Origin of the sequence: Cryobacterium sp. BB736 (assembly GCF_014980265.1) — a bacterium.
Classification (GTDB): Bacteria; Actinomycetota; Actinomycetes; order Actinomycetales; family Microbacteriaceae; genus Terrimesophilobacter.
Map to the genome: position 1 here is coordinate 398,599 of NZ_JABXWQ010000001.1, position 57,671 is coordinate 456,269.

The 57,671-nt window shown below is 65.9% G+C and carries 51 protein-coding genes and 1 tRNA gene (1 of these 52 running past the window's edge); 16 read left to right on the plus strand and 36 right to left on the minus strand.

Annotated features, from left to right (window positions below):
* Positions 1–38: 38 nt before the first annotated feature.
* Positions 39–2,504, minus strand: coding sequence for a ribonucleoside-diphosphate reductase subunit alpha (locus tag IRG63_RS01885; protein WP_168625553.1), 2,466 nt, complete (start codon positions 2,502–2,504; stop codon positions 39–41).
* Between the two features lie 418 nt (positions 2,505–2,922).
* Between IRG63_RS01885 and IRG63_RS01890 the strand changes: the two genes are divergently transcribed.
* Complete coding sequence (locus tag IRG63_RS01890) at positions 2,923–4,134, plus strand: MFS transporter (protein ID WP_193509043.1); 1,212 nt, start codon at positions 2,923–2,925, stop codon at positions 4,132–4,134.
* Between the two features lie 103 nt (positions 4,135–4,237).
* Here the strand turns inward: IRG63_RS01890 and IRG63_RS01895 are convergent, their stop codons facing one another.
* Both IRG63_RS01895 and IRG63_RS01900 read right to left on the minus strand, forming a co-directional pair.
* Positions 4,238–5,521, minus strand: coding sequence for an MFS transporter (locus IRG63_RS01895; RefSeq protein WP_168625555.1), 1,284 nt, complete (start codon positions 5,519–5,521; stop codon positions 4,238–4,240).
* Between the two features lie 62 nt (positions 5,522–5,583).
* Complete coding sequence (locus IRG63_RS01900; RefSeq protein ID WP_168625556.1) at positions 5,584–6,369, minus strand: alpha/beta fold hydrolase; 786 nt, start codon at positions 6,367–6,369, stop codon at positions 5,584–5,586.
* A gap of 129 nt (positions 6,370–6,498) precedes the next feature.
* Between IRG63_RS01900 and IRG63_RS01905 the strand changes: the two genes are divergently transcribed.
* A complete protein-coding gene (locus IRG63_RS01905; protein WP_193509044.1) occupies positions 6,499–7,377 on the plus strand; it encodes a DUF4349 domain-containing protein in 879 nt (292 codons plus the stop codon).
* Here IRG63_RS01905 and IRG63_RS01910 read toward each other — a convergent pair.
* The 15 genes from IRG63_RS01910 to IRG63_RS01980 form a co-directional block, all read right to left on the minus strand.
* A complete protein-coding gene (locus tag IRG63_RS01910; RefSeq protein ID WP_168625558.1) occupies positions 7,374–7,736 on the minus strand; it encodes a hypothetical protein in 363 nt (120 codons plus the stop codon). The two genes, IRG63_RS01905 and IRG63_RS01910, sit on opposite strands and share 4 nt — an antisense overlap.
* 81 nt (positions 7,737–7,817) lie before the next feature.
* The gene (locus IRG63_RS01915) at positions 7,818–7,991 is read right to left on the minus strand and encodes a CsbD family protein (protein WP_168625559.1); all 174 of its coding nucleotides are present in this window, start codon (positions 7,989–7,991) and stop codon (positions 7,818–7,820) included.
* 113 nt (positions 7,992–8,104) lie between these two features.
* Entirely contained in the window at positions 8,105–9,478 is a 1,374-nt protein-coding gene (locus IRG63_RS01920; protein WP_193509045.1) for an FAD-binding oxidoreductase, read from the minus strand.
* Positions 9,479–9,529: 51 nt separating this feature from the next.
* Positions 9,530–9,841 (minus strand): thiamine-binding protein, encoded by a 312-nt coding sequence (locus tag IRG63_RS01925; RefSeq protein ID WP_193509046.1) that lies wholly within the window; start codon positions 9,839–9,841, stop codon positions 9,530–9,532.
* Between the two features lie 47 nt (positions 9,842–9,888).
* Positions 9,889–10,362, minus strand: a complete 474-nt coding sequence (locus IRG63_RS01930; protein WP_168625562.1) for a TspO/MBR family protein — start codon at positions 10,360–10,362, stop codon at positions 9,889–9,891.
* Positions 10,363–10,365: 3 nt separating this feature from the next.
* Complete coding sequence (locus tag IRG63_RS01935; RefSeq protein WP_168625563.1) at positions 10,366–10,794, minus strand: VOC family protein; 429 nt, start codon at positions 10,792–10,794, stop codon at positions 10,366–10,368.
* A gap of 206 nt (positions 10,795–11,000) precedes the next feature.
* Positions 11,001–12,314 carry an MFS transporter gene (locus IRG63_RS01940; protein WP_193509047.1) on the minus strand — a complete coding sequence of 438 codons (1,314 nt, stop codon included), beginning with the start codon at positions 12,312–12,314 and terminating at the stop codon, positions 11,001–11,003.
* An 81-nt stretch (positions 12,315–12,395) separates the two neighbouring features.
* The gene (locus IRG63_RS01945; protein WP_227411693.1) at positions 12,396–13,448 is read right to left on the minus strand and encodes a serine hydrolase; all 1,053 of its coding nucleotides are present in this window, start codon (positions 13,446–13,448) and stop codon (positions 12,396–12,398) included.
* A gap of 70 nt (positions 13,449–13,518) precedes the next feature.
* The gene (locus IRG63_RS01950) at positions 13,519–13,914 is read right to left on the minus strand and encodes a hypothetical protein (RefSeq protein WP_193509048.1); all 396 of its coding nucleotides are present in this window, start codon (positions 13,912–13,914) and stop codon (positions 13,519–13,521) included.
* A 348-nt stretch (positions 13,915–14,262) separates the two neighbouring features.
* The gene (locus IRG63_RS01955) at positions 14,263–15,336 is read right to left on the minus strand and encodes an ImmA/IrrE family metallo-endopeptidase (RefSeq protein ID WP_193509049.1); all 1,074 of its coding nucleotides are present in this window, start codon (positions 15,334–15,336) and stop codon (positions 14,263–14,265) included.
* Positions 15,337–15,367: 31 nt separating this feature from the next.
* Complete coding sequence (locus IRG63_RS01960; RefSeq protein WP_193509050.1) at positions 15,368–15,667, minus strand: type II toxin-antitoxin system RelE/ParE family toxin; 300 nt, start codon at positions 15,665–15,667, stop codon at positions 15,368–15,370.
* A gap of 55 nt (positions 15,668–15,722) precedes the next feature.
* A complete protein-coding gene (locus IRG63_RS01965) occupies positions 15,723–18,881 on the minus strand; it encodes a type I restriction endonuclease subunit R (RefSeq protein ID WP_193509051.1) in 3,159 nt (1,052 codons plus the stop codon).
* The gene (locus tag IRG63_RS01970; protein ID WP_193509052.1) at positions 18,878–20,074 is read right to left on the minus strand and encodes a restriction endonuclease subunit S; all 1,197 of its coding nucleotides are present in this window, start codon (positions 20,072–20,074) and stop codon (positions 18,878–18,880) included. The genes IRG63_RS01965 and IRG63_RS01970 overlap by 4 nt, the downstream gene beginning before the upstream one ends.
* 2 nt (positions 20,075–20,076) lie before the next feature.
* Positions 20,077–21,003, minus strand: a complete 927-nt coding sequence (locus IRG63_RS01975) for a DUF5655 domain-containing protein (protein ID WP_193509053.1) — start codon at positions 21,001–21,003, stop codon at positions 20,077–20,079.
* Positions 21,000–22,565, minus strand: a complete 1,566-nt coding sequence (locus IRG63_RS01980) for a type I restriction-modification system subunit M (protein WP_193509054.1) — start codon at positions 22,563–22,565, stop codon at positions 21,000–21,002. Before IRG63_RS01980 ends, IRG63_RS01975 begins: the two co-directional genes overlap by 4 nt.
* A 401-nt stretch (positions 22,566–22,966) precedes the next feature.
* Here IRG63_RS01980 and IRG63_RS01985 point away from each other — a divergent pair, with 401 nt between their 5' ends.
* Positions 22,967–24,238 (plus strand): hypothetical protein, encoded by a 1,272-nt coding sequence (locus IRG63_RS01985; RefSeq protein WP_193509055.1) that lies wholly within the window; start codon positions 22,967–22,969, stop codon positions 24,236–24,238.
* A 178-nt stretch (positions 24,239–24,416) separates the two neighbouring features.
* Here the strand turns inward: IRG63_RS01985 and IRG63_RS01990 are convergent, their stop codons facing one another.
* From IRG63_RS01990 to IRG63_RS02000, 3 genes are all read right to left on the minus strand, one after another.
* Positions 24,417–27,059 carry a TrlF family AAA-like ATPase gene (locus IRG63_RS01990; protein WP_193509056.1) on the minus strand — a complete coding sequence of 881 codons (2,643 nt, stop codon included), beginning with the start codon at positions 27,057–27,059 and terminating at the stop codon, positions 24,417–24,419.
* A gap of 326 nt (positions 27,060–27,385) precedes the next feature.
* Positions 27,386–27,461 (minus strand) — tRNA-Ala (locus IRG63_RS01995).
* A gap of 54 nt (positions 27,462–27,515) precedes the next feature.
* The gene (locus IRG63_RS02000) at positions 27,516–28,412 is read right to left on the minus strand and encodes a hypothetical protein (protein WP_193509057.1); all 897 of its coding nucleotides are present in this window, start codon (positions 28,410–28,412) and stop codon (positions 27,516–27,518) included.
* A 245-nt stretch (positions 28,413–28,657) separates the two neighbouring features.
* Between IRG63_RS02000 and IRG63_RS02005 the strand changes: the two genes are divergently transcribed.
* Positions 28,658–30,370, plus strand: coding sequence for an amidase (locus IRG63_RS02005; RefSeq protein WP_193509058.1), 1,713 nt, complete (start codon positions 28,658–28,660; stop codon positions 30,368–30,370).
* Here the strand turns inward: IRG63_RS02005 and IRG63_RS02010 are convergent.
* Positions 30,367–31,014: a GNAT family N-acetyltransferase gene (locus tag IRG63_RS02010; protein WP_168625568.1), complete on the minus strand. Its 648-nt coding sequence runs from the start codon at positions 31,012–31,014 to the stop codon at positions 30,367–30,369. The two genes, IRG63_RS02005 and IRG63_RS02010, sit on opposite strands and share 4 nt — an antisense overlap.
* 4 nt (positions 31,015–31,018) lie before the next feature.
* Positions 31,019–31,912, minus strand: a complete 894-nt coding sequence (locus IRG63_RS02015; RefSeq protein WP_168625569.1) for a UTP--glucose-1-phosphate uridylyltransferase — start codon at positions 31,910–31,912, stop codon at positions 31,019–31,021.
* A 39-nt stretch (positions 31,913–31,951) separates the two neighbouring features.
* Between IRG63_RS02015 and IRG63_RS02020 the strand changes: the two genes are divergently transcribed.
* Genes IRG63_RS02020 through mscL form a run of 3 tightly spaced genes read left to right on the plus strand, consistent with a single transcriptional unit; the run spans position 31,952 to position 33,315 of the window.
* Positions 31,952–32,545 carry a 5-formyltetrahydrofolate cyclo-ligase gene (locus IRG63_RS02020; RefSeq protein WP_168625570.1) on the plus strand — a complete coding sequence of 198 codons (594 nt, stop codon included), beginning with the start codon at positions 31,952–31,954 and terminating at the stop codon, positions 32,543–32,545.
* A gap of 8 nt (positions 32,546–32,553) precedes the next feature.
* Positions 32,554–32,859, plus strand: a complete 306-nt coding sequence (locus IRG63_RS02025) for an FmdB family zinc ribbon protein (RefSeq protein WP_193509059.1) — start codon at positions 32,554–32,556, stop codon at positions 32,857–32,859.
* 15 nt (positions 32,860–32,874) lie between these two features.
* Complete coding sequence (mscL, locus tag IRG63_RS02030; RefSeq protein ID WP_210422562.1) at positions 32,875–33,315, plus strand: large conductance mechanosensitive channel protein MscL; 441 nt, start codon at positions 32,875–32,877, stop codon at positions 33,313–33,315.
* A 110-nt stretch (positions 33,316–33,425) separates the two neighbouring features.
* On the opposite strand, the gene IRG63_RS02035 is transcribed toward mscL, so the two are convergent.
* Together IRG63_RS02035 and IRG63_RS02040 are read right to left on the minus strand one after the other, a co-directional pair.
* Positions 33,426–33,626, minus strand: a complete 201-nt coding sequence (locus IRG63_RS02035; protein ID WP_193509060.1) for a hypothetical protein — start codon at positions 33,624–33,626, stop codon at positions 33,426–33,428.
* A complete protein-coding gene (locus IRG63_RS02040; protein ID WP_227411694.1) occupies positions 33,623–37,342 on the minus strand; it encodes an AAA family ATPase in 3,720 nt (1,239 codons plus the stop codon). The genes IRG63_RS02035 and IRG63_RS02040 overlap by 4 nt, the downstream gene beginning before the upstream one ends.
* A 177-nt stretch (positions 37,343–37,519) precedes the next feature.
* On the opposite strand from IRG63_RS02040, the gene IRG63_RS02045 reads away from it, so the two are divergent.
* The 4 genes from IRG63_RS02045 (at position 37,520) to IRG63_RS02060 (ending at position 41,243) form a co-directional block, all read left to right on the plus strand.
* Positions 37,520–38,782, plus strand: coding sequence for a hypothetical protein (locus tag IRG63_RS02045; RefSeq protein WP_193509062.1), 1,263 nt, complete (start codon positions 37,520–37,522; stop codon positions 38,780–38,782).
* A gap of 97 nt (positions 38,783–38,879) precedes the next feature.
* Entirely contained in the window at positions 38,880–39,422 is a 543-nt protein-coding gene (locus IRG63_RS02050; RefSeq protein ID WP_168625574.1) for a hypothetical protein, read from the plus strand.
* A 1-nt stretch (position 39,423) separates the two neighbouring features.
* Complete coding sequence (locus tag IRG63_RS02055; RefSeq protein ID WP_370566154.1) at positions 39,424–40,308, plus strand: SDR family oxidoreductase; 885 nt, start codon at positions 39,424–39,426, stop codon at positions 40,306–40,308.
* A 302-nt stretch (positions 40,309–40,610) separates the two neighbouring features.
* Positions 40,611–41,243 carry a C40 family peptidase gene (locus tag IRG63_RS02060; RefSeq protein WP_168625576.1) on the plus strand — a complete coding sequence of 211 codons (633 nt, stop codon included), beginning with the start codon at positions 40,611–40,613 and terminating at the stop codon, positions 41,241–41,243.
* Positions 41,244–41,246: 3 nt separating this feature from the next.
* Here the strand turns inward: IRG63_RS02060 and IRG63_RS02065 are convergent, their stop codons facing one another.
* Both IRG63_RS02065 and IRG63_RS02070 read right to left on the minus strand, forming a co-directional pair.
* Positions 41,247–41,699 carry a PTS sugar transporter subunit IIA gene (locus IRG63_RS02065; RefSeq protein WP_168625577.1) on the minus strand — a complete coding sequence of 151 codons (453 nt, stop codon included), beginning with the start codon at positions 41,697–41,699 and terminating at the stop codon, positions 41,247–41,249.
* A gap of 4 nt (positions 41,700–41,703) precedes the next feature.
* Positions 41,704–42,816 (minus strand): adenosine deaminase, encoded by a 1,113-nt coding sequence (locus IRG63_RS02070; RefSeq protein ID WP_370566190.1) that lies wholly within the window; start codon positions 42,814–42,816, stop codon positions 41,704–41,706.
* A gap of 52 nt (positions 42,817–42,868) precedes the next feature.
* Between IRG63_RS02070 and IRG63_RS02075 the strand changes: the two genes are divergently transcribed.
* Positions 42,869–43,804, plus strand: coding sequence for a nucleoside hydrolase (locus IRG63_RS02075; RefSeq protein ID WP_193509065.1), 936 nt, complete (start codon positions 42,869–42,871; stop codon positions 43,802–43,804).
* Positions 43,805–44,031: 227 nt separating this feature from the next.
* Here the strand turns inward: IRG63_RS02075 and IRG63_RS02080 are convergent, their stop codons facing one another.
* The 9 genes from IRG63_RS02080 to IRG63_RS02120 form a co-directional block, all read right to left on the minus strand.
* Positions 44,032–45,174, minus strand: a complete 1,143-nt coding sequence (locus IRG63_RS02080) for an acyl-CoA dehydrogenase family protein (protein ID WP_193509066.1) — start codon at positions 45,172–45,174, stop codon at positions 44,032–44,034.
* A 46-nt stretch (positions 45,175–45,220) separates the two neighbouring features.
* A complete protein-coding gene (locus tag IRG63_RS02085) occupies positions 45,221–46,522 on the minus strand; it encodes a thymidine phosphorylase (protein ID WP_193509067.1) in 1,302 nt (433 codons plus the stop codon).
* Between the two features lie 9 nt (positions 46,523–46,531).
* Positions 46,532–46,933, minus strand: coding sequence for a cytidine deaminase (locus tag IRG63_RS02090; protein ID WP_168625582.1), 402 nt, complete (start codon positions 46,931–46,933; stop codon positions 46,532–46,534).
* Positions 46,934–46,953: 20 nt separating this feature from the next.
* Positions 46,954–48,153, minus strand: a complete 1,200-nt coding sequence (locus IRG63_RS02095) for an MFS transporter (protein ID WP_193509068.1) — start codon at positions 48,151–48,153, stop codon at positions 46,954–46,956.
* Entirely contained in the window at positions 48,150–49,433 is a 1,284-nt protein-coding gene (locus IRG63_RS02100; RefSeq protein WP_193509069.1) for an ABC transporter permease, read from the minus strand. The genes IRG63_RS02095 and IRG63_RS02100 overlap by 4 nt, the downstream gene beginning before the upstream one ends.
* Entirely contained in the window at positions 49,430–50,659 is a 1,230-nt protein-coding gene (locus tag IRG63_RS02105) for an ABC transporter permease (protein ID WP_168626815.1), read from the minus strand. Before IRG63_RS02105 ends, IRG63_RS02100 begins: the two co-directional genes overlap by 4 nt.
* 68 nt (positions 50,660–50,727) lie before the next feature.
* The gene (locus tag IRG63_RS02110) at positions 50,728–52,248 is read right to left on the minus strand and encodes an ABC transporter ATP-binding protein (RefSeq protein WP_168625585.1); all 1,521 of its coding nucleotides are present in this window, start codon (positions 52,246–52,248) and stop codon (positions 50,728–50,730) included.
* Positions 52,249–52,392: 144 nt separating this feature from the next.
* Positions 52,393–53,478: a BMP family protein gene (locus tag IRG63_RS02115; protein ID WP_168625586.1), complete on the minus strand. Its 1,086-nt coding sequence runs from the start codon at positions 53,476–53,478 to the stop codon at positions 52,393–52,395.
* 146 nt (positions 53,479–53,624) lie between these two features.
* Positions 53,625–54,746 (minus strand): mannose-1-phosphate guanylyltransferase, encoded by a 1,122-nt coding sequence (locus IRG63_RS02120; protein WP_168625587.1) that lies wholly within the window; start codon positions 54,744–54,746, stop codon positions 53,625–53,627.
* Positions 54,747–54,893: 147 nt separating this feature from the next.
* Between IRG63_RS02120 and sdhC the strand changes: the two genes are divergently transcribed.
* The 4 genes in view from sdhC to IRG63_RS02140 are tightly spaced (at most 5 nt apart) and all read left to right on the plus strand, a layout consistent with a single transcriptional unit that may run on beyond the window.
* Positions 54,894–55,322 (plus strand): succinate dehydrogenase, cytochrome b556 subunit, encoded by a 429-nt coding sequence (gene sdhC / locus IRG63_RS02125; RefSeq protein WP_370566155.1) that lies wholly within the window; start codon positions 54,894–54,896, stop codon positions 55,320–55,322.
* Between the two features lie 5 nt (positions 55,323–55,327).
* Positions 55,328–55,771 carry a succinate dehydrogenase, hydrophobic membrane anchor protein gene (gene sdhD / locus IRG63_RS02130; RefSeq protein ID WP_168625589.1) on the plus strand — a complete coding sequence of 148 codons (444 nt, stop codon included), beginning with the start codon at positions 55,328–55,330 and terminating at the stop codon, positions 55,769–55,771.
* Positions 55,772–57,559, plus strand: a complete 1,788-nt coding sequence (gene sdhA / locus IRG63_RS02135; protein ID WP_193509070.1) for a succinate dehydrogenase flavoprotein subunit — start codon at positions 55,772–55,774, stop codon at positions 57,557–57,559.
* Positions 57,559–57,671 carry the 5' end (the start) of a succinate dehydrogenase iron-sulfur subunit gene (locus tag IRG63_RS02140; RefSeq protein ID WP_168625591.1) on the plus strand. The gene runs 664 nt beyond the window's last position, so 113 of the gene's 777 nt are visible here — the first part of the coding sequence; the start codon lies at positions 57,559–57,561; its stop codon lies beyond the right edge, outside the window. Before sdhA ends, IRG63_RS02140 begins: the two co-directional genes overlap by 1 nt.

Genomic DNA, 57,671 nt, shown 5'->3' on the forward strand with positions numbered 1-57,671 from the left:
GTCCATCGGGTCGACCGGTACGTAGTACTCCTCGTTCATCATTCACCTGCCTTCGGGGTGAGTCCGCCGAACCCGCGCCGGGCGGGCGCGGCGGGGGCGGATGCCTGCGCGGCGCCCGCCGATGCCGACGCGAAGCCACGGCCGGCGCCGGTCTTGATCTCTTCTGCCTTGTTGACCTTGACGGTCGACTGCTCGGCCTGATGGCGCGGCTTCATGTGCAGGTAGTAGGTCGTCTTCACGCCGCGCTCCCACGCGCCCATGTAGACGGCCATCATGTCGTCGATGTCGCGCGACTCGAGGTACATGTTGCGGCTGATGGCCTGGTCGATCCACTTCTGCGCGCGCGCTGCGACCTCGAGGAAGGCGAACGGCGAGAGCTGGAAGCTCGTCTTGTAGACCGCCTTGAGAGCATCCGGGATCTCGGCGATGCCCTGGATGTCACCCTGGCTGCGCAGGATCGACTCGCGCACCTGACCCCAGATGCCCAGCTTCTGCAGGTCGCGCACCAGGTTGCGGTTGACCTCGAGGAACTTGCCCGAGGAGGTCGACCGGCTGAAGATCTGCGTGAACTGCGGGTCGAGGCCGGGGGTGGTTCCCGCGACGAGGCCGATGGATGCGGTCGGCGCGATCGCCATGAGCGTCGCGTTGCGCATCCCGCCGGCGACCTTGGTGCGCAGGGCGTCCCAGTCGAGGCGCGTGGTGCGGTTCACCTGGATCGGGATCTGGCGGTCCTGCTCGGTGAGGGCGATGGAGTCGATCGGCACCATGCCCTTCGACCAGCCGGAGCCGTCGAAGTTCGGGTACGCGCCGCGCTCCTTGGCGAGCTCAGCCGATTCGTCGATCGCGGCGTAGGAGACGTGCTCCATGATCTCGTCGATCAGGGCGTACGCCTCTTCGCTCTCGTAGCTGAACCCGAGGCGCTCGGCGATGTCGGTGAAGCCCATCACTCCAAGGCCGACCGCGCGGTTCTGCTCGTTGGAGAAGTCGGCCTCAGGCACCGAGGAACGCGTGATGTCGATGAGGTTGTCGAGCTGGCGGACCGCGGTGCGCGCGCTCTCCTCGATCTTGGCGAAGTCGACCGTCGGCCGGCCCTCGGCCTCGATCAGGTGCTGCGAGAGGTTGATCGACGCGAGGTTGCAGACCGAGACGTTGTCCTCGTCCTGCGGCAGCGTGATCTCGGTGCACAGGTTCGACAGGTGGATCGTGCCGGTGTTGTTGTTGAGGGCACGGTTGTTGATGGTGTCCTTCCAGGTCAGCCACGGGTGGCTGGATGCCTGCAGGGAGATCAGGATCGCCTTGAACTGCTCGCGTGCCTTCAACTTCTTGTGCATGCGCAGCTGGCCCGTGTTCGCCATCTCGACGTACTCGGCGTAACGCTTGGAGAACGCGGCTCCGTACAGCTCGTTCAGGTCGGAGACCTCGAGCGGGTCGAACAGGTACCAGTCGTCGTCGTTCTGCACGCGCTTCATGAACTCGTCGCTGATCCAGACCGCGGTGTTGGCGGTGCGGGTGCGGCGGTACGGGTCGCCGGAGTTCTGGCGCAGGTCGATGAACTCGGGGAAGTCGAGGTGCCAGTTCTCCATGTAGAAGCACAGCGCACCGAACTTCTTGCCGCCGCGGCTGACCGCACGCAGCACCGAGTCGATGGTGTGCATGAACGGGATCGGACCGGTCGAGGTCGTGTTGTTCGACCGGATGGGCGAGCCCTGCGAGCGGAGCTTGGTGACCGAGAGCCCGATCCCTCCGGTGCCCTTGGTCAGCCACATGACATCGCGCACCGTCTTCGCGATGTGCTCGATGTCATCCTGCATCTCCATGACGAAGCAATTGGCGAGCTGCGGGTAGCTGGTGCCCGCGTTGACGAGCGTCGAGCCCGCAGCCAGGTACTCGAGCTTGGACATCTTCTCGTAGAACTTCAGCGCGTGGCTGGTCGGGTCTGCCTCGTTGAGGGAGAGGCCCATGGCGACGCGCATCCAGAAGTACTGCGGCACCTCTAGCGAGTCACCGTTGCGGCCCTTGATGCCGTAGCGGTTGTTGAGGGTGACGACGCCGATGTACTTGAGCAGGTCGTCGCGGGTGTGGTCGAGGGCGGCGGCGAGGCGCTCGAGGTCGAACATCTCGGTGAGCCGGGTGTCGAGCAGTCCCTCGTTGACTCCGCGGGTCAGGTTCATGATGAAGTGCTCGGTGTGCAGCCGTGCGAGGTCTTCGTCGGTCTCGTAGTCGCCGAGCACGCGCTTGTAGATGGTCTTCAGCAGCAGGCGGGCTGCGACGGTGTCGAACTCCGGGTCATCCTTGACGTTCTGGAGCGCGACCTGGATGACCGCCTCGTCGAGCTGCTGGGTGGTGATGCCGTCGAACAGGGTGAGCTCAAGCTCGCTCGCGATCTGCGTCACCCAGGTGATGTTCTCGTCGAGATCGTGGCTGGCTCGCTCGATGGCGAGGTTGATCTTGTTGGCGTCGTACGGCTCGCGCTCGCCGTTTCGCTTGACTACCGTGATGCCCAATTTATGTTGCTCCCAACTCCTGGAATACCGCTCCGACCGGCGGTTATTCCTGTCCCCTTGTGGCTCTCTCTCGGGAGCCCGATTGTTGCTGCGCGAGTGCACGTCCACGGGCCTTTTCGGCCTCCCGGAGCAGTGTCGCTGCTTTGCAGTGTGATCACTATATAGCGGGGGTCTGACAACACTGAAACCCTAGATGTAGTGGGCGTGTCATCCACAGGTGTGTATAAGTTGACCCGGGTTTCTCACACCCTGTGCATGGATTTCGCCGCGCTCCCTCCCGCGCCCGAGGGGCCTGAGAGCGCCCTTCCCAGCGCCACGAAGGGCAGTTAGCGACCCCGCGCAGGACCGGGCCGCCGAACGCTGGAGTCCGGGTGCCGCGAACCGGTACCGCGGTGGGCGCGAACTAGGATTGTGGATCGTGAGCGGCTACCTGAGTCTTTTGAGGACGAAGGGCGTCGCGCGGATCATGAGCGCGCAGCTTGTCGCACGTTTTCCATCCGGGATGCTCGCGCTCGCGTTCCTGATCCACATCGAGAAGCTCACCGACTCGTACGGTTACGCGGGGCTCGTGCTGGCCGCGACGAGCATCGGCCAGGCGATCGCCGGACCACTCACCAGCCGGTGGATGGGCCGCTGGGGCATGCGGCCGGTCATCACCATCGCGCTCGCGATCTCTGCGGCATCCGTTGCCGTCATCGCCTATGCGCCGATCCTGCCGGTGTGGCTCTACATGGTCGTCGGCTTCCTCGCCGGACTCAGCACGCCACCGATCCAGCCCGCGGTGCGCACCATCTACCCGAAGATGGTCAACTCACGGCAACTCACGCCGCTGTTCTCCCTCGACGCATCCGCGCAGGAGATCATCTGGGTCATCGGCCCCGTCATCACAACGCTCATCGCCACCCAGATCAGCACCGAGATCGCCATCACCGTCGCGATCGTGTTCATGGTCGGAGGCGGCGCCTGGTTCCTGTCCTCGCCGGAGGTCGGGCGAGTCCGCATCCCGCGCAGCCGGCGCAGGCTCGGCGTTGTGCTGTCGCGTCAGCCGGTGCTGCTGGCGACGGCGACCGGCTTCCTGCTGATCGGCGCCTGCGCGGCGGCGGAAGCCGGCGTCGTTGCGACGTTCGGCGAAGGCGGGTGGGAATCCGGAGTCGTGCTGGCGATCTTCGCCGTCGGGTCGCTGTTCGGGGGTCTGGCATTCGGTCACCTGCCGATCGGCCCGTGGGCGCTCGCCCGCCGGATGTTCATCGTCTTCCTCGGCATGGCCCTCGCCGCGTTCGTGCTCGACTTCTGGTGGCTGTCCGTCACTCTCCTGATCGCGGGCATCGGCATCGCCCCCGCGCTCGCGGTGATGTTCGCGATCGTGTCGGCGAGCGTGAAATTCTCGGAGACCGCCGAGGCGTACGGATGGGTCGGCACCGGTCAGCTGATCGGCGCGGCCATCGGGTCGGCTGCCGCAGGGTTCATGATCGACGCGTTCGACGCGCACGGCGCCTTCTGGGTGGCGATCGCGTTCGGTTTCCTCGGCTTCCTCGTGCCGGTCATCTTCCGCGGCGCGCACCCGGACCTCCGCGACCGCGATCCGTCGCCGCTGCCGGACACCGAGCCGGTGTCGACCATCCGCCCCTGACCGCTGCGCGTCGCCGGTCGCGAGCGCCGCGCAAATGTGCGAGCGCGCCCGCAATATCGGCGGCGCTCGCACATTCGGAGCGCACTCGCGGGAGGGCGGGCGGTCAGTCCTGCACCATCGGGTCGGTCGGGCCGGCCAGCGCCGCCTCGTCCCCGTTGTCGATGTCCTCGGGGTTCGGCAGCCCAGCCAGGAACCGGAAGAACACCACACACGCGATCGCCGTGCCGAGGCCACCGACGATGAACGGCAGCGTCAGGTCGATGCGTCCGATGAACCCGCCGATCACCGCCCCGATCGGCATGCTGCCCCACAGCAGGGTCCGCCAGGTGCCGTGCACCCGGCCGAGCAGCCGCCCAGGGATCACGCTCTGCCGCAGTGACATCACCAGAATGTTCCACGACGTGATCGTGGCGCTCGAGATCAGGAACCCGAGCCCCGCCGCCCATAGCGTCGGCACGAACCCGATGAGCGCCAACGCCAGCCCGGAGACCACCGCGCTCACCGCCATCACCGGCCCGGAGTTGAAGCGGGCCTTCAGCCGCGACGTCACCATCGACGCGACGACGCCGCCGACCGCGCCGCTCAGCATGAACACCCCGAACCACTCCTCCGGCAGCGCGAGGTAGTCGACGAGGTACAGCACGAAGCTCGCGGTCGCCGCCGACCCGCATAGCCCGAGGAAGGTGCTGAGCAGCAGCAGCTTCACGAGCATCGGATCCGACCGGATGAACCGGTACCCGTCCACATACTGCCGATACCAGGCGACGTGCGGCTCCCCCGCCGCATTGGCGTACTGGCGTCCGGATGCCGCCTTTGGCAGCGCGAACGCCAACCCGACGGCGAGCGCGAACACCGCGACGTTGGCGCCGAGCGGGATCAGCACGGAGATACCGAAGAACATTGCGGTGATCGGCCCGGCGAGGAAGTTCTGCACAACCAGCTCCGCACCCTCGATGCGGGAGTTCGCGCGCGGCAGGTTCGCCTTGCCGACGATGCTCGGCACGACCGCGCGGATGGCGCCGTCGTAGACCGTCTCGAAGGTGCCGTACAGGAACACGATGACGTAGATCCACCAGATGGTCAGTGCACCGTTCATCGTCAGCACGAACAGCGCGGCCGCGAGCAGCGTGCGCACGGTGTTCGCGACGCCGAGCGCCACCCGGCGGTCGATCCGGTCGATCAGGATGCCCGCCGGAATCGCGAAGAACAGCCACGGCAGCAGCACAAGCGCCGCGACCCCGGACACCAGCAGCGGGTCGCTGGTCACCTGCACCGCGAGCAGCGGGATCGCGGTGCGCGCGATTCCGTCACCGAGACTGCTGGACAGGTTCGCGGTGAAGACATTTGTGAAGGCAGCCCCAAGGCCCTTCTTGGTGTCGGTCTGCAAGAGCGCCCTTTCAGGAGTCGGCTACGTCACGCTAAATCGTCTTATGCCTGCCCGCAAGGTGCTCAGCCGACCGCGGTGGCGACCACTCGCGCCAACCGCTTCCGCACCACGTGATCGTTCCCCTCGACCTTGTGCACGTTCACGTTGCGCAGCTGCTCCACGATCCTGAGCCCGGCGGGGGCCAGGAACGGGTCGAGGGTGCCGTAGATGACCTCGACCGGCACGGTCACGGATGCGAGGTCACTGATCGTGGTCTGCGATTCGATCGAATTCTCCAGGGACAGCACGAACGCGTCCCAGTTCTGTTCGGTCACCTCGAGCACGTTCTTGATCGGCGCGAGCTTGCCGATCCAGCCGGCGTTCCGGATCGTGAACTCCTTGTTGTTCCGCAGGTAGTCATAGATCTTCAGGAACAGCCCGAGCGCTGCACGCTCAACCGGGTCGGCCACCGCCTCCGGACGCACATAGACGGGAGGCGCGACGAGCACGAGTTTGGTGAGCCGCTTGCCCTGCTCGGCCGCGTACCGCGCGCCGATGAGACTGCCCATCGAGTGGCCGACCAGCACGAACTTCTCGCGCAAGCGCAGCATCCGGATGGTCCGCTCGAGCGCGGCGACGTGTTCCTCGACCGTGTAGGTCGCGTCGGCGGGCGCCGGTGAGCCGCCGAAGCCCATCAGGTCGATCGAGATGACGCGGTGGCGGTCGGCGATGAGCGGCACCAGGAACTCGAAGGTTACCGACGACGACGCGATCCCGTGGATGAGGATGACGGGCGGGCCGCTGCCCACGTCGCCGGCGATGTGGAGCAACGGCGCGCGTCTGCCGCGCACCCAGTCCAGCAACCCCATGCCCTAAGTATTGCGGAGGTAGGTGGCGTCGCTTGACGCGAGTGCTGACGCGCGCGGCCGCCGCTGACGAGCAACTCGTGTCAAACGTTGGGTGGTGCACGGATGCCCAACGCCAATAGCGTGAACGCCATGAGGCGCATCCTGTTCACATCCGTGCTGCTCCTGACTGGGCTCGGCCTCGCCGGGTGCACCGGCTCGATGTCCGGCAGCTTCGACGAGGGGGTCGTCTCCCCGGCCTCCCCGCCCATGCAGGGACCGATCACCGACTCGGAGTCGGGCGGCGACCTGCAGAGCGGCGGCGAGCAGATCATCGTCACCGGCAACGTGTCGATCACCGTCGAGTCGCCGATCGCCGCCGCCGACGAGACCGCGCGCATCGTGGACCAGGCCGGCGGCCACATCGCGAGCCGCACCGAGCGGGCCCCGGATGACCGTGCGCCGGGAAGCGCCCGGCTCGTCGTGCGCATCCCCACCGCCGAGCTCACCCGCACGCTCGATGGCATCAAGGCGCTCGGCGACGCGAACGAGACGAGCCTCGACGAGACCAACGTGTCGAGCCAGCTGAAGGACCTCGACGCGCGCATCGCCGCACTTCAGGCGTCGGTCGACCGGCTGATCGTGCTGATGGCGGGTGCCGACACCACGGCGGATCTCATCACCATCGAGCAGGCGCTCTCCGAGCGTCAGGCGAACCTGGAGAGCCTGCAGGCGCAGAAGCGCTCGCTCGACGACCAGGTGCAGTTGTCGACGATCACCATCTACTTCATCTCCGAGAAGGATGCGCCGGTTCAGCAGCCGGAGACGTTCCTCAGCGGCCTGATCGCCGGCTGGAACGCGTTCGTCGGCTTCTGGGCGACGATGCTGGTGTTCGTCGGTGTCGCAGCACCGTGGCTGATCTTCGTAGGTCTAGTCGCCGCGATCGTCCTCTGGGTGGTGCGCCGCAGTATCCGGAAGACGTCCAGCCAGGCACCACCGCCGACGACGCCCGCCAGCACTGACGCGTCCTAGTCGGCCTGACCCCAGCGGGGAGGCGCCGGCTCGGATCGTCCCGCGACGTCGTAGGGGCTGATCGCCTTGGGCGGGTCCTGTTCGCCGCTGAGTTCGCGCAGCCGCCCGATGGTGTCGCGCGCCTCGTCGACGACCGTGAGCAGCGCCGGGATCAGGGCAAGCAACCGCCCGACCCGCTCCGCGTCGGTGCTGCCATCCGCGTCGTAGATGATGCCCATCGCGTTGTCGCGGAGCACCGCGGCACGATCGAACAGGTCGCCCGAATCGCCGGCCCTCGCGACGGCGCTGGACGCGAGCAACTCGATCTCGCGACCGAGGTTCGCCAGTGCGTCATCCGGTTCGGGGGTTGTCTCAGCCACCATTCGATTATCCGCTCGCGCAGGATGCTCCGGACACGACGACACCCCGCCGACCCGAAGCGGCGGGGTGTCCAAGCGGGGTTAACCCTTGAACGCGTCCTTCACGTTCTCGCCCGCCTGTTTGAGGTTGGCCTTCGTCTGGTCACCCTTGCCTTCGGCCTCGAGGCGTTCATCATCGGTCATCTTGCCCGCTGCCTCTTTGGCCTTGCCTGCGACCTCTTCGGCCTTGTTCTTCATCTTGTCGTCTGCGCCCATGTCATCCTCCAGATGGTGTCGGTGACGAAGTTCGTCTGTGTCACAAAAGTACTGATCGGCCCACGAATCTTCGGGCAAAGTCAGCGAATGCCCAGAAGAGTGACGACTCGCAATCAGCCGACGCTCACGGGCGCGATGTTGTGGTTGCGCCGGAACACGTTGTCGGGGTCGTACCGTGCCTTCACCCGCTGCAGCCGCTCCCAGGTAGCACCGGGGTAGACGTCGCGCACCCGCCGCGGCGGCTCGTGGCCGAAGAAGTTGAGGTAGGCGGCGTCGTCTTGCTTCAGCTCGTGCCAGAGTTCGTCCACCCAGTCCTCGAGTTCCGCCACCTCGCTGCCGTCGAAGGTGTACGCGGCGAAGTTGGCCAGCAGGCGACGTCCGCGGTGCGCGTACGCCGTCGCATCCACCGGTATCCGGTCGATGGCTCCCCCGAGTACCCGGATGCCGGTGCTCGCCATCGGGGCGGTGGCCGATCGCAGGCGGTCGACGATGAACTGCGCCTGCTCGAGGGTCAGCGCCTCGAGGAACATGGTGCGAGCGGAGCCGACCGGGTGGATGTCCAGAGCCTGCTCGGGGATCAGCGCCGCATACGGCAGCTCGGCGACCTGCTCCATGAGCGGTTCGGCGATGGCGCGCACCGGCGCAAGTGCCGCTTCAGCCGATTCGGGATCACCGACGTAGGCGACGTTGAGCATGATGACGAGCTTGCCGTGCACCGCCTCGGGGAGGAACGGCATCGGCGGCGCGACCATCGAGTTCACCATCAGGGTCAGCTCTTCGGGTGCATTGGCGGCGTAGTCGACGACGGCCGCGAGCGCTTCGGCGCTGCCGGGGAGCACGATCATGCCGCCGGTCAGCGTTGGCAGGTCCCAGAGGCGGAACTTGAACCGGGTGACGACACCGAAGTTGCCACCGCCACCGCGGATGGCCCAGAACAGGTCAGGGTGGTTGTGCTCATGGGCCACCACGAGTTCGCCGTCGGCGGTGACCACCTCGGCGGCGAGCACGTTGTCGATGGTGAGACCGTGTACCCGGCTGAGGTAGCCGAGACCTCCGCCCAGGGTGATGCCGCCGATGCCGACGTCACCGATGTCGCCGAAGCCGGTGGCGAGACCGAGCTCCCCGACCGCCTGGGTGTATTCACGCACCGTCATGCCGGTCTCAGCCCAGGCGGTGCGCTCCTCGGCGTCGATGCTGAGCGCCTTCATCCCGGACAGGTCGAGCACGATCCCGCCGTCGCACAGCGCGAACCGGTCAGAGCTGTGCCCGCCGCTGCGGATCGCGAGCTCGACCCCGGTGGGGGCGACGAGCCGCACGGTGGATGCCACGTCATCCGGTGTCTGCGCGAGCACCACGGCGGCGGGGCGGATCGGCTCGCCGCCGTAGAACACGACGAGAGCCGCCGCGTACCGCTCGTCCTCGGCGGTGACGACCGCGTCGCCGAGAGTGGCTCGCAGCTGTTCGATCAGTTCGGTGGTGTCGGGCATGGGCTGGGCCTCTCAGTGGGGTTCTGCAGTTGCATCGACCGCCGACATGGCTTATTCCTGCTCGGCGAGCGCCTTCTCGAGCCGCTCCAACTTCGCGGAGAGCTCGCCCTCGCGGGGCTCGGTGCGGATGTCGGCTTTCAGCACGAGCGAGATCCGGGAGCCGAACGGCGCGACCGCCTCGGTCGCCCGCTTGATGACGTCGAAGACCTCGTCCCATTCGCCCTCGATGGTCGTGAACATCGAGTCGGTCTGGTTGGGCAGCCCCGAGGAGCGCACGATGCGCACCGCGGCGGCGACAGCGTCGTGAACCGAGCCATCCGTGCGCCCGGTTCCGCTCGGCGCTACGGAGAATGCGACCAGCATCGTTCCTCCTGGGGTCGTCTACGCGATGACTGTACTCCGCGCATCCGTCATCGATTGAGCGCCCGGATGCGCGCGGTCAGCACCGTCGCGAAGGCGCACCACACGGCGTACGGCGCGAGTGCCAAGCCGAACGTCGGCTTCGCGGCACCCGCACGTCGCGCCAGGTCGGTACTGCTTGCGGCCAACGCCGCAGCCACCCCGACGGACAGCGGCAGGTTGTGGAAGCGGAAGAACGCCCACGACCACCCCGCGTTCAGCGCGAGGTTCACCGCCATCGCGGTGAGGTAGCTCTCGCGCTGCTGGTCGGTCTGCTCGGGATCATCCAGCGCGGCGGCCGAGGTGAAGGCGATGTCGGCGTAGAGGGAGGTCCAGACGACCGGGAACACCTCGGGCGGCGGCTGGAAGCTCGGCTTCCGCAGCCGCCGATACCAACGGCTGCGGACCCCGTTGCTGGCAACAGAGCCGAGCAGGGCAGCCGCAGCGGTTGCCGTGCCGGTGATGGCGAGCGCCCGGAGATACATGGGCTACTGCTGTTGCTGCTCCGCGCCGGCGATGTTGATCATCCAGCTCACCCCGAACTTGTCCTGCAGCATCCCGAACGCGTCGCCCCAGGGCGCCACTTCGAGCGGCATCGTGATCGTCCCGCCATCAGCGAGCCTGTCCCAGTAGCCACGAAGCGTTCCGTCGTCCTGATTGGCGCCACTCAGCGAGACGGAGAAGTTGTTGCCGGGGGTGTACTCCATGGCGTTGGGGCTGTCGGCTGCCATCAGCACCAGGTCCGTCGACCTGAGCTGGGCGTGCATGATCTTGTCCTTCTCGGTGATGTCCTCGCTCGCCTGGTACTCCTCATAAGTACTCATGTCGAGTGAGCCGCCGAACACGTCGTGGTAGAACTCCATCGCCTGGCGCGCGTTGTCGCGAAAGTTCAGATACGGGTTGAGGGTGACAGCCATCATCGTCTCCTAGTCGGGTGGAGGGTCGTCTGACGATTATTTACCCGGACTGCCGACATCCGCGTCCCCCTCCCAGAGGACTTGCAGGATGACGCGCCAGCCCTACGGGCGACATCCCCCATCGAGTCGGGAGTAGATGCCCAAATGACCCCTCGCATAAGGGCAACTACTCCCGACTCAACGGGTAGCGGATGCCCGGGCGAGCGTCAGTCGGCGGATGCCTGGGCGACGGGCTCCGGCGCGGCGGCGGCGGCCGACCCGGCCGCCATGGCGCGCCGGCCGGCGGGAACTGTGATGGCGATCACGACGACGACGAGCATGATCAGTCCGGCGGCGACGAGCAACGACTCGACACTGAAGACGTCGGCCAACGGGCCGAGCACGCTCATCCCGAGCGGCATCGCTACCGCCATGACGATGCCGACGAACCCGAACACCCGACCCTGCTTCTCCGGCTCCACCTTCTCCTGGATGAGCGTCATCGACGGCGTGGAGAAGTACGGAACCGCGAGCCCGAACACGAACATGAACGCCGAGAACACCCAGAAGTTGGTGCTGAGACCCAGCGCGAGGGTCACCACGGCGAACAAGAGCGAGGTGACCACGATCATCGCGACCCGGTTCTTCGCGCCGGCCCAGATGGCAATGAGCACCCCGGCGATCAGCATCCCGATGCTGAAGGCGAGTTCGACGACGGCGAGCATCCAGACATCGTCCCCGAAGCTGCGCGCCACCATGAGCGGGGTCAGCGACGACGGCGCGGCGGCCAGCACGAAGACGATCGCGAACAGCACCAGCAGCCACCGGATGAAGGTGTGGCTGGCGATGTAGCGCACGCCCTCGACGAGGTCGGTGAAGTACGGCACGTGCTCGTCGCTGGCGCGACGGATGGTCGCCACTGGCACCAGCAAAAGCAGCCCGATGCCGATCACGGCGGTGACGACGTCGATGAAGAAGATGCCGATGATCGACAGGTTGGCGTAGACGAGCGCGGCCACGGCGGGCGTGATGAGCATCATCGCGGACTGGATCGACCCGTTGATGCCGTTGACCCGCATCAGGTGTTCCGTCGGGGTGATCTGCGGGATGAGCGCAGACACGGCCGGCATCTGGATGCCGGCTCCGGCCGAGCGGATGGCGAGGGTCAGGTAGATGAGCCACAGCCCGTCGTAGCCGGCGAGCAGGAAGATGGCGAGCGCGAGCGTCGAGACGGCGATGGCGGAGTCGGCGACGACGATGAGGAACTTGCGGTTCATCCGGTCTGCCCACACGCCGCCGAAGATGGAGACGATCGCCTGCGGCAGGAAGCCGAAGATTGCGGCGAGCGCCAGCACCAGACCGGACTGGGTCAGCAGGGTGAGGTGCCACATGATGGCGTACTGCACCAGCATGGAGCCGAACAGCGAGACCGTCTGGCCGCCCAGGAAGACTGCGACGTTGCGCTTCCAGCGCGCGGGTGCTGGGTCCCCGACGACGGTGTGCTCGACTGTGGGCGTCGCGCCGGCGGCGGCGTCAGACATAGCTGTCTCCTGGTGCGTGAGAAAAAGGGGAGCGGATCAGAATACACCGGCGCGGGCTGGCGTGTCAGCTTTTCCTCGCGCTCAGCGGAGGGCGTTCACGAGAGTTGCCATCAGCCGGTAAGGCAGGCTGCGGTTCTTCACCTGGTTGAGCGTGCCGCACAGGTAGAGGTCGAGGTCTGGTACGCGGTAGAGCACGCTCCCGGATGCGCCGGAGTGGCCGATCATCGCGGGCACTGGCGCGAACGGCGAGAGGATGCGCGGCAGCGCGAACCGCATGATGCCGATGCCGTACTCGAGTGGGGTGAAGACGGTGCGCCAGGTGGCGGTGAGCTCGTCGATGTACTCGACCGGGAAGAGGTCGCCGGTCAGGAACGCCCGTAGGAATTCAATGCCGTCGTCGGTGGTCGACACGATGGAGCCGTCCGGTCCGAACGAGGCCATCGCCTGCGGCCGGGGCAGCGGCGCGCGGCCGTTGAGGAAGGAGGACACTGTGTCGGCGCGGTCGAGCGTTGACTCGGTGAACAGGTAGGTGTCGTCGAGGCCGAGCCGGCGGATGACGCGCTCGTCGACCCCAGCCTCGTAGCTTCCGGCGGTGACTGTCTCGATCACCTTGCCGAGCAGCTGGAAGTTGGTGTCCGAATACAGCGCCTTGCCCGGCGTGCCGGGCGCGAACGGGGCGGGCAGCTGGCGGGAGGTGCCGACTGCGTCATCGAAGCTCCAGCGAACGTCGTCGCGCAGCATCCGGGCCATGACGCTTTCCCCGCCCTTCGGCGCGCCCTCGAAGTAGTCGGGGATGCCGGAGGTGTGCGACAGCAGGTGGCCGATGGTGATGCCTGCGGCGCGGTCGGTGCCGCCGAAGGTGTTGAGGCCGGCGAGCGTGTCGGCGCCGAGGATGTCTGCGGCCGGGGTGTCGAAGGTCAGGTCGCCGCTCGCGCGCAGTTGCAACACGATGGCGGTGGTGTAGAGCTTGGTGACGCTCGCGATGAAGTACTGCTTGGGCTCACCGAACGACCACTCGAGGCCGGTGCTCGGCTGGGTGATGCCAAACTGCAGTTCGTGCACGTCGCTGCGCTGCGCGAACCGCTCGGCGATGCGGTCGAGCTTGGCGGTGACGTCGGACTGCAACTGCTGCATGGGAACAACCTAGGGGCCGAGGGTTAACGACGGGCGAACAAATCTCACTGGCTGGGCGCGCGGGCGACGCTCACGGCATGGGGAGGTCGGCTCCATATCCAACGCAGTCCCCCAGCACGTCGCGGCACTCGTCGTATGGGCTGCCTTCGACCTCCACCCGACCGCCGGCGGTGTGGGCCACGTTGGGGAGCAGGAAGGTGGCCGAGAAGCTTCCGTCGGCAGCGGGGACGACTCGACCGAGCGGGAAGGTTTCGTCTCCCGAAAGAACGGTCACCCAATACTCGCGATCGTCGCCGAGGCCGAGGCCGAGGTCGCAGTCGACACCGGGTGCCTGGATGGTCAGCAGGGTCTCTGCGCTTACGTCACCACCGGACTCGATCACGGTGACGTCGAGCGGCGACGGCAGACAATCGGCCGACGAGCATCCGGTGAGACCTGCTCCCATTACGACCGCCAGCGCGCTCACCGCTGCTCCACGCCTTACGGCCCCGAGACGACTCACGCTCGCGCTCGGACCACAGCACCAAGAGCCGCCACGACGGCGGCCGCGCCTCCGATCACCCAGACCTGAGTCGCGTGGCCGCCCAGTGCACTGCGGCAGTCCTCGATCGCCGCGCCCACTGTTGCACAGGGTTGAACATCGATCCGCACCTGGCGAGATACGTTTCGATCCCGCCCAATCGATCGCCACAGTTCGTGCCGCCGTCGCCACTGGGCCGGAGTAAGAGTCACGCGCAGAACCTACCGGACAGCCGCAGCTGAGAGCGCGAATGATGGATGAGCGATTTGCGACTCCCCGCCTCGGCGCGTCAAATTAGCTCGCTGGTGTCGCCGTCCGGAACTCAATCTTTCGCTTGAGACTGTGTCCCCAGGCATAGTCGCCGGTTTCCCGTTGCGCTCGTCCCAGCACGATGCTGGGGGCAGTCCCCAACTCTTTCGCTAGGGCAAGCACGCCCGCAATGTCGCGCGTGCGCGGTAGTCGCGGAACGAATTGGGGTGGAATAAGCACATTTGATGCGAAGGCGTCCGCCTCCTCCTCGGCGCGAGTCAAGTCGCCATTGAGGTAGAGCTCCTTGCCGCCATGGAGCACAACGTGCCCTAACTCGTGGAATAGGGTGAACCAGACTTGGTCATCGGTCTTCCCCCGCAGGGACAGCTGGATAATGGGCCGCCCGTTCAGCCACCGGGTGGCACCGTGGATACCAAGACCCGGCACCGCCGGTATGAAGCACAGGACAATGCCCACCTCGCGGAGCCGCTCGACAGCGTCATCGATTGCCTCGAGGACCTCGCCGCTCGTCAGAGCGCGCAACCCTGGAAGCTGAGTTTCCAACGCCGAGCGGTCAAACGCTGGCAGCTCATTGAGTTCGTCGTGGTGCCGCTCAGCCAGCGCCAACCACGTGGCGATGGCCGGTGCATGCTCGCGACCGACGGCAGCGCGGCGGTAGGCGACGCTGCCTTCTGCCCACGTCGTCTCGAACGCACTCAGACTCGCCACGCCTAGGACGCCGAGGAGCTGGCGCACGGTGTCGGCGCGCTCCCTCGCCGACGCTGTGACGTACCCCCACTTGCGGAGGTAGCTCAGCGGAAACGCCTTGGCTTGCTCGTACTGGGCCTCAAGCTCCCTGGTCTCCTGAACTCGCGCGAGATCGCTACGGTACCCGCTCTCGTACTGGTTCCAGATGCGAGCTGGCACACCGGTGACCCGCTCCAAAGCCAAGGCGAGCGGATGCGAAAGCGGAGCCTTGCCGCTCAGTAGCTCGCTCACGTGCTTGCGGGTGACATCCAGTCGACGGGCGAGCTCGGCCGCGTTGATACCCTCATCCTCCATCCACTCAGCGATGAAGTCGCCCGTGGTGACGATGTAGTTCGGGGTCGTAGTAGTCATGGTCTCCTCCTTTCGTTTACATCCGCCGCCGTCAGCGACCGTGGTAATCGACGATCTCAATAACGATCACGGTGTGCGCATCTCGCTCGTCGGGTTGAACGATGAGCCGCCAATTCCCGGTGAGGCGTGCCGACCATTGACCGCTTCTGTCGCCGCTTAACTGCTCCCATCGGCCGGTGCCAAGCAGCAGATCCTGCATTTCGGTGGCATATCGCAACTCAGCGATACGCAGCTTAAGCGCCTTCGCGACCTGTGCGCCGAGCTTGCGCTGCATGTAGCGCTCGTCGGTGCACTGTCGCTCCAGCTCCCGTTCCGCGTAGTCGAGTTGCATCAAGCCATGTTACCTAAATCGTAACACTTTCACCACCGGGAAGAAAGACCTCGCCCTAATCGCGAACCCCACCACTCAGCCCGAAGAACCTTTCGAAGAACTCACCAAGCTTCGTAACCACTCGCTGCTTCTTCTCGCCGTGACCACCGTCGCTCGCGAAGCGCGACGCTGGCGGCAGCACCTTGGTGATCGCCGTCCCCGTCGTGCGGAGCGCACCGTCGCGGAACGCGGTCTCGACAAACGCCCGCGTGGCGTCTGCGCGAAGGTTTTCCTCGGCGATGATCGCCTCAAGCTCCGCCGCGCGCTTCGCAGCGATGAACGCCTGCCACTCCTCGTCGATCGCACCGTCGACAGAAACGGAGTCGACAAAGGCCTCGATGAGGTCTTTCTTGTTGCGCAGGGTGGGGCTCGCGTCGACGGCGCGCGAGATCTCGGCCCGGATCTCTTTGTCCTCACCGTCGCCATACTGCTCGCGGTACTTCTGCACCAGCATGAGGATGTAGTCGACGTTGATCTCGACCTGCTTGATCAGTTCGATCTCGAAGACCACGTCGTCGTTAATGATCTCCTTGTCCGCGTCCCTGTACTGACGGAATTCGGCGTACAGATCGAGGTAGACGCTGCGGTAGTCCTGGCCCTGCCGTGCGCTCAGGATCTCATTTCCGGCGAAGTCGTCGAACGAGCTGAGGATGTTCTCCAGCCGCAGGATCTGCCCGAACAGGGCGATGAACTCCTTCTGCGCGCTCTCCCCCACGATCGGCTGCCCGATGGGGAACGCCGCCAGCAGCTCACCGACCTTGTCGGCGTACTCGCCGTAATACTCCGCGTATGGCTTGAGGAGCACAACACCACGCGCATCCTTGTTGCCGAACAACTCGAGAGCAGCGTTGGTCTCTTCTTCGAGGTTGCGGAAGGCCACAATGTTGCCGTAGGTCTTCACCGAGTTCAGGATGCGATTGGTGCGCGAGTACGCCTGGATCAGTCCGTGGGCACGCAGGTTCTTGTCGACGAACAGCGTGTTCAAGGTGGTGGCGTCGAACCCGGTCAGGAACATGTTCACCACTATCACCAGGTCGAGCTCGCGGTTCTTCAGCCGCAGCGAGAGGTCCTTGTAGTAGTTCTGGAACTTGTCGGCGCTCGTGTCGTAGCTCGTGCCAAACATGTCGTTGTAGTCCTGGATAGCATCCTCTAGGAAGCTCCGCGCGTCGGCGCCAAGTGCGTCAGTGTCGAACGCTTCGTCGTCGAGGATGCCGTCGTCGCTGGCATCGTTCGCCCCGTACGAGTAGATGATGCCGACCTTCAGCCTGCGATCCCGCTGGAGCTGCTCCTGCTGGATCTGGAATTGGTTGTAGTAGCGGCGGGCCGCGTCGATGGATGCCGTGGCGAAGATCGCGTTGAACCCGCGCACGCGCTTGCGCTCGCGAACGGCCTCGGCCTGCCGGCGGGCGCGCGTCGATTCGGCCACATTCGCGACTACGGAGTGCTCGTAGCTAGAGGACCGTCTGGTCTTCTGGTCGTAATGCTCCAGCGTGTACTTCACGATCTCCCGGATGCGCTCCAGCGCGAGCAATGCCCGCTCGGTGTCGATCGCAGAGACCTGCTTGTCGAGCACATTCCCCACCTTGACGGTGTTGACGTAGTCGATCCGGAACGGCAGCACGTTCTTGTCGGTGATCGCATCGACGATCGTGTACGTGTGCAGCTTCTCGCCGAACGCCTGTTCGGTGGTCTTCAACTGCGGGTTGCCGCCGCTGCCCGCGTTCGCGGAGAAGATCGGGGTGCCGGTGAACCCGAACAGATTGTACCGCTTGAACGCCTTCGTGATCGCGGTGTGCATGTCCCCGAACTGCGACCGGTGGCACTCGTCGAAGATGAGCACAAGGTGACCGTCGTAGACGGCGTGCCCCTTGTTCCCGGCGATGAATGTCGAGAGCTTCTGGATCGTCGTGATGATGATCCGCGCGCCGGGATCTTCAAGCTGCTTCTTCAACACTGCGGTTGACGTGTTCGAGTTCGCCGCACCCTTCTCGAACCGGTCGTACTCTCGCATCGTCTGGTAGTCGAGGTCTTTGCGGTCGACGACGAACAGCACCTTGTCCACGCTGGGCAGCTTGGATGCCAGCTGGGCGGTCTTGAACGAGGTGAGGGTCTTGCCGGAGCCGGTCGTGTGCCACACATAACCGCCAGCGGCGAGGCTGCCGAGCTTCTTGTAGTTGGTGGAGATGTCGATGCGCTGCAGGATGCGTTCGGTTGCGACGATCTGGTACGGCCGCATCACCAGCAGCAGCCGGTCGGCGGTGAGCACGCAGTACCGGGTGAGGATGTTCAGCAACGTGTGCTTGGCGAAGAACGTCTTGGCGAACGAGGTCAGATCCTGGATCGGCTTGTTCTGAGCATCCGCCCACCACGACGTGAACTCGAAGCTGTTCGAGGTCTTGCGCCCTGTACTCAGCTTCTGGCCCTCCTTGAGGTGGTGGCTGCGCGTGGTGTTCGAGTAGTACTTCGTGAGCGTGCCGTTGCTGATGACGAACAGCTGCACGTACTCGAACAGGCCGCTGCCCGCCCAGAAACTGTCGCGCTGGTAGCGGTCGATCTGGTTGAACGCTTCGCGGATGTCGACACCACGCCGCTTCAGTTCAACGTGCACCATCGGCAGCCCGTTGACCAGGATCGTTACGTCGTACCGATTGGCGAACTTCACGCCGCTGCCGTTGGTCGAAACCCCGGTGGTCGAGCTCGTCGAGACCACCCCATCACCGTTGGCTGAGCTCGCCGGAACCTCGTACTGATTGATCACCTGTAGCCGGTTGTTGTGGATGTTCTGCTTGTCCAGCAGCGTGATGTTCTTCGTCGACCCGTCCTCGCGCTTCAGCAGTTGGACGTGGTCCTCCTGGATCCGAATGGTCTTCTCGACGATGCCGTCGTTCTTGCCTGCGATTTTCTCGCTGAAGAACTGATCCCATTCCGCGTCGGTGAAGTTGACCTGATTGAGGACTTCGAGCTGGGCACGCAGGTTCGCAACCAACTGTGCCTCGGAAGTGATCGGGAGGTACTCGTACGCTTGCGACTGCAGCAGCCGGATGAGTTCGAGCTCAAGCGCAGCCTCCGACTGATACGCCGATTCCGCCTTCGCGTCCGGCACATGCTCGGCAACGACCGTGCTTTCGGCGGAGACGGCGATGGGATCGTACGTGCGCGCGGTGGCATCGATCACGCCGCCTCCTTGAACGTCATCAGACGGTCGCGGTAGTACTCGTACTGTGTTCTTCGCGCAGCCAACTCAGCGGGAAGGCCGATGCTGAGGTCTGCGCCAAGATCATCTAATTGATTCAGCAGAACAACGACTCGCTTCTGTTCGGCAAGCGGGGGGACACGCACAGGAACGTTCATGATGTGCTCTCGCTGGAGCCGCTTGTGACTGTTTGTGCTTCCCGTCACCAGACCTGCCAGCGTCGACATGTTGTCGCGCAACAAATGAGCGAGGTAGTCGAGCGACAGTCGCATATCTGGAACGAGTTGATAGAACTCCGGCGAGGCGTAGGCACCACCCGCAACAACAGGAAGCGACCATACGCGTGGGATATGCGGATTGAGTTTGGCAACCAAGACCGACGGTCCACTGATGCGGTTTTTGGCCGAACCAACGTCCTGAGGTCGCATTCGCTCTGGTCCTAGACCGCGATCAAACGCGGGGAGACTATAGATGGCAACCTCGGTCTCGGTCATCGCACTAGGCGTCACAGCCTTACCGGCGAAACTGACATACTCGCCGAGTACGCTTGGCGCCTGATCACCGCTCAGTAGCACGTGTCGGTAATGCTCGTACTGGCGGTGTCGAGCTACCAGCTCCGCTTCCAGCTCCGCTTCCAGCTGAGTGAACTGATCCAGTACTCGCACGATCTCCCGCTGCACCTCGAGAGGTGGCACAGGGACTCGAACTTTCGCGAGTTGCTTCGCAGACACGTCAATCACCTTCGTTCCTGTCGCAAGCGCCTTCTTCTGCACCCGAAACGATTCAGACTGGAACCAGTACGACAGGTACTTCGAATCCTGATCGTGCTTGATCACCGTCGCATGTCCGCCGGTCACGATCGGTTCACTGCCCAGCCACGCGACGGCCTTGCCTACGTCCTCAACGTTCTCGCTGGTATTCGTAATGATGATGTCGCCGGGCTCGGCTTTCGCGAGCTTCGCTGCTGTTGCCGGCGCAACGAAAGAAATCGTGTCAGTCGCCCACACGCCATAACGCGTGTAGATCTGGCCGTAGTGGATCGCACCGACCCCATCATCGGTGAAATCGGTCTTCGGCATGCCATTGCCGCGGACAAGCCGTGCGATCTCGCCGAGCGGCTTGAACGAGACACCTATGGGGCAGAGGTGTCGGATGAGGTAGTCGATTCGACTCATGATCAGTTCGCCTCGTAGCTCTGCCGAAATAGCGCATATGAACGTTCAAGGTCAGTAGTTGAGCGGAGGCGGAGCTCCAGGTCCCCGGTACCGAGGTGCCCGATTCCCCTCATATCGCGGCTGAACCCGGGCTCCAATTGGATAGAGTCCGGATCAACTTTGAGGTAGACGATGATCTCCTTCGTTTGCGGGTGCGCTTCGACACACGCGAAGTTCTTGATACGACGGAATGCCGCGTACGACTTCAGTTCTCTCGTCGTGACGTCATCGCCCATTGCCTCGCACACATTGGCAACATCTGCGTAGAGGTTCCTAAGATCGTCGCTCGACTGCGACAGCAACTCACGGAACGTCTTGTATGTGTTCGCTGACCGACTCCTGCTGGGAGAGACGCCACGGTTACCGTCCCTGCTCAAAGCGGCACCTTGGGCAACCGCGACCAGTTCGAGCGCAAGCATGTCACCTTCAAAACTTCTGTAACGCACAAGCTCAATGTTGCGGCTCATCTGACTGATCGCATGCTCGTCAAACTTCGTGAAGTCGTTAGCGACGCAGATTACGCGCGGACTTCGCCAATCGATCGACTCAGCAGCGTCGGAGCCGAGCTTGGTGCGAACTAGGACCTCAAAGTCACCTTTGTGGTCTAGAAGCCAATCGAGATAGTAAAGGCCTTGACTCATGACGTTCTCATCGCGCGAGCGCTTGTACTCGAAAATGACGGGCGCGCTGTTCTCATCCAGCCCAAGCGAGTCGACCCGGCCCGCGTGCTTCGCGCCGGTGCTGTACTCCGAGCTCAAAAGTCGGATTCCGAAGAGCGCTTCCATGTTCTGCTCTATTGCCGTTTGGAGCTTCTTCTCTATCGAGAAGGTAGAGCTGACGAGTTCACGCGCCAAGCCGTCGACGATATGAAACAGCTTGAGATCACTCATCGGCTTCCTTCCAGGCCGGCGATGATCCCGTCGACAGACGTGCGCAGTTCCTCCTGCCGGGCAACGATGCGGGCGATCTCGGCGTTCAACTCGGTGATGTCGATGACCTCACGAGTGTCCTCCTGCTCGACGTAGCTGGTGACCGCGATGTTGTACTCGTTCGCCGCGATGTCTTCGTTCGACACCAACTTCGCGATGTGGTCGACATCCTCACGTGCGACGAATGTGTCGAGGATGTGCTGCTGGTTCTCCGAGGTGAGCTTGTTCTTGTTGCCGACCCGCGTGAACTCGGCCGAGGCGTCCATAAACAGTACGGCGTTGTCGGTCTTGGACTTCTTTAGCACGATGATGCATGTGGCGATGGTGGTGCCGAAGAACAAATCGGGCGGCAGCTGGATGACCGCGTCGACGTAGTTGTTGTCGATCAGGTACTTGCGGATCTTCCGCTCGGCGCCACCCCGGTAGAGCACTCCGGGAAACTCGACGATAGCGGCCGTTCCGTTCACGGCGAGCCAGCTCAGGATGTGCATGGTGAAGGCGAGGTCGGCCCGCGACTTCGGGGCGAGCACCCCTGCGGGCGCGTAGCGAGGGTCGTTGATCAGCAATGGGTTGCTGTCGCCTTCCCACTTGATCGAGTAAGGCGGGTTGGAGACGATCGCTTCAAACGGTTCGTCGTCCCAGTGGTGCGGGTCGATCAGGGTGTCGCCGTGCGCGATGTCGAACTTCTCATAGTTCACGTCGTGCAGAAACATGTTGATCCGGGCGAGGTTGTACGTGGTCAGATTGATTTCTTGCCCGAAGAATCCGCCCACGTTCTCACGGCCAAGCACCTTCGCGAACTTGAGCAGGAGGGATCCGGAGCCGGCCGCGGGGTCGTAGACCTTGTTGACGCGCGTCTTGCCGACAACCGCGATCCTCGCGAGCACCTCCGAGACTTCCTGCGGGGTGTAGTACTCGCCGCCGGACTTGCCTGCCTGTGACGCGTACATCTGCATGAGGTACTCGTAGGCGTCCCCGAACAGGTCGATCGTGTTGTCCCCGAAATTGCCCAGCGGCAGGTCGCCGATCGCATCCAGAAGCTTCACGAGCTTCTCGTTACGCCTGGCGACCGTGTTGCCGAGTTTGGAGCTGTTCACATCGAGGTCGTCGAAGAGGCCTTTGAGGTCGCCTTCGCTGTCGGTGCCGACGGCGGAGCCTTCGATGTTCTTGAAGACCGTCTCGAGCGTTTCGTTCAGGTTCGGATCTTGCGGTGCGCGCTTGCGCACGTTCTGGAACAGCTCTGACGGGAGGATGTAGAAGCCTTTTTCGGCGACGGTCTCCGTGCGGCCGAACTCGGCGTGCTCATCCGGCAGCTGGGCGAAGTCGAAACCCGAGTCGCCCGCGGCGTGCTCTCCATTGTTTATGTAGGAGGTGAGGTTCTCGGAGACAAACCGGTAGAACAGCATCCCGAGCACGTAGCTCTTGAAGTCCCAGCCGTCGACGCTGCCGCGCAGATCGTTCGCTATGCGCCAGATCGTCTTGTGCAGCTGGGCGCGCTGCGCTTCCTTCGTTGTGTGTAGCACTGCTCTTCTCCTGCGCCGAGGCGCGCTAGCGTGATCCCCCCGCGGGACGACGCTCCCAACATATCGGCAGCGTGCGACGTTGAGTGGACGAAGCGCCACGCCCTCTCGCAGGATGACACCGAGGTGGACGACAACGGCGGACGCGTGGCCGATCACCGCACCCATGCCATTTGGCCGCCAAGGGCGCTGACCTAGCGCATCGCAACCACAAAGTAAGGGATCCGTGCCAGCACTCCCAACACCGCTCCGATCTGGCACCGAGGTACCCGCGGTCATGCACACCTGGTCAGTTCTGTTCTCTCGCCGCGCCCGCGACACATGTTGGGTGCCGAAACCGACCATGTCGGCGACCTCGGCTACCGTGACTTCTACGGGGTCGCGTGACCCAGGCGGGAGCGAGTGTGAGCACTGAGATCGAGCTGATCAGCGACGGGGACGGACTCGCCGTCATCGGCGACCCAGCGGCCGTGAAGCGCTTCCTTGCTTCTGCCGGCGTGCCGTCGAAAGACTTGGCACTGCAAGAGCGCCTCGGCACCGTTCTGAACGCTGGCTCCGGCGCCGCCCGAGCCGGATCCGAGATCGCGGCCAACTCTGGCCGCTGGGTGAAACTCACCGATGAGTCGGCGAAAGCGATGAAGGTTGGCCAGCTAATGAAGGGCTCGTCAGACGGCGTCAGTCGGGCCATCGCCACGACGGGCAAGGGCAAGGTCACGAAGATCTTGGAGTTCGCCAAGCCCGGGTCGGTCGGCTCAATGCTGACAAATCCTGCCGTTCTCGCCGGTGCCGCGGGAATCATGGCGCAGCTCGCCATGCAGCAGACCATGGACGAGATCACCGACTACCTCGCCAGGATCGACGAGAAGGTCGATGACATCCTCCGCGCCCAGAAGGACGCCGCGATCGCCGAGATGATCGGCGTCGGCTTCGTCATTGACGAAGCGATGACCGTCCGTGAGCACACCGGCCGAATCTCAGAAGTCACCTGGTCGAAGGTCCAAGGTGCCTCGCAAACCATCGCGACGACGCAGGCGTACGCGCTGCGCCAGCTCGACGCTCTGGCGTCGAAGCTCGAGAAGAAGAGTTCCATGGGTGACCTCGCCGAGGCATCCAAAGCCGCGAAGGAAACAGTCCGAGAGTGGCTGGCGGTGCTCGCGCGATGCTTTCAGCTCCAATACGGCCTGGCCGTCCTCGAACTAGACCGGGTTTTTGACTCCAGTCCTGACGAGCTTGACCGGCACCGAATCGGCCTACAGGCAGCACGCCGGAAGCGGCGCGAGGAGATTGGGCGTAGCACCCGACGCCTACTCGAGCGGATGGACGCGGCTGTCGGCACCGCCAACGACAAGGTACTCTTCCACCCGATGAAGTCTGGCGCTGTTGTGCGCTCCGGCAACGAGGTCGCCGCAGACATCATCAACTTCCACGAGCGCCTCGGCATTGAAGCAGACCGCGAATCAATCGCAGCAAAGAGGTGGACCGAGGCGGCCGCCGAAGCGAGAGACACAGCGATCCACGTTGGCTCCGACGGCGTCGAGGCCGTTGGTCGCTTCGGAATGAAGAAGGTCGAAAGCGCGAAGGGTGCGGGAGAGCGCTTCGGGCGAGAGGTCGCCGAGAGGCTGCCCCTTCGACGCAAGGATGAATCAACGACGACCGAAGAGGCCGATCAAACCTGACCATGCGACCGCTTCTCGCCATTTGGCGCGCACCGGTGCGCGCGGCGGAGAACTATCTAACAGCGTCACCTGCCAGGTCAGCGCTCGGGATCGGTGACGTGCAGGTTCCTTCTTACATTCCATAGAGCTTAAATCGTCATGCGCCATGGTTGCCCGAGTCGACTGATTACTGTCAGGGTCAAAAGTCGTAGAGACGCTTACGTGCGTCGAACGCGGCACGTCCACCTTCGAGCAGATCCTCCGCGTACTTTCGAACCGTCGGATCGTCGAGCGATCCGACTCCGTCGACTACAGTCCGCCCGTGCTGCCCGTCAGCTTCAAGAGTCACGATCAGCTCGGCATCTCCAAGAACGGGAACGTTGGCGTTATGTGTGCTGACGACCAACTGTCGAGTGCCCTTCAGCGATCGCAGCTTCTGAACTACTCCGTCGTACACAAAGCGATTATCCAGGTCGTCCTCGGGCTGGTCGATGATTAGTGGGCTCATCGATGCACCGAGCAAGAGCAACAGGAGGGCAGTCGCACGCTGGCCTTTCGAGAGATCTTCGAGGCGACGCCATGCTGCTGGCCGACCCTTGACAGCCACATTTAGCTGCACCTCGACAGCCAGTCCGACAGACTGCTCCTCCATCTCTTTGAAGAGAGGTTCGCCACAATCAACGAGGGCCTTCGCCTGGGCTCCGGTTATGCCCAACGCGGATAGCGCCTCCAAGCCGCCTGACCGCGCTGCTGTTACGAAGGCGGCGACGCTGAAATCCTGTCGGTCGATGGCGGCGAACACCTGTCCGCGTTGGATCGAGAAGTGATTGGAAATCACTGCTTTGATATGGCTTCGGTCTGGCGATGCGATCGGCTTCACTATGACAGCGCCTGTAGTCGCCTCATTGGACGCCTTGATCGCCTCTTTCAGGTCCGTCGCAGTCTTCTTATCGATGTCGGAGAGCTGACGGAGCAGCTTTGCCCGCTCACCGAGAAGCTTCCTCTTGTCCTTGTCGAAAGTGCTCCGCCTCTCCGCCCGCTTCTTGAGACGGTTGAGGTTTGACTGCAAGGTTAGGTACTCGTCCGGCTTGTGTCCCTGCTCGACCAGCTCGCGTAGAACGGCCGCAACACCGTCACTCTCGGGTTTTGTCACAGCCTTCCAGGACTGCTCGGTCGCTTCAATCTTCGTCCAAGCATCGGCAACGGCGGAACGCGCTGTTGAGACCGCTTGCTCCAGTGCCTTGGCGAGCAGATCAAGTAACGGAGTAAGTTGCTGAAGCGTGCTCTTACGCGGAGAGTCATCGACGTCAGCAAGGTCGGCACGAAGCTGTTCAACGACCGTCTCAAAACCCCAACTGCCGATTAGATTCTCGACCTCCTGAACTCGCTCGGAAGCCTCGGCGATAACCGCCTCGTCCTTGTCGAGCCGCGTTTTCTGGTCGAGCTTCGCGGCAAGATCGGTCTTCTCGAATGCTTCCATGCTCTCGGTGAGGCGTGGGATATCTGCAAGCTCGTTCTCCAACGCTTCGCGGTCCCGCTCGTGCTTGGCGAATGCGTCCCGGTTGTCAGCTAGATCCTTTAGAAGCTGATCCCGTTCTGCGGGCGATGCTGGTCGCCCAGCTACTCTCGCCACCAGTTCAGCCATGAGATCTTTGTCCTGGGCCAACTCGGCAAGCTCGTGCTGACCGAAGATTTCGAGATTGCCGACAATGTCGCGTGGTCGCTGATTCGTTGGCGTACCGCTAGAGTCGCGGACAATCGCAGGACTATTGGTCGTGCGTTCGATCGTGAAACGCGCTGGGCTCGGTGTAACGACGTCAACGACGAGCGAGATAACCGTTCCAGCACCGAGCACGTTCTTGACCATGTCCTTGTGATCATCGCCAGACGCTTGGCCAATGGGCGAAATCTCCAACACGTAGCGAAGACTTTCGATGGCAGTGGACTTGCCGGTTCCTCGACCGCCAATAAGCGCAGTGAGGTCTTCGGCAAGATGGATCTTCTGACCGTCGAGGTAGCCACCGTCCCAAGAAATCTCGCGGAGTAGCACTCGAGACGTCGACGCCGGATCAACAGTGCTGACACGCGTCTCCGGGGTCTTCACCGCGTGGCGCAACCCGAGCAGGCTCGGACTGCTCATCTTGAACCAAGTGCTCGCTCCAGGCGATGCAAGTATCGCCGGGTCGCAGATGTCGTCCGCATGGATGGCCACGAGCGAGTGTGGTCGATCATAGGGCTTAGTGCCTTTGAGGATCTTGACCTGGTCTCCAAGCGGCGCTGCGGATGGAGTAATGCCGATGGCGAGCAGTTCAGGGTGCTTAACCATCTCGACAAGTGTGTCGCCTTTGGCGCGGCTCAGGAGTCCAGCGTTTGCAACGTTGGCATGTGCCGGGATGACTAACGCTCCCAGGGCAGACATGTCGGTGAGAATCTCGCTGTACGACTTCTTAGTCGTGCCTTTCACGGCTCCCGGCGTTAATCCGCAAGCACCAACTGCTGCGGTGACTTGCTCGATTGCGGTGCCTCGCTCAAAGATAACCAACAGATGGATGCCTTCAGAGGTGTTGGCCTCGAACCCGGGAAGAGCGACGATATCCGCCGCTTCAGCGTCCGCGATTAGCTGAGATGCGCTGCTCGCGTTCCAGTGGTCCGTGATGGCGATCAGTTCGATCTGCTGAGCCTTGAGCTCGGCGATCAGCGCCCCGTTGTACGTATTCTCGTCATCGAAGTTCTTGGACGGCGATGAGTTGCCAATGTATCCATAGGGGTTCACTTGGAGGGCAGCGCGAATCCAGCGTGCACCACGCGGGCTATCGACGGTCGAAGGCTGGTCGTCGTTCACTTCGCGCTGTGCTCCATTCCGTCCCCACCGTGAAGACGTGCGTCGTGTGCATGATCCGTACAGTCCGGTCACTCAGAGCCATCTTGCCCTGCGCCACTATGCCCATGACGCAACCTCAGCTGCGAGTCGCTTCCGCCAGCGCTGTATGTCGATGTTGCGGTCATCCGATGGGACGCTCTCAGATCGATCCGCCGGACTATCGGACGCCAACTGTCGGAGGCGCCAGAGGCTTCATGGCCGGCGTGCGTCGACCCGTTGCGAGTCTTACATGCCGTCACACCCGTACCGGCTTCGGCCGTTATCACGTGTTCTAGTACGTCTGAAAGTGGTGGAGCTAAGGGGATTCGAACCCCTGACCTTCTCATTGCGAACGAGACGCGCTACCAACTGCGCCATAGCCCCAAATACTGCGTAGCTACGTTACCACCTCGCGCGGCGCCGTCACCAACGCGGCGACTACCCGACCGCGCGACGGCGGCTGAGGATCGCGTCGAGGTCTGCCACCGGCGCATCCGCCTCGTCGACGATGCCCATGCTCGCGAACCGGCTCTTCGGCGCGGATGCCGCTGGCCGGTCGATGCGGGTGACCTTTGGCGACGCCTCCGCCTCACGCAGAGCGCGCTCCGACGCGACGATCGCGTCTTGAAGCGACTCGGCCGGCTCGAGCGGCATGCGGATCGGCTCCGGACGGTGGGTCAGGTACAGCGGCTTCGGAAGCGGCACCGGCGTCCAGCCGCGGTCCTGCTGCGGCTCCGCCACCGGCGGCGCCGACTTGGTGCGGACGGGCTGGCTTACCTGGCGCGCTCCGCGCAGGCGCTGCGCCCTGGCGCGCGCCACCGCCGCCATCTGGTTCAGCATCGCCACGGCACCCACTGCCACGGCGACCGCCGAGCCGAGCACGAGCCAGTTCCCGGCGAGCGCCGGAGCGACACCGACCGAGGCCGTGATCAGCGAGACGAACAGCACGAGCGTCGTCAGCCCACGATTTCGGCGCAGTCGACGAGCGGATGCCCGGTCACGCGCCAGCTGGTCCGCACCGGATGCCGCCGCGCTGGCCCGCAGCTCGGCGGTCAGCCGCTCGGCCTCCGCCGCGCGTCGCGCTTCCGCGGCCGCCTCGGCGGCACGCAACACCTTCTGATGGTGAGCGACCGTGCGCGCGGTGGACTCGGCGCGCACCGCATCCGGAATCTCCGCCGTCTCGGCGAGAATCCGCAACGTCTGCTGCAACCGCACCGCATTGCGCTCGGTCGACAGGTACTCCCGGCGACGCAGCCAGGTCGGCACCAGATAGACGAACCAGAGCACGGCGGCGACCGCAATCGCAACACTCGAGCCGAGTCCGTCAAAGTTCATGGCGTTAACCGTACGAGTGCGGGGCCCCGGTCTAAGGTTCGGCGCGCCGATGCAATGCGCGCCACGCCGTGTGTCCGCTGAGAAACGCGCTGTATTCGGACATCCGCGGCAGGTGCGCCAGGCGCGGATGTCCGGAACCCGCGCGGATGGACGCAGCGGGAGCGGATGCGGCGCGAGGGATCCCGACAGGCTCGACACCGAAAAGGCGACCAACGCGAGCGGCAAGAACGGTAGGCTCCCCCGACATGGCCCGCATCCCGCTCGTCGAAACGCCGATCAGCGCGCTCACCCGCGCCCTCGACACGGGCGAGCTCACCGCGGTCGACCTCGCGCAGGGCTACCTCGACCGCATCGCCGCATTCGATGCCGCCGGGCCGCGGCTCAACGCGGTCGTCGTGCTGAACCCGGATGCGATCGCCGAGGCCGCAACATCGGATGCGCGTCGGGTGCGGGGCGAATCGCGCGGCCCGCTCGATGGCATCCCGTACGTCGCGAAGGACTCGTTCATGGTGCGCGGCCTCACCGTCGCATCCGGCTCCCCCGCCTTCGCCGACCTCGTCGCCCAGCACGACGCCTTCACGATCGAACGGCTGCGGGCGGGCGGAGCGATCTGCCTCGGCCTCACCAACATGCCGCCGATGGCCAACGGCGGCATGCAGCGCGGGCTATACGGCCGGGCCGAGAGCCCGTACAGCGCCGACTGGCTGACTGCGCCGTTCGGCTCGGGCTCCTCCAACGGTTCCGGCACCGCCACCGCCGCCGCGTTCGCGGCGTTCGCGCTCGGCGAGGAGACCTGGTCGAGCGGTCGCGGCCCGGCCTCTAACAACGGGCTGTGCGCCTACACGCCCTCGCGCGGCGTGATCTCGGTGCGCGGCAACTGGCCGCTCGTCCCCACCATGGACGTCGTCGTGCCGTACACCCGCACCATGGACGAGCTGCTGCTGGTGCTCGAGACGGTCGTCGCCGACGACCCGCAGACACGCGGCGACTTCTGGCGCGTCCAGCCGTGGGTGACGATCCCGCGGGCGTCGGATGTGCGGCCCGCCTTCTACCCTGACCTCGCCGTCCCGGATGCTTTGCGCGGCGCGCGGCTGGGCATCCCGCGCATGTACATCGGCGGTGAGCCCGACAGCGCCGACCCGATCGCCACTCGCCCGAGCGTCATCGCCCAGTGGGAGAAGGCCCGCCGTGACCTGGAGGCCGGGGGCGCCGAGGTGATCGAGGTCGACTTCCCGGTGGTGACGAACTATGAGTCCCGCGGGCGGGCCGACGATCGCAGCATGGTCGCGCGCGGCCTTGTCCCGCCGACCTTCGCCGAGCACGAGCTGTGGGAGCTGTCGATGTGGGGCTGGGACGAGTTCCTGCAGGCCAACGGCGACCCGCACCTGAACCGGCTGGTCGACGTCGTGCCCGAACTCATCGAACCGGTCCCGCCGGGCGCGCTGCCCGGCCGGTACGAGGACCATCTCAGCCGGTTCGCCCCGGACGACGTCGACCTCGCCCAATATGTGCACCGCGCCCGCCGCGACGGCATCCCGGCGCTGGCCGACATCCCGGACATCGCCGCCGGCATCCGCGGCCTGGAGCAGACCCGGCGCATCGACTTCGAGGACTGGCTGGACGAGTTGGCGCTCGACGCGGTCGTGTTCCCGGCGGTCGCCGACGTCGGACCGGCGGACGCCGACATCAACCCGGCATCGGCCGAGCTCGCGTGGCGCAACGGCACCTGGGTCGCCAACGGCAACCTCGTCCCCCGGCACCTGGGCATCCCGACCGTGCAGGTCCCGATGGGGCTGATGGCCGACATCCGGATGCCGATCGGCCTCACCTTCGCCGGCCGCGCGTACGACGACAGTCGGCTGCTCACCCTCGGCTGGGCGTTCGAGCGAGCTGCGAACCGCCCCGGCTCAGCGATCGGCGCCACCCGCGAGGCCCCGCCGCGCACGCCGGAGCTCTAGTCCGCGACGTGATCCACTGCGGCTGCCCGCAGGTCGGCATCCGGCACGTGTGCGGCATCCGCTGGCGCCTTCCCGTTCAGCCAGCGGCTGAGCACACCGGTCGGCACCTCTTCCGAGACGAGTGCGAAGCAGAAGTGATCGCGCCAGTCGCCGTCGATGTGGATGTAGCGCCGCCGCAGCCCCTCATAGCGGAAGCCGAGCTTCCGCACGACCCGCAGGGACGGCTCGTTCTCCGGCCGGATGCAGATCTCGATGCGGTGCAGTCCTAGTTGGAAGAAGCAGTAATCGGTCGCGAGCGCCACCGAGGTGGGCGTCACCGCCTTGCCCGCGAACTTCTCCGACACCCAGTACCCGATCGTCGCGGACGACACCGACCCCCACTGGATCGACGACACGTTCAGCTGCCCGGCGAAGTGCCCGTCGTACTCCATCACGAACGGCAGGCCCAGCCCGGCACGCGCGTGGGCGAGCAGGTTCCGGATGCTGCCGCGCACGTCGAAACTGCCGACGCCGTGCGGGCTGGTCGCCTCCCACCTGCGCAGCCAGCCGCGGTTGTCGAGCAACTCCCGCTCCAACCGGCGCGCGTCGCGCAGCCGGATCGGCCGAATCGTGATCGGCCCCTCTGACAGAGTCGGGATGCTCACCGCACTATTCCAGCGTCGCCGCGAATTCCTTCAGCCAGGGGCGCAACTCGTTGCCGAGGTCGTCCCTGTCGGCCGCGAGCTGCACGATGGCCTTGATGTAGGAGAGCCTATCTCCGGTGTCATAACGGCGACCCCGGAAGACAACGCCGTAGACGCCGCCCGCGATCGACCGGTCCTCAGCGAGCTTCTCGAGCGCATCCGTCAGCTGGATCTCGCCGCCCTTGCCCGGCTCGAGGCGGTCCAGTATGTCGAAGATCTCCGGCTGCAGCACGTAACGGCCGATGATGGCGTAATTGGAGAGTTGCTCCCCCGGTGCCGGCTTCTCGACCATGCCGGTGACGCACACGACGTCCTCGTCGTCGGTCGGCTCCACGGTCGCGATTCCGTATAGCGACGCGAGCTCGGGCTCGACCTCGAGCAGCGCGACGATCGTCGCGCCCCGCTGCTGCTCGACCTCGAGCATCCGGGGCAGGATGGCGTCGCGCTCGTCGATCAGGTCGTCACCGAGAAGCACCGCGAACGGCTCGTTGCCGACGTGCATGCGCGCGCGCAGCACCGCGTGGCCCAGGCCGAGCGGGTCGCCCTGGCGCACGTAGTGCACATCGGCGAGCTCGCTGGAGTAGTTGACCTTCTGCAGGCGCACCATGTCGCCCTTGCGCTCGAGAGTGGCCTCGAGTTCACCGACGCGGTCGAAGTGGTTCTCGAGGGCGCCCTTGTTGCGTCCGGTGATCATGAGCACATCGTGGATTCCGGCGGCGACCGCCTCCTCGACTACGTACTGGATCGCGGGCTTGTCGACCACTGGGAGCATCTCTTTCGGCATGGCCTTGGTCGCGGGGAGGAATCTGGTGCCGAGTCCGGCGGCCGGGATGACGGCCTTCGTGATCTGAGATGCCATGTGGGACAGGTTACCGTTGAGCCTGCCTAAACTAGCTGTATGACGGGTGACGAGAGCCACCGCAAGCGCGCACTGCGGGCGGACCTGCGAGCCAGGCGACGGGCGCTCACCTCCTCCGAGCTGGAGCACGCGACATCCGGAATCAACGAGCAGCTGATCGCGCTGACCGAGTCGGTCGGCGCGACCTCGGTCTCCGGATACCTGCCGACGCAGGACGAGCCCAACATCCGCCCCTGGTTGGATTGGGCGCGCGAGCGCGGCATCCGGGTTCTCATTCCGCTGTCACGCGACGACGGGCTGCTCGACTGGACCGACTACGGCGACGAGGAGGTCGAGGGAATGTTCGGCATGCCGGAGCCGGTCGGTGAGCTGCTCGGACCGATAGCCATCAACGACGTCGACCTGATCATCGTTCCCGCTGCCGCGATCGACCGCACCGGGATGCGGCTCGGCTGGGGCCGCGGCTACTTCGACCGCACGCTCGGTTCGATGGAGAAGTGCCCGCCGGTTTATGCTGTGGTCTTCGACAACGAACTGGTCGACTCGGTTCCCACCGAGCTCCACGACAAGGCGGTTGACGGGGTCGTCACCCCCAGCGCTACCACGACGTTCAAGCAGACAACACCACGATAGAAGCCGCAATGCCCACGTATTCCTACCGTTGCACCGAGTGCGAGAACGCCTTCGACATCCAGCAGGCGTTCACCGACGATTCCCTGAGCGTCTGCCCGCAGTGCGGCGGCGTGCTGCGAAAGGTATTCAGCGCGGTCGGCGTGACCTTCAACGGGTCCGGGTTCTACCGCACCGACTCGCGCAAGGGCGCGGAGTCTGGGAAGTCGGATGCCGCGAAGTCCGGCAGCTCGGAGGGGTCGAGCACCCCGGCGGCGTCCACCTCGAGCCCGAGCACCACCAGCAGCAGCCCTGCAGCAAGCAGCGCAGCCAGCTAGCGCCGGAGGGCCGGCATGCGAACGAGGGGGAATGACGTGGTGAAGGGCTTCAAAGAGTTCATCATGCGCGGCAATGTCATCGACCTTGCCGTCGCGGTCGTCATCGGCACTGCCTTCACCGCGCTGGTGAACGCTCTGGTCGAAGGCGTCTTGAACCCGGCGCTCGGTGCGCTGTTCAACTCTGAGAGCCTGAGTAAGACCCTTATCGTCGAGATCCCGTCGCTTGCCGACGACGAGCCCGCGAGGCTCCTGTTTGGCGCGCTGATCGGTGCGCTCATCCAATTCCTGCTGGTGGCCGCGGCCGTCTACTTCGCGCTCGTGCTGCCGATGAACAAGCTGCGGGAGCGGTCCGAAGCGCGGCGGAGTGCGGGTGCTCCCGAGAAGGAGGAGCCGCCGACGGAGCTGGACGTGCTGCAGCAGATCCGCGATCTGCTCGCCGAGCGCGAGAGCCGCTGACCCGCCCGCTGGCTGAACCCAGGGGTCACAAACGGGCCTTCATTGCGCCAGGAAGGCCGCTTTCTGACCCCTCGCGGAATATCGGGAGCGCCATCGGCGCGGCGCCGGCCTCAGTAGTGCGGCGGCTTGTCGGCGTTGAGCCTGGCGTCGTTCTCGTCGGATGCGTGGCGCGGTGGCTCGGGCATGGGCGTCGGGTCGCTGCCAGGCACCGGTTCTGTGCGCACCCTGCGATGCCGGCGCGGACGGGCCGCGGGCGCGGGAACCGACGCTCCCGGCTGCTCAGGCTGCAGCTCGCCGGGTTCCTCGATCACGCCTGAGACGGTACCACCGTTACCGGTTGGGTGATGGGCGCTTCACTCAGGCCGAGCATCCGCGCGATGTTGTCAGCCACAGCATCCGGGTCGCTGAACAGCTCGAACGCGTGCACCCGCAGGTAGTGCCAGCCGAGGCGGCGCAGCAGCTCCGGCCGCAGCCGCAGCGATTCGCGCAGGCTCGTCGAGTGCAGCGTGGTGTCAGTCTCGATGCACAGGCACATGCCCTTGTGCGACGCGACCAGGCCGAGCTTGCCGCGGTGGCCGAGCGCAATCCGCAGGCCGCGCACCTCGAGGCGGCGGGCGAGGTCCACCAGCAGTGGGTCGCTGTCATCCGGGATCGGCTCCGCCGCGATCCGCGCGTCGACGTCGGTCAGCAGCTCGGCCAGCGCGACCGCGCCGTACCGCATCCGGTCCTCGTCGATGTCGCTCGCCTCGAAGCAGGTCACGATCGTCATCGCGCGCCGGGCGCGAGTCATCGCGATCGCCAGCAGCCGTTCTCCGCCCGGATGCCCGAGCGCGCCGAAGTCGGACAGCACCCGCCCGTGCGGGGTACGTCCGTAGCCGATTGAGAAGATGACCCGGTCGCGGCTCTCCGCGACCGCCTGCTCAATGGTCGCGACGGTGAACGGCTCTGCGCGGTCGCCGAGGATGTACTCGTGCAGCTCAGGGAGCCGCGCCAGCGCGGTGAGCACCGCGCGCTGCACCCGGATGGCATGCTTGCGGCTCGCGGTGATGACCATGAGCGACTCGCGCGGCCGGGTGCGCGCGTGGTCGAGCACCAGCTCGACGACCCGGTTCACCTCGGCGTCGACGCTCTCGACGGCGCCGCTGTCCTCATCCGGCAGTCCCGACCCGTCGGCGACAAAGTCGATCCGGATGCTGCCATGCCCGAGGAAGCTGCCCGCCCAGGGCAGCGAGTCGATGCGGCCGGCGTAGAACCGGCGGTTGACCAGTTCGGCGAGGTCCTCGCCGCCTGCGCGGTAGCTGCGAGTGAGGGTGAGGGTCGGCAACAGGGTGCCGAGCCGGGCTAGCGCCGAGTCGGCGTGCAGCTCGTCGAGCTCTTCCTCCGGCGTCTCCTCGGTGGTCTGGGTCTCCCCCAGCCCGATCGTGAACGCGGACGGAGTCTGCGTCACCGGGTCGCCGAGGGCCACCACCTGCCGGGCGCGGCGGATGGCGCCGACCGTCTCGGCGAGGGTGGTCGCACCGGCATCCACCAGCAGCACGGTGTCGAAGCGCAGCGTGTCGGTGATCTCGTGGACCTCGTACGGCGACGCGATCCACACCGGCGCGACGACGCGCGACAGGTGCGGTGCAGCCTCCTGCAGCTGACGGGAGTCGATGCTGTCCCGGCGCAGCGCGCGCTTGAGCGCGGTCGCCTCATCCGGCCAGTCAACCAGGCCGATGCTCCAGTTCTCGGCGAGCTGCCAGGCGAGACCCTGCGCGCTGGCGCGAGCGTGCGCGTCGTCGACGAGCCGGAAGTCGGATTCGAGCCGGTCAAGCACCGAGGTGTTCGCACCGAGCAGGGCGCGTTCGCTCTCCAGCAGCGACTCGAGCGCCGAGCGCCACCAGGCCAGCTCGAGTTCGGCCGCGACCTGCTCCTCGGGGACGTGGCGCTGCGCGAGGTCGGCCAGCAGCGGGTCGAGTTCGAGCTCACGCAGCGTGCTGAGCAGCGCGGTGCGCTCCTGCAGGTTGTGCAGGGCATCCGACTCGGCGGCGAGCCCGTCGAGCAGGGCAAGCAGCTCGTGGATCGGCAGGTTCGCCAGCTGCACCTCCTGGTCGGCCCTGCCGAGCGGCTCGTCGAGGGTGCTGAGATCCTGCATGACTTGCTGGTGCGCGACCTGCACGTCGGCGATGCCGACCGGCACCTGCGGGGTGATCCCCTCCGCGACGAAGCGCTGCCACAGGAAACGCTGCTGCTGGATGCGCCGCAGCGATCCGTTCAGGTCGGTCACGTGCACGCCGGGTCGCTGGTACTCCTTGGCGAGCCGCTTGAGCCGGCGGCGGTTGGCGCCGCTCATGTGCTGCGATTCCTTGCGCGACGCGGTCGCGGCGATGAGCTCGCTCAGCGACCGGTCGAAGACGACGGGAAGGAACTTGTCCAGGGTGTCCCGGATGTCGGTGAGCAGTCGCAGGTAGACGCCGAGTTCCGAAATGGACTCGAACGGCCGCATCCGGGTCTTGCCGATGAGCTCGTTCGCGCGTTCGAGCAGCCTGGGCACCCCGGTCTCGTGCAGCTGCCGGGCGATCGAGTGCGCGCGGCTCGCGTCCTGAGTGCTCGTGAACGACGCGCCGTACCACGGCGAGTCGTTCGGGCCGTACTTGAACTCGCCGAGTCGTGCGGCCTGCACCATCGTCTCGGCCGCCTGCGCCCGGTTGCTGGCGAGCTGCTCGACCGACAGTCGCGACAGCCGGGCACTGGTGGCCGGCGGCTCGGGCAGCAGCGCGAGCCGCGATAGCTCGGTCAGGCAGTCGAGCACCGACACGCCTAGCGTGTCGTCGCGCTTGGAGATCGCGCCGCGGTAGTCGATCAGCACCTTGCGGAGTCTCACGAGCGCTTCATCGACCTCAGCGGTCTCTGGCTGCTTGGCCTTCTCGTTGCGACCGATCGAGCGGATGATGTCCCGGCGCAGCGTGCCGGGCGCGACGGCCACACCGGCCAGGCCGATGTCGGCCAGCCGCTGCGCGATGCCCTGCAGGCTCGCCCGGCGCGCGCTGACCACGAGTACGCGCTTGTTCTGCGCGACGAGCGCGCCGATCGCGTTGACGATGGTCTGAGTTCCGCCGGTGCCCGGCAGCGTCTTGACGACCACCGAGTTGCCCGCCGCGATCTGGGCGATCACGTTCTCCTGCTCGGCGTCGGCGTCGAGCAGCAGCGTGTCGGTCTCCGGCGCGCGGTAGTCGGGTCCCTGCAGTTCGACCGGCTTGAAGCTCTCTTCGACCGACCACTTCGCGCTCGGGTTGCCTGCCAGCGCATCCAGCACCGGATGCTCGAGCTGGGCGACATCCGTCACCATGCCGGTCGCGACATCCGCGAACGAGGAGACGACCAGGCGCGGCTGAACGTTGAACCACTCGAGGTGCGAAGTGAGCCCGCGGAGCCGGTCGATGACCGGGTTCGGCTTGAACGACCCGTCGCGCTGCGCGAGGGCGACGAAGCCCTGGGCGTCGAGGGTGATCTGGAACTGTTCGGCGAGCGCGCGCGCGAGCGCCGGGTTGAGGAATGGCTCGCCCCGCAGCCGCAGCTCGAAGTCGGTGCCGTAACGGCGGATGGCGAGCGGGCGCAGCAGGATGGGCGCGCAGTAGTCGGTCGCATCGTGCTGCCACTGGGCGATGCCGATGCCAAGGTGAATGGAGTCGATGCCGCGCGCGGTCGCGAGCTCAAGGCCCTTGGCGGCGAGCTCGTCGGCGGCCAGCTTCGCGGCGCGCAGTGCGAGGTCGTCGCGGATCAGGTTGGAGAGCAGGGTGGTCTTGCCGGTGATGAAGCGCGCGAGGCCGCCCGGATGCGTCGCGCCGAGTTCGATGCGCGTGCTCGGCTCGTCGATGAAGTGCAGCAGCGCATTGCTGCCGCCGACGGTGGACAGCTGCTCGCGCCATCCGGCCCATGTTGGTTCAGCCACGTTCACCGCCTTGTAACGCGGGTCGCCGAGACTGAGCGCGTGCGGCGACGTCACCTGCTGGTGCGCGGGCACGGAATCACTCTCGGTCTCCTCCATGTCGAGGAGAAAATCGTCTTGTCGATCGGCACGCCACACGTTGCCACCTTAAATGCCGGTTGCCTCATTTCCCGGCAGGCCAGTGGAGTTTCGCCCTCTCACCCCCTCTTATGCAGGAGATTCCTTGTTATGCGGGCGATTTCGCCCCGGCCGGACCGAAATAGGATTGAGCGGACAATGGAAATCCTGGTCAGCGCTCTCTCCACCGCCGGCATCACGCTCGCCGCAGTCTTCGTCGGCGCCACCGCGGTCGGCTTCGCCCTGATCTCCCGTCGCCGCCGCGCGCAGAGTCCGGATGCCGCCGTCGACAGGATTCAGCAGGAGGCGAGCATCCTCCTCGTCCGCGTCGACGACGCTGTGCAGGATGCCGAAGCCGAGCTGGGCTACGCGATCGCCCAATTCGGTGAGGACCGCACCCGGCAGTTCGCTGCCGCCCTCGACTCTGCCCGCGGCAAGCTGCGTGAGGCGTTCGCGCTGCAGCACCGGCTCGACGACGCCTACGCCGACACCGTGAGCCAACGGCGCGACTGGAGCTCCCGGATCCTGTCACTGTGCATCGCCGCGCAGCAGGAGCTCGAGCAGCACACCCACGAGTTCGACCGCAAGCGCGCGCTCGAGCAGGATGCGCCGCGCCGGCTCTCCGACATTCGGAGCAGCATCGACGCGACGGCTCGCCGCCATGCCGAAGCGGTCGTCGTGCTCGGCACCCTCCGGCGGGACTATGCGGCGAGCGCCATCGCATCCGTCACCGACAACCTGGACCGGGCGCTGACCGAGCTCGCCGCAGCGCGCTCGGCAGCCGACGCCGCGCAGTCGGCAGTGGATGAGAACGCCGGAACGGCCGCCGACTCGCTGCGCAGCGCCGAGGAGCACTCCGGGCGCGCCGACGAGCTGATCGACGCCGTCGGGACCCTGCGCACCGAGCTGGAGCGGGCCACCGCGGCCGTGACCCGTCTCACCGAGTCGACAGAGCAGAACCTCGCCGAGGCCCGTGGGCTGCGGGACGCACCGCCGGACCCCGACTCGAGCAGCGCCGTCGCGGCCGCGATCAGTGAGGTGGAGGCGGCGCTGTCCGCCTCCACAGGGCCGGCCGATCCGATGCGCCAACTGGAACGCCTCCGCCAGGCCAACGCGTCGCTGGATGCCAGCATGGCCGGGGCGCGCAACCAGCAGCGCCGCCTGGACGGTGCGCGCACCGCACTCGCCGGCGCGCTCGTGCAGGCGCACAGCCAGCTGTCGTCGACCCGCGACTTCATCGCAACCCGGCGCGGCGGGGTCGGCGCTGCCGCCCGCACCCGGCTGGCCGAGGCGGAGCGCAAGCTGATGCTCGCCGAAAACGAGGCCGACCCTGTGGCCGCGCTGGACCTCGCCCGCAACTCGCTCACGCACTCCAGAGATGCCGACGCGCTCGCGCGCTACGACCTGATGCACCGCGCCTGACCCGGCGCTGGGCGCTCTCTGGTAGTTCTCGCAAGTTTTCTCACTACAGCGCCCCGCCGGGCAACGATGGGAGGAAGCGAACACGAGGAGGCTTCCGATGCGCGCCCAGGACATCATCGCCGACTGGCCCTACGAATCCAGGGAAGCGGCACAAATTGTCATCGAGGAGCACGGCGAGCCGCACGAGAGCGCCCCGTCGATGCTGCTCTGGCACAACGTCGGCCTGACCAAGCGGTTGACCGCATGGCGCGACTTCGCCCAGCACGACTTCCCGGCACCGCACACCGACTCGGTGACGACGACGGTCGACTACGCGGTGCCGACCCCGTTCATTGCCGAGCTCGCCGAGTTCGACGGCAGCGTCACCGTCGCGCGCACCGCCGGTGAGGTCTCCGCGACCTGTCACGACGAGCAGGCCAACTTCCTCGCACTGAACCTGATGGTCGACATCGTGAGCGGTGAGAAGACCGCGGAGGAGGCGCGGGAATACTACGCCAAGGAGTTCCTCGACTACCGCCGCGGGCTGCCGACGCCGTACATGCAGAAACTGCGCTTCCGGGTCGAGGGCGAAGCAGCCGATCCGGATGAGCGCATCCTCAGCGACGAACAGCTCGAAGCCGCAGAACGGGAAGGAACCTGACGTGACCAAGAATCTCGACGAGAACCCGGTGAGCCGCTACCCGAGCGACGACTTCCCCCAGCAGGAGCAGGAGCAGCCCGGCCTCACCTCGAAGACCGAACCCCGTCCGGATCACGGTGAGGACACCTATGTCGGCAGCGGCAAGCTGCAGGGCAAGCGCGCGCTCATCACCGGCGGTGACTCCGGCATCGGGCGGGCGGTTGCCATCGCCTTCGCGCGGGAGGGAGCCGATGTGGCCATCTCCTACCTGCCCGAGGAGCAGGAGGATGCGGATGACACGGCCCAGTGGGTCCGCAAGGAGAACCGGCAGGCGCTGCTCCTGCCCGGCGAGGCCAGGGACGAGGCGTACTGCACGAGCCTGGTCGGGAAGACGGTGAGCCAATTCGGCGGCCTCGACATCGTCATCCTGAACGCCGCCTATCAGGAGAACCGGGACAGCCTGGAGGAGTTGCCGACCGAGGAGTTCCAGCGGGTGTTCGAGACGAACCTGTACTCGACGCTGTGGATTGCGCGCGCCGCGCTGCCTCACCTGAAGCCGGGCGCGTCGATCATCAGCACCTCATCCATCCAGGCCTTCAACCCCAGCCCGCAGCTCATCGACTACGCGATGACCAAGGCCGCCCTGGTCGCATTCACCAAGGCGCTCGCCCAGCAGGTCGGCGAGAGAGGCATCCGGGTCAACGCGGTCGCGCCCGGACCGATCTGGACGCCGCTCATTCCCGCCACCTCGTGGCCAGACAAGCTGCCGACATTCGGGCAGGACACCCCGCTCGGACGCGCCGGTCAACCGGCCGAGTTGGCGCCCGCTTACGTCTTCCTGGCGTCACAGGAGGCCTCCTACGTGTCCGGTGCGGTGCTTCCGGTGACCGGCGGCAAGGGCCTCTGAGTAGAAGCGGAAGGACCCCGAGCTGAAGAAGAAGGCCGAGGAGATCGGCCTCAGGGTCCTCGAGACTCAGCAAAACCGAAGCTGATTCAGGCCTTGTGCAACTCCTGACCCGGCTGGGAAACAGCTGGCAATTGGTGCGAGAAGCCTGTTAATCCGCCTTTCGATTCGACTCTTGGCACCCCGTGCGTAGTCTGAAAAGTGAGAACCCGAACAAAAAGCGGTCCGCTGGGGGGTAGCGGTTTGCTTTAGGAAGGCACTTACCCGTCTTGAGTTTCATCCCCCGATCCTCACTCCATGTCCATATGTCAAAGCTTGCCGTCGCCGCCGTTTCCGGTGGCCTGATCGTCACACTGGCTCTCCCCGCGTACGCACTGGATCCGGCGGAGGCGCCTCCGTCGACGATCGCGGCGGCAACCAAGCCGGTGCAGCGGTTGATCGGCCCGGCCGATGTGGCACCCCAGTCCGTCGTCCGCGCAAGCTACACCGCGACGCCGGCCCCCGAGCCGGAACCGGTTCCCGTTGCCGCGTCGGCACCATCCGGCTCCTCCGGTTCCGAGCGGTCGGGCTCCAGCTTCGCCGCGCCGGCACAGAACTACAGCGGCCAGGCCCTGGTCGACTTCGCGATGCAGTTCGTCGGCGTCGTCCCCTACGGCCCCGGCAACCATCCGAGCGACAGCTTCAGCTGTGACGGCCTGGTGCAGTACGTGTTCGGCGCGTTCGGCATCTCACTGCCGCGCACCGCGAACGCGCAAGCGGCGATGGGCGTACAGATCAGCGCCGCGCAGGCGCAGCCGGGCGACCTGGTCTGGTACCCGGGGCAGCACGACGGCATCTACGCCGGAGGCGGCATGATGGTCGACTCCCCGAAGCCGGGCATGATGGTGCAGTACCGCGCGGTGTGGGGCAGCCCGGTCTACGTGCGGATGGTCGGCTGACGCTCAGCCACGAGCATCCGGGGCGATGACCGCCCGGACGTCCTGAATGGTGCCGGCACGTGCGATCCGCTCGATCGCGCGGGCATCGTTGAAGCGGTTCGCGAGCTGCGCGACAGCGGCGAGATGGCTTTCCGCGGTGGTTGAGGCGAGGCCAACGACGACCGACACCGGGTCATGGTGCGGATGCCCGAACGCCACCGGTTCGGCCAGGGTCACCACCGACATCCCACCGGTCAGCACATCGTCGCTCGGTCGGGTGTGGGCGAGCGCGAGGCCCGGCGCGATGACGACGTACGGTCCGTGCTCGTCGATCATACGGATCATGTCACCGGCGTAGTCGGCGGTCGCGGCGCCGGATGCGGCGAGCGCGTCACCCGCGAGCTGGACTGCCTCGCGCCAATCGGCGGCGGTTCGTGAAAGCCAGATCGCGTCATCGGGAAGTGGCGGAAGTGGCATCGGGTTAGACCTGATCGAATCCGTCGCTGATGGCCGCCGCCAGTTCTTCCCGGTCCTCGAGCGGCAGGAAGGTCGCCGCCGCCGCGTTGAGCTGGAACACCTCGAGATCGCCGAGGTCGTATCCGAACGCGTCGCTGAGCATCGCGAGCTCCCTGCTGAGGCTCGTGTTGCTCATCAGCCGGTTGTCGGTGTTCACGGTGACGCGGAAGCCGAGCTGGTAGAGCAGGTCGAACGGGTGGTCCTCGAGCTCGTCGCCCCACGCCTCGATCGCGCCGGTCTGCAGGTTCGACGACGGGCTGAGCTCGAGCGCGATCTCCCGGTCGCGCACCCACTGGGCGAGGTCGCCGATGGTGACGTAGCGGCTGTCGCCGTCCTCACGCTCGACGCGGACGTCCTCAGCGAGGCGCACACCGTGGCCGAGCCGCAGAGCGCGGCCGTCGATGAGGGCGCTCGCGATGCTCTGCAGGCCGTCGGCCTCGCCCGCGTGCACGGTGGCGGGGAAGAACTCGCTGGCCAGGTAGTCGAAAGCGTCGCGCAGTCGGCTCGGCGGAAAACCCGCTTCAGGGCCGGCGATGTCGAAACCGACGACGCCGCGATCGCGGTGCCGCACCGCGAGCTGCGCGATCTCCAGCCCTCGGTCGGTGTGGCGCATGCTGCTGACGAGTTGGCCGATCCGGATGCGTCCGCCCGCGCTCGTGACGTCCTCGATGCCCGCTTCGATCCCGGCCTGCACTGCCTCGACGGTCTCGTCCAGGCTCAGGCCGCGGTTCAGGTGCTGCTCTGGAGCCCAGCGCACCTCGCCGTAGATGACCCCGTCAGCGTGCAGGTCCTGCACGAACTCGCGTGCGACCCGCTCCAGACCCTCCCGGGTCTGCATGACGCTGGTGGTGACGTCGAAGGTCTTCAGGTATTCGACTAGCGAACCCGAGTCCGACTGGTCGGCGAACCAGTCGCCCAGCTGCACGGCATCCGTCGCCGGCAGGTCGAGTCCGACCTCGTCGGCGAGTTCGATGATGGTCTGCGGGCGGAGGCCGCCGTCGAGGTGGTCGTGCAACGACACCTTCGGGAGGGCACTGATACTGGCGTCGCCGCCGGGGAGAAGGTAGTCCTGCTGCACCGAGTTCACGGCACCAAATCTACTGGGTTCCGGCGGACGGTACTCTGGGACGGTGCCACGAAAGGTCATTCTCGATTGCGATCCCGGCCACGACGACGCGATCGCCCTGCTTCTAGCCCACGGTAATCCGGAGATCGAACTGCTGGCGGTGACGACGGTTCACGGCAATCAGACGATCGAGAAGACGACCCGGAACGCTCTCGCGGTCGCCGAGATCGCCGGGATCACCGGCGTGCCGTTCGCGCGCGGTGCACACCGCCCGCTGGTGCGCGAGGTCGAGGTGGCCGAGTCGATTCACGGCGACTCCGGCATGGACGGCCCGGTGCTTCCGGAGCCGAGCCTCGAACTGGACGAGCGTCACGCGGTCGACCTCATCATCGACACGATCATGTCGCACGAGCCGGGTACCGTGACGCTCATCCCGACCGGAGCCCTCACCAACATCGCGCTGGCGGTGCGCAAGGAGCCGCGCATAGCGGAGCGCGTCGCCGAGGTGGTCCTGATGGGCGGCGGCTACCACGGCGGCAACTGGAGCGCGGCGGCGGAGTTCAACATCGTCATCGACCCCGAGGCCGCGCACATCGTGTTCAACGAGCCGTGGAAGCTGACCATGGTCGGGTTGGATCTCACCCATCAGGCGCTCGCGACCCCGGAAGTCGTGCAGGCGATCGCCGAGGTCGGCACCAAGCCCGCGCAGTTCGTGCTCGAGCTGCTGGAGTTCTTCAGCAAGACCTACCGGGAAGCGCAAGGTTTCGAGCATCCGCCCGTGCACGACCCGTGTGCGGTCGCGCTGGTGATCGACCCGAGCGTGATGTCGGTGGTGCGGGTGCCGCTGGACGTCGAACTGACCGGGTCGCTGACCTTGGGGATGACGGTCGCGGACTTCCGCGGACCGGCCCCGGATGACTGCACAACGCACGCGGCGACCGACCTCGACCGCGAGAAGTTCTGGGCGCTGATCGTGGACGCGCTGCGCCGCATCGGCTGACCGCCTGCGCCGTCGCCGAGCGCCGCCCAAATGTGCGAGCGCACGGGATATTGCGCGTGCACTCGCGCATTTCGCGTGCACTCGGCGATGGATCACGGATGCGCGGATCGAGCCTGTCGAGACCCGCTCGCGCGGGTGGTTCTTCACGCGCGGGTGTTCCTTTCACGCGCGGGTAAAATTTCACCCGCGCGTGGAGGTTCGACCCGCGCGAAGCGTTTGTCGGGCGTCTAGCGGGCTAGGTGGCGGGAGATCACCAGCCGCTGGATCTGGTTGGTGCCCTCGAAGATCTGCATCACCTTCGCCTCACGCATGTACCGCTCCGCCGGGAAGTCGCGCGTGTAGCCGGCACCACCGAGCACCTGCACGGCATCCGTCGCGACCTTCATCGCATTGTCGGTCGCCACCAGCTTCGCGATCGACGACTCCCGCGTCGACGGCTTGCCCCGATCCCGGATGCGCGCGGCGGCCAGGTAGGTCGCCCGCCCGGACTCCACTGCGGCGGCCATGTCGGCGAGCACGAACCCGAGCCCTTGGTGGTCGATGATGCGCTGCCCGAACGCCTCGCGCACCTTCGCGTACTCGACCGCGACATCCAGGGCCGCCTGGGCCAGCCCGGTCGCGACCGCAGCGATCCCCAGCCGCCCGGCGTCGAGCGCCGCAAGCGCTATCGACAGACCCTGCCCCTCCGCGCCGATTCGACGTTCCTCGGGAACGTAGACGTCGTCGAAGTTCATGGTCGCGGTGGTGAGGCCGGTCAGCCCCATCTTGTTCTCCGGCGACGCCGGGCTGAGGCCGTTGGTGTCGGCCGGCACCAGGAAGCAGGAGATCCCGCGGCCACCATCATCGGAGGTGCGCGCCATCACCGTGTAGAAGTCCGCGTGCCCACCGTGGCTGGTCCACGCCTTCGCGCCGTTGATGACATAGCCACCGTCTGACCGAACCGCTCGCGTGCGCATCGCCGCCGGGTCGGATCCGGCGTGCGGCTCCGACAGGCAGTACGCGCCGAGCAGCTCACCGGAGAGCATGTCCGGCAGCCACTGCTGCTTCTGCTGTTGCGTGCCGTAAGTGGCAAGCGGGAAACACGACAGCGCGTGCACGCTCGCTCCAACTCCCACACTGGCCCACGCCGCAGCGATCTCCTCGAACACCTGTAGGTAGGACTCAGCGCTCTGCCCGCCGCCGCCGAACTCCTCCGGGTACGGCAGGCTCAGCAGCCCGGCGCGGCCCAGGGTGAGGAACACGTCCCGCGGGAAACTCGCATCGCGCTCCGCCGCCGCGGCGCGCGGGGTCAGCTCCTTCTCGGCGATGTCGCGCACGAGCTCGATGAGGTCGTCGCCTTCTTCGGTGGGCATTACACGGGTTACGGGCACAGCTCTCCTCCGGATGCGTGCAGGCGACGCTGCCTGCGGCGTGGGTTTAGGCGGTGATGCGGTCGACGATGAGCGGGCCGCCGTCGTTCACCTGCGAGCCCTCGTCACCGATGCTGTAGGCACCCTCGAGCGCTTCGAGGGCCCGCTCGAACCGGGCCGGCTCGTCGGCGCTCAGGGTGAACAGCGGCTGGCCCTTCTTCACGGCATCGCCCGGCTTCGCGTGCAGGTCGATGCCGGCCGAGTGCTGCACCGGATCCTGCTTGCGCGCCCGGCCTGCGCCGAGCCGCCAGGCCGCGATGCCGAACGGCAGGGCATGCTGCTCGACGAGCACTCCGTCGCGGTCGGCGGTGACGACGTGCTGCTCTCGAGCGACCGGCAGTGGGGCATCCGGATCGCCGCCCTGCGCGCTGATCATGGCCCGCCAGGTGTCCATCGCGCGGCCGTCCTTGAGTGCGTCCTCGACGTCGGCCTCCATCTGGCCGGCCGACTCGAGCATCTCCCGCGCGAGCGCGACGGTCAGCTCGACGACATCCGCCGGCCCGCCGCCGGCGAGCACCTCGACCGACTCGCGCACCTCGTTGGCGTTGCCGATCGCAAGCCCGAGCGGCACGTTCATGTTGGTGAGCAGCGCGGTGGTGGTGACACCGGCATCCGTGCCCAGTGCGACCATGGTCTCGGCCAGCTGGCGGCTCTGCTCGATGTCCTTCAGGAACGCGCCGGAGCCGAACTTCACGTCCAGCACGAGCGCCGAGGTGCCCTCCGCGATCTTCTTGCTCATGATTGAGCTCGCGATCAGCGGGATCGCCTCAACCGTGCCGGTGATGTCGCGCAGCGAGTACAGCTTGCCGTCGGCCGGCGCGAGCCCGGAGCCGGCGGCGCAGATCACCGCGCCGATGCTCTCGAGCTGCTCGCGCAGCTCCTCGTTCGACAGCGAGGCGCGCCAACCGGGAATCGACTCGAGCTTGTCAAGCGTGCCGCCGGTATGACCGAGCCCGCGGCCGGAGAGCTGCGGCACCGCGACCCCGAAGCTCGCGACCAGCGGCGCGAGCGGCAACGTGATCTTGTCGCCGACCCCGCCGGTCGAGTGCTTGTCGGCGGTGGGCTTCGACAGCGTCGCGAAGTCCATCCGCTCGCCGCTTTCGATCATCGCGAGGGTCAGGTCCTTGATCTCGCGCCGCTCCATCCCGTTCAGGAAGATCGCCATCGCCATCGCAGCCATCTGCTCGTCGCCGACGTACCCGCGGGTGAACGCGTCGACGAGCCAGTTGATCTGCTCGGTGGACAGCGGATGCTTGTCCCGCTTGGCGCGGATGAGGTCGACGGTGTCGAACGGCTCGATTGTGCTCACGATTGGCTCCTAGCTGCGGTAATCCTCGAGGGTTCGCGGACCGAAGGCATCCGGGATCACCTCGTCGATGGTCTTGATGCCCGACACCGTCTCCAGCAGCATCCCGTCGGCGGAGTGCTCGAACAGCAGCTGCCGGCAGCGGCCGCAGGGCATGAGGGTGTTGCCGTGGCCATCCACGCACGTGAAGGCGACCAGCTTGCCGCCGCCGGTCATGTGCAGGCTGGAGACCAGGGCGCACTCTGCGCACAGCGTGAGCCCGTACGACGCGTTCTCGACGTTGCAGCCGGCGATCACCCGCCCGTCGTCGACGAGCGCTGCCACACCCACCGGGAAGTTCGAGTACGGCACGTAGGCCCGGCCCATCGCCTCGGTTGCTGCGGTGCGCAGCGAGTCCCAATCGATGTCGCTCATAGCTGAATTCCCTTCCGTGTTCAATGTAGCCGCCCTTGCACCAGCCCTGGCCGACCAGCGAGATAGCCCGCGACGAACTGCGGTACGAGCATGACGAGCAGCAGCATGAGGGATGCTGTCCACGCGCCGGTGACGTCGTTGAGCAGCCCGAGGAGCAGCGGCGCGGGGGCAGCGAGCAGGTAGCCCCAACTTTGGGCCATCCGGGACAGGCTCGTCGTGTGGTCGGCATCAGGTGCGCGCAGGACGAGCAGCGTCAACCCGAGACCGAGGCTCGCGCCCTGAGCGATCCCGAGCAGCGTCACCCACAGCACCGGAGCGGAGGGCACCGCCAGGAAGCCGCCGACTGCGACAAAGAAGAGCACGCCGAGCCCGATCGCGAACCCTGCTTGGCTGCGCATCCGGTCAAGCAGCATGGGCACGACCAGGGCAGGGACGATGCTGACGACGTTGATCAGGGCGAGCATCCCGCCAGCGAACACCGTGTCCGCGCCGCGCGCGATGAGGATGGTGGGCAGCCACGCTGTTGTGGCGTAGAAATTGAACGACTGCAGGCCGAAGAAGGCGGTCACGTACCAGGCGACCCGGTCGCGGTGCAGGGCGACGGCGACGCCTCCGGATGCCGCGGTGCGGCCGGCCGAACGCATCATCGGCAGCCACGCCGCGAGCGCGATGACCGCGAAGATGCCCCACGCGCCGAGCGCGACGTTCCAATCCAGCCCGCCGGCACGGGCGACCGGCACGGTGATGCCGGCCGCGAGGGTCGCTCCCCCGGCCAGCGACATCGAGAACAGCCCGGACATCAGTCCGACGCGGTGCGGGAAGTCACGCTTGATGAGGCCGGGCAGAAGGATGTTGCCGAAGGCAATGCCGGTGCCGACAAGCACGGTGCCGCCGAACAGTCCGAACAGCGAGGGCACGAGCCGCAGCGCGCACCCGGCGATGATCAGCACGAGCACCAGCCCAAGCGCTCGCTCCAGACCGACGTGCCTGGCAAGTACAGGGGCCAGCGGCCCGAGCGCGGCGAAGCACAGCACCGGCAACGTCACGAGCAGGCCGGCGCTGAATGCGGTGAGCTGGACCGCATCCGAGATCTCGTCGAGCAGCGGGGAGACGGCGACGATCGCCGGCCGCAGGTTGAGTGCCAGCAGCACGACGGCGATCGCCGCCCACAGCCCCCTCGACGGCGCGCGTGTCGAGGAAGCCGGGGCGGCGGTAGTCACGCCTTTATGTATGGTTTGCCGTCGGCCGCAGGCGCTCGCGACTGACCGACGAATCCGGCAACAGCGAAGATCGTCACGATGTACGGAAGCATCAGCAGGAACTCGCTGGGCAGCGGCGACCCGATGATGCCGAGCACGCTCTGCAGGTTGGTCGCGAACCCGAACAGCAGGCCCGCGAGCATGGCGCGGATCGGATCCCACCGGCCGAAGATGACCGCGGCGAGGGCGATGAAGCCGGCTCCGGCTGTCATCTCCTTGGTGAACGAACCGACTGAGCCGAGCGTGAAGTACGCACCGCCGAAGCCGGCGATCGCGCCACCGATCGAGACGTTGATGAACCGCGTCATGTTGACCTTGATGCCGACGGTGTCGGCGGCGGTCGGGTGCTCGCCCACCGAGCGCGTGCGCAGGCCCCAGCGGGTGCGGAACAGCGCGTAGGCGACCACGGCAACCGTGATGTACATGACGTAGACGATGATCGTCTGGTTGAACAGCACCGGGCCGATGATCGGTATCGAGACCAGCCCCGGGATCGGGATCCGCTCGAAGCGCGGTGGCGAGTTCAGCAGAGCGGCGTTCTCCTGCAGCACCTGCGAGTACAGGAACCCGGTGAGACCGGTGACCAGCACGTTCAGCACGACACCGACGATGATCTGGTCGACGACGTACTTGATCGCGAATGCGGCGAGGACGAACGACACGAGCACGCCAGCGATCATCGCGGCGACCAGGCCGAGCAGCGGCTGGCGGGTGATGGATGCGACCATCGCCGAGGTGAACGCGCCGGCGAGCAGCTGGCCCTCGATGGCGATGTTGATGACACCGCTTCGCTCGGAGATGACGCCGGACATGGCGCCGAAGATCAGCGGGACACTCAGGCTGACCGCGCCGATGAGCAGACCGGGCACCGGCAGCAGCGAGCCGGCGGAGGTCCAGGTCAGGAATCCGACCATGAACAGCACACCGAACACGATGGTCAGCCAGAGCGGGGTCTTCCTGCCCTGGTTGACGATCCACGCCGACAGCGCGGTGAGCGCCAGCAGCAGGATGCCGATGATCCAGCCGGTCGCGCGGGTCGGCAGCGAGATATCCGGAATCTGGATGAGGTCGTAGCTCGTGGAGAGCCGGAAGGTGCTGAACCCCTCGCGACCGAACACGCCGAACGCGAGCAGGGCAACAAGCGCGAAGATGCCGAAGAAGATCGGCGCCTTCCAGCTCTTGACGACCGTCCGCTCGAGGGTGATCGGTGCCGATGACGGCGTTGTCGTCTGGACGCTCACTTGGTCACCACCGCTTTCTTGCCCTGGATGTTCTTGGGTCTCCGCGTGGTCGGATCCGGTTTGGGCAGGCGGAAGATCGCCCGCACCAGCGGCGGCGCCGCGATGAACAGCACGATCATCGACTGCACGACCAGCACGATGTCGATCGGGATGCCCTGGGATGCCTGCATGGTGAAGCCGCCAGCCTTGAACGCGCCGAACAGCAGTCCGGCGGCGAAGACGCCCCACGGGCGCGAACGGCCGAGCAGCGCGACGGTGATCGCATCGAAGCCGATGCCGGCGTCGATGCCCGCGCTGAATCCGGTGGTCACCGGACCGAGCACTTGGAACACACCTGCCATGCCGACAAGCGCGCCGGCGATGAGCATCACGTAGATCGCCATCCGGTCGACGTTGATGCCCGCGACACGCGCAGCACTCGGGTTCAGGCCGACAGCGCGGAACTTGAAGCCGAGGCTGGACCGGTTGAGCAGCCACCAGACGAAGATCGTCGCGACGATGACGAGGAGGAATCCGAGGTGCAGGCTGTAGCGGTCACCGAACAGCTTGGGCAGCACGGCGGTCTCTTTCATACCCGGGGTCTTCGGGTTGTTCGATCCCGGCGCCTGCAGCCACCCTGGGGTGCTCAGCATCCAGTAGAGGAAGTAGAACGCGACGTAGTTGAGCATGATCGTCGTGATCACCTCGTTGGCGCCGGTCTTCGCCTTCAGGAATCCGGCGATGCCCGCCCATACCGCACCGGCAGCCATGCCGGCCAGGAGAGCGATGACCAAGTGGATGCCGAACGGCATGTCGAGCGCGAAGGCAACCCAGCCGGCTGCGGCGGCGGCCATCAGCATCTGACCGCGGCCGCCGATGTTGAACAGGCCGGCGCGGAAGCCGACCGCCACACCCAGACCCGCCGCAATGAGCGGTGTCGCCTGGGTGAGGGTCTCGAGCAGGGCCCGGATGCCGTTGTCGAAGCCCTCCCGCCTGAAGTTGTAGATGGAACCGTTGAACAGCGCGGTGTAGGCACCCGCGACGGCGTCCCAAATGGCGCTGAAGGTGTCAACGGGCCGGGAGAAGAAGTAGCCGGATGCCTCTTGCACGCGCGGGTCGGTCAGCGCGATCAGGATTCCGCCGACGACGAGCGCCATGAGCACGGACAGCACCGAGAGCACGGCGCTGCCGCTCATGATCTCGCGAAGCGCGACACTGAACCGCGACTCCTCGCGTTCCTCCTGCATCACCTCGGTGCCGGGCTGGCCGGGTTCCGGCGCCTGCTCGGGCTGGACCTCGGTCGACTTCTCGCCGCTCACGCTGCCACTCCCGTTCCCGCGGGTGCCTCGCCGGCCATCATGAGCCCGAGAACATCCCTCGGCGTGTCCGCTGGGACGATGCCCACGATCCCTCCTCGGTACATGACGATGATGCGGTCGGCGAGTCCGACCACTTCGTCGAGTTCGGTGGAGACGACGAGCACCGGCACTCCGGCATCCCGCGTCTCGACGATCCTGGTGTGCACGAACTCGACAGATCCGACGTCGAGTCCGCGCGTTGGCTGCGCCGCGACGAGCAGGCGCAGCTCGCGGCTCATCTCGCGGGCGAGCACGACCTTCTGCTGGTTTCCTCCGGACAGGTTGCCGGCGTTGGTGCCGATGCCCTGCGCGCGGATGTCGAATTCCCCGACCTTCTGCTCGGCGAATTCGGCGAGCGCCTCAAGCTGCAGGCTGCCCCTCTTCACGAACGGCTCGCCGCCCGCGCGGTCGAGCATGAGGTTCTCGGCGATGGTGAAGCCCGAGACGAGCCCATCCTCGCCGCGGTCCTCGGGAATGTACCCGACGCCAGCGTCGAGGATCTCGCGCACCGAATTGTGCCGGAGCGATCGACCGTCGAGGCGGATGTCGCCGGTCACGTGGTGCTGCAGACCCATGATGGCCTCGACGAGTTCGGTCTGGCCGTTGCCCTGCACTCCGGCGACGACGACGATCTCGCCTGCCTTGATGTCGAAGCTGATGTGGTTGACCACGAGCTGGCCGATCGGGTCGATTACCGACAGGTCGTCGACGATGAAAGCTGACTCGCCTGGCTGTGCCGGCCCCTTGTCGACCGTGAGCTCGACGGCACGGCCGACCATGAGAGAGGCGAGCTCGGCGTTGGTTGCGGTCGGGCTCGCCTCACCGACGACCTTGCCGAGACGGATGACGGTGATGCGGTCGGCGACTTCGCGCACCTCGCGCAGTTTGTGGGTGATGAAGACGATGGAGGTACCGGCCTCCTTGAGCTGGCGCATGATGCCCATGAGCTCGTCGGTCTCCTGAGGAGTCAGCACCGCGGTCGGCTCGTCGAATACGAGCACCTTCGCGTCGCGGGACAGGGCCTTGATGATCTCGACGCGCTGCTGGACGCCGACGGGGAGGTCACCGACGAGCGCGTCCGGGTCGACATCGAAACCGAAGCGGTCGGAGATCTCCTTGACCTTGGCGCGCGCCGCGTTGAAGTCGAGCCGCCCGGCGACGCCTGCGGGCTCGTGGCCGAGCATGACGTTCTCCGCGACGGTGAAGACGGGGATGAGCATGAAGTGCTGGTGGACCATGCCGATGCCGGCGGCCATCGCATCACCGGGGCCGGCGAAGTGCTGCACCTCGTCGTCGAGGAGAATCTCGCCCTCGTCGGCGTGGTAGAGGCCGTACAAGACGTTCATGAGCGTCGACTTGCCTGCACCGTTCTCGCCGAGGAGGCAGTGGATCTCGCCTTCCTTGACGGTCAGGTCGATGTGGTCGTTCGCTACCAGAGTGCCGAATCGCTTGGTGATGCCGCGAAGTTCGAGCTTCATTGCCGGATGTTCCTTTTTTGTAAGTGCGGGGGATCGCGCCGCGACGCCATTGACGCGGATCGGAATGCGATCGGGCAAGATTACAACGGAATCGGGGAGACCAGCGGTGCTGGCCTCCCCGAGCCGTTTGTCGCTATTTGCTACTTAGCTGGGCGACGAAGGCGACGTGACCTTGATCTCGCCGCTGATGATGCCTTCCTTGATGTCATCCAGCTCGCCCTGCAAGGCCGCGTCGACCTTCGACTCGAACTCGTGGAACGGAGCAATCCCGACACCACCGTTCTCGAGGGTTCCGACGAACGGGGAGTTGTCGAAGTTGCCCTCGGAGGTGCTGACCACGACGTCCTTCACACCGACCGCCATGCCCTTCATGATCGAGGTCAGGAGCAGGTCCTGGATCGACGGGTCGGTCTCGAACACGTCGGCGTCGACGCCGATGAGGGCGATCTCGGTGCCGGCGTCACGGATGGCCTCTGCTGCGCTCTGGTAGATCGGGCCACCGACCGGCAGGAGCACGTCTGCGCCCTGGTCGATCAGGTTCTGCGCGGTGCTCTTGGCGGTGTCGTTGGCGTCGAAGCCACCGGTGAACGCGCCATCCTGAGCGGCAACATCCCAGCCGAGAGCCTTGACGGATGCGCCCTTCGCCTCGTTGTAGTACTCGACGCCCTGCACGAAGCCGTCCATGAAGATGGTCACCGGCGGGATCGGGATGCCACCGAAGGTACCGACAATGCCGGACTTCGAGTAGCTGGCTGCCGCGTAGCCGGCGAGGAACGCCGCCTGAGCGGTGTCGAACACGATCGGCTTGACGTTGGGCAGGTCGATCGACGAGTCGTCGATGATCGCGAAGTTGACGTCGGGGTTCGCCTCGGCAGCGGTCTTGGTGGCGTCGGCGAGAAGGAAGCCGACGGTCACGATGATGCCGCAGCCCTCGTCGACCAGGTTGGTGATGTTCTGCGGGTAGTCGGTCTCCGCCTGCGACTCGACCGCGTTGGTTTCGCCGCCGATCGCGTCGGCGCCTTCGTCGAGGCCCTGCTTGCCGAGCTGGTTGAACGACTTGTCGTCGAACCCGCCGGTGTCAGAAACCATGCAGGAGAGGAAGTCGGAGTTCGCGTTGTTGGTGGGTGCTGTGGTGTCTTCAGGTGCTGATGCGCAGCCGGCGAGCAGCAGGGCGCTGCTGGCGACGACCGCAAGTCCGCTGAGAGCGGTCCTACGAGAGCTGGTTCTCAAGGTGTCCTCCAAGGTGCTGCCCCGGCGTCCGTTGCCGCGGCCATTGGAGTACAGAGTACCCAATATGACGGTTCCCCCTGTTAGGCATTCGGGGCGATGAAACGCAAAGGTTACCAACCTGCAATAGCCCCTGGCGGGGGCGCTGGTCAGAGGATGTCGCTGCGGCCCGACAACTTGAGCGCGTCGACCACCGACTTGACCCGCTGCGCGTTCGCGCTCGTGGTCACCAGGAGCGCATCCGGGGTGTCGACGACGACGATGTCCTTGACCCCGACAAGCGAGATCAGCCGGCCCGTCTGGCTCACCACCACGCCGCTCGACGCGTCGGCCAGCACGCGGGCTCCCTCGCCGAGGATGGCGAGATCGGATGCGCGTCCGCGCGCGTGCAGTTTGCCGATCGCGGCGAAGTCGCCGACGTCGTTCCAATCGAAGTCGCCGGGTACGACGGCCATCCGACCCTCGGCCGCCGTCGGCTCCGCGACCGTGTAGTCGATGGCGATCTTGGGCAGTCTCGGCCAGACTGCGTCGACGACGGCGCCGCGACGCGGAGTATCCCACGCCTCGGCGAGCTCCTCGAGGCCGGCGAGCAGGTCCGGTTGCGATTTGCCCAGCTGCTCGAGCAGAAGGTCGGCGCGGGAGATGAACATGCCCGCGTTCCACAGGTAATTGCCGTCGGCGACGTACTTCTTGGCGACCGATAGCTCGGGCTTCTCCTTGAAGGTGTCAGCCTTCGTCGCGCTCGGAGCGCCGTCGATCCCGAGGGTGCCGTCGCAGCGGATGTAGCCGAAGCCGATCGCCGGCTCGGTCGGGGTGATGCCGATCGTCGCGATATAGCCGGCATCCGCCGCGGCGACCGCCTCTCCGACCGCGCGACGGAAGCCACGGACATCCGTGATCACGTGGTCGGCGGCGAACGAGCCGATGATCACCTCAGGCTCGCGGCGCCGCAGGATCGCAGCGGCAAGCCCGATCGCTGCCGATGATTCCTTCGGCTCGCTCTCGAGGACCACGTTGTGGTCTTCGAGTTCTGGCAGCTGCTCCTCGACGGCGGCGCGATGCGCTCGACCGGTCACCACCATGATCCGGTGCGCCCCGGACAGCGGGGTCAGCCGGTCCCAGGTCGCGCGCAGCAGCGTGCTCCCGGAACCGGTGAGGTCGTGCAGGAACTTCGGCGCATCCGCGCGCGACAGCGGCCACAGGCGGGAGCCGATTCCGCCAGCCGGGATGACACTGTAGAAGCGGTCCAGGGGGTCTCTCTGTTGCGCCATGCCCCCAACTGTAGACCGCCGGGTCCACCCGACGGCCGCGCAAGGACGTGGAACGGCACCGCGAAAACGCGGAATAGGATGGATGACGTCCGCGCCTCAGGCCGGGCTGCCCCGGCACGGGGCTCGAGATCCGCAGGAGGGTTGGTCGTGCCAGAGAAAACAGCGGGAAACAGGGCATCAACGCTCGAACCGCAAACCAAGCTGAAAGCGCCGGCCGGCACCCTGTACCGGGGTCGTGAGGGTATGTGGTCGTGGGTGGTGCACCGGATCACCGGCGTCGCCATCTTCTTCTTCCTCCTCGTGCACATCCTGGACACCGCGCTGGTCAGGGTGAGCCCGGAGGCCTACAACGCGGTCATCGGCACCTACAAGAACCCGATCATGGGGATCGGCGAGGTCGCCCTGGTCGCCGCGATCGGCCTGCACGCGCTCAACGGCCTGCGCATCATCCTGATCGACTTCTGGTCGTGGGGAACCAAGCACCAGCGCGTGCTGTTCTGGGCCGTCGTCATCCTCTGGCTGATCCTGATGATCGGCTTCACCCCCCGCCACCTCATGAACGTGTTTGGGGAGTGAGCGCGATGGCAACCACAATCGACAGTCCCCGCGCCCCACGCATCCGCCGCCGCGGCATCAACTGGGAGAAGTGGGGCTGGATCTACATGCGGGTCAGCGGCGTCGTGCTCGTCGTGCTGATCTTCGGCCACCTCTTCGTCAACCTGATGATCGGAGACGGCGTCAAGGCACTGGACTTCGCCTTCGTCGGCGGCAAGCTCTCCGACCCGTTCTGGCAGTGGTGGGACACGCTGCTGCTGTGGCTCGCCCTGATCCACGGCTCGAACGGCATGCGCACCATCATCAACGACTACACGCACAATCGGATGGTGAACCTCACCCTGAAGGGCGCGCTCGGTCTCTCGACCGTGGTGTTGCTCGTTCTCGGCACGCTGGTCATCTTCACCTTCGACCCGTGCCCCGTCGGCGCACCGACCGACCTTCTTCCTAGCATCTGTGGAGACTTGTAAATGGCTGAATACGCTGACGGTTCGATCGTCGACGGAGTCCACTACCACCAGTTCGAGGTAGTGATCGTTGGCGCCGGCGGCGCCGGAATGCGCGCGGCGATCGAGGTCGGCCCGAAGGCCAAGACCGCAGTCATCTCCAAGCTCTACCCGACTCGCTCGCACACCGGCGCGGCGCAGGGCGGCATGGCCGCGGCGCTCGCCAACGTCGAAGAGGACAGCTGGGAATGGCACACCTTCGACACCGTCAAGGGTGGCGACTACCTGGTTGACCAGGACTCGGCGGAGATCCTCGCCAAGGAAGCCATCGACGCGGTGCTCGACCTGGAGAACATGGGCCTCCCGTTCAACCGCACGCCAGACGGCAAGATCGACCAGCGCCGCTTCGGCGGGCACACCCGCGACCACGGCAAGAGCCCTGTCCGTCGCGCGTGCTACGCCGCCGACCGCACCGGCCACATGATCCTGCAGACGCTGTACCAGAACTGCGTCAAGCACGGCATCAACTTCTTCAACGAGTTCTACGTGCTCGACCTCGTGATGAACGAGGGCAAGCCCGCCGGCGTCGTCGCGTACGAACTGGCCACCGGCGAGCTGCACGTGTTCCAGTCGAAGGCCGTGATCTTCGCGACCGGCGGCTTCGGCAAGATCTACAAGACCACCTCGAATGCGCACACCCTCACCGGTGACGGCGTCGGCATCATCTGGCGCAAGGGCCTGCCGCTGGAGGACATGGAGTTCTTCCAGTTCCACCCGACCGGACTGGCCGGGCTGGGCATCCTGCTCACCGAGGGCGCCCGAGGTGAGGGCGCGATCCTGCGCAACGCCGACGGCGAGCGGTTCATGGAACGCTACGCGCCCACCATCAAGGACCTCGCGCCGCGCGATATCGTCGCACGCTGCATGGTGCAGGAGGTGGCGGAGGGCCGCGGCGCCGGTCCGAACAAGGACTACGTCTACCTCGACTGCACCCACCTCGGGGCTGAGGTGCTCGAGACCAAGCTGCCGGACATCACGGAGTTCGCGCGCACCTACCTCGGTGTCGACCCGGTCACCGAGCCGGTTCCGGTCATGCCCACCGCGCACTACGCGATGGGTGGCATCCCGACCAACAACAACGCCGAGGTGCTCTCCGACAACGACACGGTCGTGCCCGGACTGTACGCCGCCGGCGAGTGCGCGTGCGTGTCGGTGCACGGCTCCAACCGCCTCGGCACCAACTCGCTGCTGGACATCAACGTGTTCGGCAAGCGGGCGGGCAACAACGCGGCGGAGTTCGTGAAGACCGTCGACTTCGTGCCGCTGCCGGAGGACCCGGCCGCGACGGTTCGGGATGCGATCACCCGGATGCGCGACTCGACCGGCACCGAGCGGGTGGCCGCCATCCGCAAGGAATTGCAGGACGAGATGGATCGGAACGCCCAGGTGTTCCGCACCGACGAGTCACTCGCATCCGTCACCGAGACGATCCACAACCTGCGCGAGCGGTACCGCAACGTGTCAGTGCAGGACAAGGGCAAGCGGTTCAACACCGACCTGCTCGAGGCGATCGAGCTGGGCTTCCTGCTCGACCTGGCAGAGGTGGTCGTGTTCTCCGCGCGCAACCGCAAGGAGAGCCGCGGTGGCCACATGCGCGACGACTATCCTGACCGCGACGACGAGAACTACCTGAAGCACACGATGGCGTACCTGACGGGTGACCCGCACTCCGCCAAAGCAGAGGACCACATTCGACTGGACTGGAAACCGGTGCGCATCACCAATTACCAGCCAATGGAAAGGAAATACTGATGGCTACGGTAGTCGAGAAGGCCCCGGCAACAGCAGGGGTTGTGGCAACGGCTTCGCCGCTGCAGTCCTTCACGGTGACCTTGATCATCCGGCGTTTCGACCCTGAGGTCGA

What these genes read in the sequence shown, in the direction of transcription:
- IRG63_RS01900 (WP_168625556.1), bottom strand. Translation starts at nt 6,369, where the DNA reads ATGGGGTTGCTGGACTGGGTGCGCGGCAGACGCGCGCCGTTGCTCCAC.
- IRG63_RS01905 (WP_193509044.1), top strand. Translation starts at nt 6,499, where the DNA reads ATGAGGCGCATCCTGTTCACATCCGTGCTGCTCCTGACTGGGCTCGGC.
- IRG63_RS01915 (WP_168625559.1), bottom strand. Translation starts at nt 7,991, where the DNA reads ATGGGCGCAGACGACAAGATGAAGAACAAGGCCGAAGAGGTCGCAGGC.
- IRG63_RS01920 (WP_193509045.1), bottom strand. Translation starts at nt 9,478, where the DNA reads ATGCCCGACACCACCGAACTGATCGAACAGCTGCGAGCCACTCTCGGC.
- IRG63_RS01925 (WP_193509046.1), bottom strand. Translation starts at nt 9,841, where the DNA reads ATGCTGGTCGCATTCTCCGTAGCGCCGAGCGGAACCGGGCGCACGGAT.
- IRG63_RS01930 (WP_168625562.1), bottom strand. Translation starts at nt 10,362, where the DNA reads ATGTATCTCCGGGCGCTCGCCATCACCGGCACGGCAACCGCTGCGGCT.
- IRG63_RS01935 (WP_168625563.1), bottom strand. Translation starts at nt 10,794, where the DNA reads ATGGCTGTCACCCTCAACCCGTATCTGAACTTTCGCGACAACGCGCGC.
- IRG63_RS01940 (WP_193509047.1), bottom strand. Translation starts at nt 12,314, where the DNA reads ATGTCTGACGCCGCCGCCGGCGCGACGCCCACAGTCGAGCACACCGTC.
- IRG63_RS01945 (WP_227411693.1), bottom strand. Translation starts at nt 13,448, where the DNA reads ATGCAGCAGTTGCAGTCCGACGTCACCGCCAAGCTCGACCGCATCGCC.
- IRG63_RS01955 (WP_193509049.1), bottom strand. Translation starts at nt 15,336, where the DNA reads ATGACTACTACGACCCCGAACTACATCGTCACCACGGGCGACTTCATC.
- IRG63_RS01960 (WP_193509050.1), bottom strand. Translation starts at nt 15,667, where the DNA reads ATGCAACTCGACTACGCGGAACGGGAGCTGGAGCGACAGTGCACCGAC.
- IRG63_RS01970 (WP_193509052.1), bottom strand. Translation starts at nt 20,074, where the DNA reads ATGAGTCGAATCGACTACCTCATCCGACACCTCTGCCCCATAGGTGTC.
- IRG63_RS01975 (WP_193509053.1), bottom strand. Translation starts at nt 21,003, where the DNA reads ATGAGTGATCTCAAGCTGTTTCATATCGTCGACGGCTTGGCGCGTGAA.
- IRG63_RS02000 (WP_193509057.1), bottom strand. Translation starts at nt 28,412, where the DNA reads ATGAACTTTGACGGACTCGGCTCGAGTGTTGCGATTGCGGTCGCCGCC.
- IRG63_RS02005 (WP_193509058.1), top strand. Translation starts at nt 28,658, where the DNA reads ATGGCCCGCATCCCGCTCGTCGAAACGCCGATCAGCGCGCTCACCCGC.
- IRG63_RS02015 (WP_168625569.1), bottom strand. Translation starts at nt 31,912, where the DNA reads ATGGCATCTCAGATCACGAAGGCCGTCATCCCGGCCGCCGGACTCGGC.
- IRG63_RS02020 (WP_168625570.1), top strand. Translation starts at nt 31,952, where the DNA reads ATGACGGGTGACGAGAGCCACCGCAAGCGCGCACTGCGGGCGGACCTG.
- IRG63_RS02025 (WP_193509059.1), top strand. Translation starts at nt 32,554, where the DNA reads ATGCCCACGTATTCCTACCGTTGCACCGAGTGCGAGAACGCCTTCGAC.
- mscL (WP_210422562.1), top strand. Translation starts at nt 32,875, where the DNA reads ATGCGAACGAGGGGGAATGACGTGGTGAAGGGCTTCAAAGAGTTCATC.
- IRG63_RS02040 (WP_227411694.1), bottom strand. Translation starts at nt 37,342, where the DNA reads ATGGAGGAGACCGAGAGTGATTCCGTGCCCGCGCACCAGCAGGTGACG.
- IRG63_RS02045 (WP_193509062.1), top strand. Translation starts at nt 37,520, where the DNA reads ATGGAAATCCTGGTCAGCGCTCTCTCCACCGCCGGCATCACGCTCGCC.
- IRG63_RS02050 (WP_168625574.1), top strand. Translation starts at nt 38,880, where the DNA reads ATGCGCGCCCAGGACATCATCGCCGACTGGCCCTACGAATCCAGGGAA.
- IRG63_RS02060 (WP_168625576.1), top strand. Translation starts at nt 40,611, where the DNA reads ATGTCAAAGCTTGCCGTCGCCGCCGTTTCCGGTGGCCTGATCGTCACA.
- IRG63_RS02065 (WP_168625577.1), bottom strand. Translation starts at nt 41,699, where the DNA reads ATGCCACTTCCGCCACTTCCCGATGACGCGATCTGGCTTTCACGAACC.
- IRG63_RS02090 (WP_168625582.1), bottom strand. Translation starts at nt 46,933, where the DNA reads ATGAGCGACATCGATTGGGACTCGCTGCGCACCGCAGCAACCGAGGCG.
- IRG63_RS02105 (WP_168626815.1), bottom strand. Translation starts at nt 50,659, where the DNA reads ATGCAGGAGGAACGCGAGGAGTCGCGGTTCAGTGTCGCGCTTCGCGAG.
- IRG63_RS02110 (WP_168625585.1), bottom strand. Translation starts at nt 52,248, where the DNA reads ATGAAGCTCGAACTTCGCGGCATCACCAAGCGATTCGGCACTCTGGTA.
- IRG63_RS02120 (WP_168625587.1), bottom strand. Translation starts at nt 54,746, where the DNA reads ATGGCGCAACAGAGAGACCCCCTGGACCGCTTCTACAGTGTCATCCCG.
- sdhD (WP_168625589.1), top strand. Translation starts at nt 55,328, where the DNA reads ATGGCAACCACAATCGACAGTCCCCGCGCCCCACGCATCCGCCGCCGC.
- sdhA (WP_193509070.1), top strand. Translation starts at nt 55,772, where the DNA reads ATGGCTGAATACGCTGACGGTTCGATCGTCGACGGAGTCCACTACCAC.